Annotated in this window: 46 protein-coding genes; 24 read left to right on the plus strand and 22 right to left on the minus strand. The window is 72.1% G+C overall.

Annotation, left to right across the window (positions count from 1 at the left end):
- The first annotated feature begins 154 nt into the window (after positions 1-154).
- From QFW80_RS13520 to QFW80_RS13530, 3 genes are all read left to right on the plus strand, one after another.
- On the plus strand, positions 155-1570 hold the full coding sequence (locus QFW80_RS13520) for an outer membrane protein assembly factor BamB family protein (protein ID WP_280602500.1): 1416 nt from the start codon (positions 155-157) through the stop codon (positions 1568-1570).
- A gap of 167 nt (positions 1571-1737) precedes the next feature.
- Positions 1738-3024 (plus strand): S41 family peptidase, encoded by a 1287-nt coding sequence (locus QFW80_RS13525; protein ID WP_280602501.1) that lies wholly within the window; start codon positions 1738-1740, stop codon positions 3022-3024.
- Between the two features lie 196 nt (positions 3025-3220).
- On the plus strand, positions 3221-3934 hold the full coding sequence (locus QFW80_RS13530) for a response regulator transcription factor (RefSeq protein ID WP_280602502.1): 714 nt from the start codon (positions 3221-3223) through the stop codon (positions 3932-3934).
- Here the strand turns inward: QFW80_RS13530 and QFW80_RS13535 are convergent.
- Positions 3931-5334, minus strand: a complete 1404-nt coding sequence (locus tag QFW80_RS13535) for a sensor histidine kinase (protein ID WP_280602503.1) — start codon at positions 5332-5334, stop codon at positions 3931-3933. The two genes, QFW80_RS13530 and QFW80_RS13535, sit on opposite strands and share 4 nt — an antisense overlap.
- A 319-nt stretch (positions 5335-5653) precedes the next feature.
- Here QFW80_RS13535 and QFW80_RS13540 point away from each other — a divergent pair, with 319 nt between their 5' ends.
- The 3 genes from QFW80_RS13540 to QFW80_RS13550 are packed head-to-tail and all read left to right on the plus strand — an operon-like array spanning position 5654 to position 17096.
- Positions 5654-11761, plus strand: coding sequence for a DUF7927 domain-containing protein (locus QFW80_RS13540; protein ID WP_280602504.1), 6108 nt, complete (start codon positions 5654-5656; stop codon positions 11759-11761).
- Between the two features lie 14 nt (positions 11762-11775).
- Positions 11776-15441 carry a hypothetical protein gene (locus tag QFW80_RS13545; RefSeq protein ID WP_280602505.1) on the plus strand — a complete coding sequence of 1222 codons (3666 nt, stop codon included), beginning with the start codon at positions 11776-11778 and terminating at the stop codon, positions 15439-15441.
- A complete protein-coding gene (locus QFW80_RS13550; protein ID WP_280602506.1) occupies positions 15441-17096 on the plus strand; it encodes a CshA/CshB family fibrillar adhesin-related protein in 1656 nt (551 codons plus the stop codon). The genes QFW80_RS13545 and QFW80_RS13550 overlap by 1 nt, the downstream gene beginning before the upstream one ends.
- A 123-nt stretch (positions 17097-17219) precedes the next feature.
- Here QFW80_RS13550 and QFW80_RS13555 read toward each other — a convergent pair whose 3' ends face one another.
- Positions 17220-18428, minus strand: a complete 1209-nt coding sequence (locus tag QFW80_RS13555; protein WP_280602507.1) for a serine hydrolase domain-containing protein — start codon at positions 18426-18428, stop codon at positions 17220-17222.
- Positions 18429-18926: 498 nt separating this feature from the next.
- On the opposite strand from QFW80_RS13555, the gene QFW80_RS13560 reads away from it, so the two are divergent.
- From QFW80_RS13560 to QFW80_RS13575, 4 genes are all read left to right on the plus strand, one after another.
- On the plus strand, positions 18927-20201 hold the full coding sequence (locus QFW80_RS13560; RefSeq protein ID WP_280602508.1) for a sensor domain-containing phosphodiesterase: 1275 nt from the start codon (positions 18927-18929) through the stop codon (positions 20199-20201).
- Between the two features lie 307 nt (positions 20202-20508).
- Positions 20509-22662, plus strand: coding sequence for a TonB-dependent siderophore receptor (locus tag QFW80_RS13565; RefSeq protein WP_331488505.1), 2154 nt, complete (start codon positions 20509-20511; stop codon positions 22660-22662).
- An 8-nt stretch (positions 22663-22670) separates the two neighbouring features.
- Positions 22671-23795 (plus strand): PepSY-associated TM helix domain-containing protein, encoded by a 1125-nt coding sequence (locus QFW80_RS13570; RefSeq protein ID WP_280602509.1) that lies wholly within the window; start codon positions 22671-22673, stop codon positions 23793-23795.
- Positions 23792-23932, plus strand: a complete 141-nt coding sequence (locus tag QFW80_RS13575) for a hypothetical protein (RefSeq protein ID WP_280602510.1) — start codon at positions 23792-23794, stop codon at positions 23930-23932. Before QFW80_RS13570 ends, QFW80_RS13575 begins: the two co-directional genes overlap by 4 nt.
- A gap of 42 nt (positions 23933-23974) precedes the next feature.
- Here the strand turns inward: QFW80_RS13575 and egtD are convergent, their stop codons facing one another.
- The gene (gene egtD / locus QFW80_RS13580) at positions 23975-24988 is read right to left on the minus strand and encodes an L-histidine N(alpha)-methyltransferase (protein ID WP_280602511.1); all 1014 of its coding nucleotides are present in this window, start codon (positions 24986-24988) and stop codon (positions 23975-23977) included.
- Positions 24985-26283: an ergothioneine biosynthesis protein EgtB gene (gene egtB / locus QFW80_RS13585; protein ID WP_280602512.1), complete on the minus strand. Its 1299-nt coding sequence runs from the start codon at positions 26281-26283 to the stop codon at positions 24985-24987. The genes egtD and egtB overlap by 4 nt, the downstream gene beginning before the upstream one ends.
- Positions 26284-26626: 343 nt before the next feature.
- Between egtB and QFW80_RS13590 the strand changes: the two genes are divergently transcribed.
- Together QFW80_RS13590 and QFW80_RS13595 are read left to right on the plus strand one after the other, a co-directional pair.
- Positions 26627-27346, plus strand: a complete 720-nt coding sequence (locus tag QFW80_RS13590) for a hypothetical protein (RefSeq protein WP_280602513.1) — start codon at positions 26627-26629, stop codon at positions 27344-27346.
- Between the two features lie 108 nt (positions 27347-27454).
- Positions 27455-28312 (plus strand): arylamine N-acetyltransferase family protein, encoded by an 858-nt coding sequence (locus QFW80_RS13595; protein ID WP_280602514.1) that lies wholly within the window; start codon positions 27455-27457, stop codon positions 28310-28312.
- Between the two features lie 129 nt (positions 28313-28441).
- On the opposite strand, the gene QFW80_RS13600 is transcribed toward QFW80_RS13595, so the two are convergent.
- Positions 28442-29227 (minus strand): hypothetical protein, encoded by a 786-nt coding sequence (locus QFW80_RS13600; protein ID WP_280602515.1) that lies wholly within the window; start codon positions 29225-29227, stop codon positions 28442-28444.
- A gap of 36 nt (positions 29228-29263) precedes the next feature.
- Entirely contained in the window at positions 29264-29479 is a 216-nt protein-coding gene (locus QFW80_RS13605) for a hypothetical protein (protein WP_280602516.1), read from the minus strand.
- 261 nt (positions 29480-29740) lie between these two features.
- On the opposite strand from QFW80_RS13605, the gene QFW80_RS13610 reads away from it, so the two are divergent.
- Positions 29741-30142 (plus strand): hypothetical protein, encoded by a 402-nt coding sequence (locus QFW80_RS13610; RefSeq protein ID WP_280602517.1) that lies wholly within the window; start codon positions 29741-29743, stop codon positions 30140-30142.
- A gap of 40 nt (positions 30143-30182) precedes the next feature.
- On the opposite strand, the gene QFW80_RS13615 is transcribed toward QFW80_RS13610, so the two are convergent.
- The 5 genes from QFW80_RS13615 to QFW80_RS13635 all read right to left on the minus strand — a co-directional run bounded on the left by QFW80_RS13615 (position 30183) and on the right by QFW80_RS13635 (position 37049).
- On the minus strand, positions 30183-32438 hold the full coding sequence (locus QFW80_RS13615; RefSeq protein WP_280602518.1) for an HzsA-related protein: 2256 nt from the start codon (positions 32436-32438) through the stop codon (positions 30183-30185).
- Positions 32439-32761: 323 nt separating this feature from the next.
- Positions 32762-33394, minus strand: a complete 633-nt coding sequence (locus QFW80_RS13620; RefSeq protein WP_280602519.1) for a DUF998 domain-containing protein — start codon at positions 33392-33394, stop codon at positions 32762-32764.
- A 222-nt stretch (positions 33395-33616) separates the two neighbouring features.
- Positions 33617-34549, minus strand: a complete 933-nt coding sequence (locus tag QFW80_RS13625) for a GAF domain-containing protein (RefSeq protein WP_280602520.1) — start codon at positions 34547-34549, stop codon at positions 33617-33619.
- 68 nt (positions 34550-34617) lie between these two features.
- Positions 34618-35841 (minus strand): serine hydrolase domain-containing protein, encoded by a 1224-nt coding sequence (locus QFW80_RS13630; protein WP_280602521.1) that lies wholly within the window; start codon positions 35839-35841, stop codon positions 34618-34620.
- Entirely contained in the window at positions 35838-37049 is a 1212-nt protein-coding gene (locus tag QFW80_RS13635) for an FAD-dependent oxidoreductase (protein WP_425603582.1), read from the minus strand. The genes QFW80_RS13630 and QFW80_RS13635 overlap by 4 nt, the downstream gene beginning before the upstream one ends.
- A gap of 114 nt (positions 37050-37163) precedes the next feature.
- Here QFW80_RS13635 and QFW80_RS13640 point away from each other — a divergent pair, with 114 nt between their 5' ends.
- Complete coding sequence (locus QFW80_RS13640) at positions 37164-39152, plus strand: alpha/beta hydrolase family protein (protein ID WP_280602522.1); 1989 nt, start codon at positions 37164-37166, stop codon at positions 39150-39152.
- Between the two features lie 233 nt (positions 39153-39385).
- On the plus strand, positions 39386-40336 hold the full coding sequence (locus tag QFW80_RS13645; RefSeq protein WP_280602523.1) for a GGDEF domain-containing protein: 951 nt from the start codon (positions 39386-39388) through the stop codon (positions 40334-40336).
- 15 nt (positions 40337-40351) lie between these two features.
- Here the strand turns inward: QFW80_RS13645 and QFW80_RS13650 are convergent, their stop codons facing one another.
- The 7 genes from QFW80_RS13650 to QFW80_RS13680 all read right to left on the minus strand — a co-directional run bounded on the left by QFW80_RS13650 (position 40352) and on the right by QFW80_RS13680 (position 43805).
- On the minus strand, positions 40352-40741 hold the full coding sequence (locus QFW80_RS13650) for a YciI family protein (protein WP_280602524.1): 390 nt from the start codon (positions 40739-40741) through the stop codon (positions 40352-40354).
- A 29-nt stretch (positions 40742-40770) separates the two neighbouring features.
- Complete coding sequence (gene msrB / locus QFW80_RS13655; protein WP_280602525.1) at positions 40771-41238, minus strand: peptide-methionine (R)-S-oxide reductase MsrB; 468 nt, start codon at positions 41236-41238, stop codon at positions 40771-40773.
- Positions 41239-41262: 24 nt separating this feature from the next.
- Positions 41263-41511, minus strand: coding sequence for a DUF3297 family protein (locus QFW80_RS13660; RefSeq protein WP_280602526.1), 249 nt, complete (start codon positions 41509-41511; stop codon positions 41263-41265).
- Between the two features lie 43 nt (positions 41512-41554).
- Entirely contained in the window at positions 41555-41953 is a 399-nt protein-coding gene (locus QFW80_RS13665; RefSeq protein ID WP_280602527.1) for a DUF3037 domain-containing protein, read from the minus strand.
- Positions 41940-42710, minus strand: a complete 771-nt coding sequence (locus QFW80_RS13670) for a HipA family kinase (RefSeq protein ID WP_280602528.1) — start codon at positions 42708-42710, stop codon at positions 41940-41942. Before QFW80_RS13670 ends, QFW80_RS13665 begins: the two co-directional genes overlap by 14 nt.
- A 40-nt stretch (positions 42711-42750) precedes the next feature.
- Positions 42751-43035, minus strand: a complete 285-nt coding sequence (locus QFW80_RS13675; RefSeq protein ID WP_280602529.1) for a DUF4031 domain-containing protein — start codon at positions 43033-43035, stop codon at positions 42751-42753.
- A gap of 203 nt (positions 43036-43238) precedes the next feature.
- Complete coding sequence (locus QFW80_RS13680; protein WP_280602530.1) at positions 43239-43805, minus strand: DUF3016 domain-containing protein; 567 nt, start codon at positions 43803-43805, stop codon at positions 43239-43241.
- A 163-nt stretch (positions 43806-43968) separates the two neighbouring features.
- Between QFW80_RS13680 and QFW80_RS13685 the strand changes: the two genes are divergently transcribed.
- From QFW80_RS13685 to QFW80_RS13700, 4 genes are all read left to right on the plus strand, one after another.
- A complete protein-coding gene (locus QFW80_RS13685; protein ID WP_425603593.1) occupies positions 43969-44913 on the plus strand; it encodes a L,D-transpeptidase family protein in 945 nt (314 codons plus the stop codon).
- A 5-nt stretch (positions 44914-44918) separates the two neighbouring features.
- Positions 44919-45656, plus strand: coding sequence for a M23 family metallopeptidase (locus tag QFW80_RS13690; RefSeq protein WP_280602532.1), 738 nt, complete (start codon positions 44919-44921; stop codon positions 45654-45656).
- 164 nt (positions 45657-45820) lie between these two features.
- On the plus strand, positions 45821-46744 hold the full coding sequence (locus QFW80_RS13695) for an ankyrin repeat domain-containing protein (protein WP_280602533.1): 924 nt from the start codon (positions 45821-45823) through the stop codon (positions 46742-46744).
- Between the two features lie 131 nt (positions 46745-46875).
- Positions 46876-49047 carry a Tle-like phospholipase domain-containing protein gene (locus QFW80_RS13700; protein WP_486624500.1) on the plus strand — a complete coding sequence of 724 codons (2172 nt, stop codon included), beginning with the start codon at positions 46876-46878 and terminating at the stop codon, positions 49045-49047.
- A gap of 57 nt (positions 49048-49104) precedes the next feature.
- Here QFW80_RS13700 and QFW80_RS13705 read toward each other — a convergent pair whose 3' ends face one another.
- The gene (locus QFW80_RS13705; protein ID WP_280602535.1) at positions 49105-49773 is read right to left on the minus strand and encodes an arylesterase; all 669 of its coding nucleotides are present in this window, start codon (positions 49771-49773) and stop codon (positions 49105-49107) included.
- A 67-nt stretch (positions 49774-49840) separates the two neighbouring features.
- On the opposite strand from QFW80_RS13705, the gene QFW80_RS13710 reads away from it, so the two are divergent.
- Genes QFW80_RS13710 through QFW80_RS13720 form a run of 3 tightly spaced genes read left to right on the plus strand, consistent with a single transcriptional unit; the run spans position 49841 to position 53341 of the window.
- Complete coding sequence (locus tag QFW80_RS13710; protein ID WP_280602536.1) at positions 49841-50581, plus strand: ABC transporter ATP-binding protein; 741 nt, start codon at positions 49841-49843, stop codon at positions 50579-50581.
- Between the two features lie 7 nt (positions 50582-50588).
- A complete protein-coding gene (locus tag QFW80_RS13715) occupies positions 50589-53114 on the plus strand; it encodes an ABC transporter permease (RefSeq protein WP_280602537.1) in 2526 nt (841 codons plus the stop codon).
- 5 nt (positions 53115-53119) lie between these two features.
- Positions 53120-53341 carry an RNA-binding S4 domain-containing protein gene (locus QFW80_RS13720; protein WP_280602538.1) on the plus strand — a complete coding sequence of 74 codons (222 nt, stop codon included), beginning with the start codon at positions 53120-53122 and terminating at the stop codon, positions 53339-53341.
- A 569-nt stretch (positions 53342-53910) separates the two neighbouring features.
- Here QFW80_RS13720 and fabB read toward each other — a convergent pair.
- The 3 genes from fabB to QFW80_RS13735 all read right to left on the minus strand — a co-directional run bounded on the left by fabB (position 53911) and on the right by QFW80_RS13735 (position 56145).
- Positions 53911-55143, minus strand: a complete 1233-nt coding sequence (gene fabB / locus QFW80_RS13725) for a beta-ketoacyl-ACP synthase I (protein WP_280602539.1) — start codon at positions 55141-55143, stop codon at positions 53911-53913.
- Positions 55140-55664, minus strand: coding sequence for a 3-hydroxyacyl-[acyl-carrier-protein] dehydratase FabA (gene fabA, locus QFW80_RS13730; RefSeq protein WP_280602540.1), 525 nt, complete (start codon positions 55662-55664; stop codon positions 55140-55142). The genes fabB and fabA overlap by 4 nt, the downstream gene beginning before the upstream one ends.
- A 154-nt stretch (positions 55665-55818) precedes the next feature.
- Positions 55819-56145: a DUF6249 domain-containing protein gene (locus QFW80_RS13735; RefSeq protein ID WP_280602541.1), complete on the minus strand. Its 327-nt coding sequence runs from the start codon at positions 56143-56145 to the stop codon at positions 55819-55821.
- Positions 56146-56452: 307 nt separating this feature from the next.
- Here QFW80_RS13735 and QFW80_RS13740 point away from each other — a divergent pair, with 307 nt between their 5' ends.
- Both QFW80_RS13740 and QFW80_RS13745 read left to right on the plus strand, forming a co-directional pair.
- Positions 56453-57052, plus strand: coding sequence for an RNA polymerase sigma factor (locus tag QFW80_RS13740; RefSeq protein WP_280602542.1), 600 nt, complete (start codon positions 56453-56455; stop codon positions 57050-57052).
- A complete protein-coding gene (locus QFW80_RS13745) occupies positions 57049-57483 on the plus strand; it encodes a hypothetical protein (RefSeq protein WP_280602543.1) in 435 nt (144 codons plus the stop codon). Before QFW80_RS13740 ends, QFW80_RS13745 begins: the two co-directional genes overlap by 4 nt.
- Positions 57484-57671 lie beyond the last annotated feature (188 nt).

Raw genomic sequence — 57671 nt, forward strand, 5'->3', positions numbered from 1 at the left:
GGAGCGCGTCATTCGATGGCCGCTCAGCACATTGCGCGCCGGTCCGGAGGCGCTACTATCCGCCCAGGGCGCGGCAGGGGTGACGGGCGCCGGCCCTGGGGGCCCATCCGTGGGCGCGGGACATTTGCGGCTGCTGTTCCAGGGAGAAGGAAGCATGAAGTTCTGGCACATCGTCGTCGCCTGGCTGGCGGCGCTGTCGATCGGTGCGTGGATGGTGGTGTCCGGGCCGCTGCGGGTCGCGCCCGACGGACCGTCTCAGGGCGATGTGCAGGTGGCGCCGCAGCCGGCTCCGGCTTATCGCAAGGGGCCGGTCAGCGCCGCGCAGTCACCACCGCCCGTACTGCGGCAACCGGCTGGTGTTTCGGCGCCGGCGAATGCAGTCCCTGACGAAAGCGCATTGGGCGAGTGGGAAACCTTCCAGCGCGATGCCCGGCACACCGGCTACGTGCCGGCGAGCTTCCATCCCGGTCGCTTCCGGGAGATCTGGACCTGGGAGCGCCCCGAGGATGGCAGCGTGCTCGGCGGAATCAATGCCGTGGCCACCGCGCCCGGGCTGGTCGCGATCTCCGACGAGGAGTACCACGGCAACCCGGCCATCCGCGTGCTGCGTGAGGCCGACGGTGCGTTGGTGTGGGAGCAGGTGTTCCAGAACTACCCGGCGCTGAATCCACCTGCGGTGAAGAACGGTGCTGTCTATGTCACCACCACGGGGCATGAGCAAACGTTCCTCTGGGGTTTCGGGGTGGAGGATGGAACCCCGATCATCCAGAACAGTTTCTATTCGCAATGGCCGCGGCTGCTGGCGCCGACGGTGGAGGGCGGACGTGTCTTCGTGGCCAGCGGCTATATGAACGATCAGGTCTACGCCTTCGATGCGGTGGGGGGCGACCTCGCGTGGACCAGCCCGACCAGATGGGGGGTCGACATGTCGACGCCGGCGGTTCATGACGGCCGCGTCTTCCAGTACGACGGCTCGAACCTGCACGCGTTCGACGCCTTAAGTGGTGCGCCCATCGGGGTGATTCCCGACCCCCAGAGCCCGGGTGCCGCCGGCACGTACAACGGCGCGCCCGTGGTGGGCTATGCGGACAGTGTCACGGCGCTCAGCGGTGGCGCCTACAACAGCTTCGAGGCGCGACACCTCGTCAATTTTTCACTCGCACGGAATCGCATACGCTGGCGCAGCTCCCGGACCTACGCGACCCAGCCGGCGCGAGCGAAAGGCGTGATCTACGCCGGATCCAACACCCCGAAGTCGTTCGATGCGATCGACGAGGCGACCGGGCAGGTACTGTGGTCCTGGGTCCCGGGCCCCGAGGACGTGGCTTTTCAACACAACGTGGTGGTGACCGCCAACCTCGTCTTTGTAAGCACCGACCGCGCGGTTCATGCGCTCAGCCTGAGAACCAAACGACTGGTCTGGTCGTACCCCGTGCCGGGCAAGCTGGCCATCTCGGGCGGTGGCACGTTGTACATCGTGGAAACCACCGAAAGGTCGACCGGGCGGCTGATCGCGATCAGTCTGAATGGCCGGGCGACGGGCGGTCGGGGCTTGCGGCGCCTCAGATAAAGGTGGGAGGCAACCCGGAGGCCTGTCCGCAAAGGCTTGCTTGCCGGCGGGGAGGGGCGCGAACGTGCCGTTCGTCGGCGCGTGAATCGGTATGGGGACTCGTCGCTGCGACGTTCCCCGCGCCCCGTGCATCCCTGCTCAGACCAGTCTTTGCTCCGGGAACCCCGATGCGACGTGTCCTGCTGTGTTTCGCCGCCCTCCTGTGGCTGCCCGCCGTCGTCCTGGCCGCCGAACCGCGTGCCGTGAGTGCGCAGGTGGCCGACACCATCGAACGCGAGTATTTCGATCCGGCGCGGGCCGCGTCGATCGCCGCCGGGCTGCGCAGCGCCGCCGCGCGTGGCGAGTTCGATGCAATCACCCACCCGCAGGAACTCGCATCGGCGCTCACCAGCGCGCTGAAGCCGCACGACGGTCACTTCAACGTGCGCTGGCAGGAAGGCGAGGGCGCCGCGCCCAGGCCGCGCCCGCCGTTCGACGCGGCGCGCGGCAACTTCGGCATTCGCCAGGTGCAGGTCTTGCCGGGCAATGTCGGCTACCTCGACCTGCGCCTGTTCGCCGATATCGAGCCCGACCAGGCCGATGCGCCCGCGCGCCGCGCCATCGATGCCGCGCTGCAGCTGCTGGCGCACGTGGACGCGCTGGTGATCGACCTGCGCGACAACGGCGGCGGCTCGCCGGCGATGGTCGGCTACCTGGCCAGCGCGTTCGTGGCGCCGGGGCGCGACATCTACAACACCTTCCATTCGCGCGGCGGCACCGACTCCGAGGCCCCGGTGCAGGCCTACGCGTCGCCGCGCCCTGCGCTGCCGCTGTACGTGCTGGTCAGTGGCCGCACCGGCTCGGCGGCCGAGGCCTTCGCCTACACCCTGCAGCAGGCCGGCCGCGCGACGGTGGTGGGCGAGGTCACGGCCGGTGCCGCCAACCCGGGGCGGCCGTATCTGGTGGGCGAAGGCTTCAGCGTGTTCGTCGCCAACGGCTCGCCGGTCAATCCCATCACCGGCGACAACTGGGAAGGCCGCGGTGTCCAGCCCGATGTCTCCATCGAGAGCGCGGGTGCACTGGACGCCGCCACGCGCCTGGCGCTGCAGGCGCTGGTCGCGCAGGGTGCGGGCGACGACGCGCGCTGGGCGCTGGAGGCACTGGACGCGACCGCCGTCGCGGTGCCGCCCGAGCGCCTGGCTGCCTACGCGGGCGACTATGGCGCGGTGCGCGTGGAGGCCGTCGACACCGGGCTGCAGCTGCGCCAGGGCCGCCGCCCGCCGCTGCAGCTGCGCCCGCTGGACGATGCGCTGTTCTTCGTCGAAGGCGATCCCGCGCGCCGCGTCCGCTTCGACCGCGAAGGCGGCCAGATGCGTGCGGTCGAACTGCTGTGGGCCAATGGCCAGCTGGCGCGGCATCCGCGCAGCGACGGCCCGGCCGACACCGGGGCGAACCCTTCCCCGATGCGCAGGTGACGCCCCCGCGGGCGGGCGAAGGTGAAGCCCGCTCGCGCCCTGCCTCGGGCCAGCGAGAGGTTTGCGGGCTGCGGGGCATGGGTATGATGGCCGCGACGGCTCGGCGGACGCTGCCGAGCCACGGCAAGGGATGGTGGATGGGACGAGTCAGCGGGCGTGTCCAACGCACACATCGCGCCACTGCGCAGGCGGCCTGATGCCGGGCCATCCGGACATGCCCGCCGGCGGGCGGCGGATCGCGGTGGTCGAAGACGACGCGGAGCTGCGCGAGAAGCTGCTGGTGCCCGCGCTGTGCCGGGCCGGCTTCGATGCGGTGGGCGTCGAGACCGCGCTGCAGTTCTACCGCCTCTGGGCCGGCGCGCCGTTCGACATGGTCCTGCTCGACATCGGGCTGCCCGATGACGACGGCGTGGACATCGCCCGCCACCTGCGGCAGCTGTCGCCCCATCTCGGCATCGTGCTGTGCACCGGCCACGGCCGCGGTGCCGATCGCCTGCGCGGGCTGAAGGCGGGCGTGGACGCGTACCTGGTCAAGCCGCTCGAAATGGAGGAAGTGGTGCAGACGGTGCGCAACGTGCATCGGCGCATCGCGGGCATCGACGCCACCGCGGACGCTGCCGATGGCGGATGGCATCTCGATCGCCAGGGCTGGTCGCTGCGCACACCCTCGGGCGCCTCGGTGGGGCTCAACCACGCCGAGCGCCAGATCATGGGTGTACTGGCCGCGCGGCCCAACCAGCCGGTCACGCGCGAGACGCTGATCCGTGAGCTGACCGGGGACATCGACGGCTTCGATCCGCATCGGCTGGAGATGCTGGTGTATCGACTGCGGCGCAAATGCGAAGAGGCCGCGGGCGAACCCCTCCCGCTGAAGGCGGTGCGGGGCCTGGGCTACGTGCTGGAGCGCTAGCGGGTCGCGAGCGCAGCCGTCTCGTCGTCGTCCGCGTCGTCTGCGGCAGGAGCCTGGCCCGCCGGCTGCGCGGCCGGCGGCAGGTGCAGCAGGAACGCCGCCCCGGCATCGGCAGGCCCGAGCGTCAGCCGGCCGCCGGCCGCTTCGACCAGGTCGCGCGCGACCGCCAGGCCCAGGCCGGTGCCGCGGTCTTCGGGTTTGGTGGTGAAGAACGGTTCGAAGATCCGCTCGCGCAGTGCTTCGGGCACGCCGGGCCCGTCGTCGACGACGACGATCTCCACCGCGCCGTTCGCCGCCGTCCGCAGCGACACCGTGACCTGCCCGCCATCAGGCAGCGCATCGGCGGCATTGGCCGCCAGGTTCAGCAACACCAGCACCAGCTGCTCACGATCGAAGCGCACCGGCACGGGCGTGGTCGGCAGCTGCAGGTCCAGCCGGATGCGTGCGCCCAGCGTCTGGCGCAGCATCGGACCGATGCCGGCGATCACCTCGGCGGCGTCGAAGGTCTCGGCCAGGGCGGGATCCCGGCGCGAGAAGTGCATCAGCTTGCGGACGTGCGCGGTGGCGCGGGTGGCGGCCGCGCGCACGCCATCCAGCGCCTCGTGCCGCTCTGCGTCCGAACCGGCATGCAGCGCGTTGTAGGCGTGGCCGTTGACCAGGGTGAGCAGGTGGCCGAAGTCGTGCGCCAGCCCGCTGGCCATGCGTCCCACCGCCTCCATCTTCTGCGCATGCAGCAGCAGCGCCTGCGCGCGCTCGCGGGCGCCGATCTCATCGCGCAACTGGAGGTTGGCGCGTTCGAGTTCCTCGCCATGCGCCAGCGCCTCTTTCAGGCTTTCGCGCAGCGCGGCGACGCTGCGGTCGATCACCAGCGCGATCAGCAGGAACATCACGCAGCGGATCACCGCATCGCCGAAGGTATGGCGCGCTTCCTCGATTCCCTTGACCGTGTCGTGGGTCGCGCCCAGCAGCAGGGCGAGCGCGATCGCGCCATACATGGCCCACAGCGCCTTGCGCCCGATCATCATGCCGGCGATGAACAGCCACATCACCTGCACCGGCATCTCGAAGATGTGCGCGCCCAGGCCGCTGAGCGCGTACGAGGCCACCAGGATCACCGCCACCAGCACCATCAGCTGGCGGATCGCCCACTGGAAGCGCCCGCGCCGGATCAGCACCACCGACCACAGCGCGATGGCGCTGATCAGCAGGCTGGCTGAAAGACTCACGGTCTCGCCCGCGCGCCACGGGATCTGGGTGCCGAAGATCCGGTAGAGCCACAGTGCCGGAGGCAGGGTGCCGAGCGCGAGCAGGACCAGCTGCAGCATCGGTGCGTTGCGGCGATCGACCGGATCGGCGATGCGCGGCACCTGCAGCCAGTGCGTGAACCTGCTCGATGCCATGGGATTCGGTTTCCTGTGGGGTCGCCCGGGATGATCCCCGAAAACGCGCGGCAAGTAACTCACGCCCGGTGAGTGTGCGTGAGCGAAACGCGATTGATGCACTGCGGGCGCGTTCCTACAGTGCGCGCACTCCGGTCGGGGCCGTCGTGAGTCGACTCGCCGACGCGCGCCCGGAGCACGGATCAGGGGATTCCAGCGCACTGCCGCACGGCGGCCTCCGGCAACGGAGTGCATCGCCCCTGGTTGTCACGCGCACGGTGGTGGGCGGCGGCCGCGCACACGTGCGCAGCGCGTCGCGGACGTTTCCAGGGGGTTGCAGGTGTCATCAATCGGATTGGGGCAGGCCCGGGCGACGGTCGCGGGCGTCGTGCTGGCGGTGTTCGCGGGGGCAGCGGGGCTGTGGGGCGCGCCGCTGCACGCGCAATCGGCCCAGGTGACCAACGTCGCCACGGTGGCCGCGCCGCCGGGCACCGAAGACGGCAACCCTGCCGACAACACCGACAGCGCGACCGTCACGATTTCCAGCGCCGCCGAATACAGCTTCTGCGCCGCGCCAGGCGGCAGCGCGAGCTCCAACGCGATCTACAGCATCGTCAACGGCGTCGCGATCGCGCGCTACGAGCCCGGTGCGGGCAGCGACGCGGCCGTGCCCGAACTCGCGCTGCCGTCGGTGGGCGGCGACGTCAACGCGCTGATGATCGACGCGGCGCGCGACCGCCTGCTGTTCCACACCGACACCGGCGCGGCGCTGTGGGCCTACGACGCCGACAACGGTGGCTGGTATGCGGCCGCCACGGGGGTCACCGGCAACTTCCCGCGCGGCGGCATGGCGCCCGATGGCGTGGGCTATCTGATGACCGGCGGCGCCAGCCCGCAGGTGTGGCGGGTCACACCGAGCGGCGCGTTCGGCTATGCCGTCGCCAACCTCGGCAACCTCACCTACGATTTCGCGCCGCAGGGCACGAACACCTCGGGCGATCTGGCCTTCGACGCCAATGGCGATGGCTGGCTGCTGGTCGGCCGTGACCTGTACCGGGTCGATTTCGACACGCTGGCGGCCACCCGCCAGACCCGCCCGCTGATCGGCGGCGTGGTCCCCAACTTCGACTTCGCGGGCGTCGCATTCGCCGACGACGGCACGCTCTACCTGGCCAACAACCAGGGCGGCGGCGGCAGTGCCTACCACGCCTACGATCCGGTCACGGGGGAACTCGCCAGCGCGGTGCCGACGTCCGCCGGCGGCTCGCGCGACCTGGCGTCGTGCGCGTTCCCCGTGCCGGCCGAACCCGAGCTGGCGGTGGTCAAGACGCTGGCGGAGGTCAACGGCGCGCCGTACGTGGACGGCAGCGCGGTGGCGGCGGGCGACACGCTGACCTGGCACATCGAGATCAGCAACGCCGGCGGCGCCGCGGCGACGCTGTACCCCGGCACGCCGGCCGACGTGGCCGAGACCGTGCCGGTGGGCACCACCCATGCCGGCGGCGACGCCTTCACCTGCGCCGGTACTGCCGCAGGCGCCGCGTGCGGGATCACCTCGGCCATCAACATCCCGGGCAATGGCGGCAGCGCGACGCTCGCGTTCCGCGCGACCGTCGACACGCCGTTGCCCGCCGGCCTGACCGCCATCGCCAATGCGGTGACCTTTCCCAACGATGCGATCGACTGCGCGGCCGCCGGCAACGATTGCGAGGAACTCACGCCGCTCGGTCCGGCGACGTCGGTCGTGAAAGAGTCGAACCCGGCCTCCGGCACCGCCGTCGGCGCGGGAGACACGATCGGCTACACGCTGACGGTGACCGTGGCCAATGCGGCCACCACCGAGGCGATCACCCTTACCGACACGCTGGGCGCCGGCCTGACGCTGTCGGGCACGCTGCCCGCCGGCTGCTCGGCCAGCGGCCAGGTGGTCTCCTGCGTGCTGGCCGCGAGCGCCGCCGTCGGCACGCACACGTTCGATTACGCGGCGACCGTGGACGCCGATGCGACCGGCGCGGTCGGCAACGTGGTGGTGGCGACCACGCCGCCAGGCGGTGATCCGGATCCGGACTGCGCCACGTGCGACACCGAGCACCCGCTGGTGCCGTCCACGACGGTCGCCAAGACCTCGGATCCGGCCCCGGGCACCTCCGTCGCGCCGGGCCAGGTGCTCGACTACACACTGACGGTGATCGTGGCCAACGCGGCCACCACCGAAGCGATCACGCTCACCGATACCCTCGGCACTGGCCTGACGCTGTCCGGCGCGTTGCCGGCCGGCTGCTCGGCCAACGGACAGGTGGTGACCTGCGTGCTGGCCGCGGGTGCCGCCGTGGGTTCGCACGACTTCGGGTACTCGGCCACGGTGGACGCCGATGCCGCAGGATCGGTCGGCAACGTCGTCGTTCCCTCGACGCCGCCGGGCGGCGATCCGGATCCCGACTGCACCACATGCGAGACCCGGCATCCGCTGACGCCGGCGACGGCGGTGGCCAAGACCTCGAATCCGGCCAGTGGCGCGGCGGTCGCCGCCGGACAGACGATCGCCTACACCCTGACGGTGACCGTGGCCAATGCGGCCACCACCGAGGCGATCACGCTGACCGATACGCTGGGCGCCGGCCTGACGCTCTCGGGCGCACTGCCGGCGGGTTGTTCGGCGAGTGGACAGGTGGTGACCTGCGTGCTCGCGGCGGGCGCCGCGGTCGGCACCCATACGTTCGACTACGCGGCGACGGTGGACGGCGATGCGACCGGAACGGTCGGCAACGTGGTGGTGCCCTCGACGCCGCCGGGCGGAGATCCGGATCCCGACTGCACGACGTGCACGACCGAACATCCGCTGACCCCGGTGACGGCGTTGGCCAAGACCTCCATGCCTGCATCGGGGACGACGGTCGCCCCCGGCGACACCCTCGCGTACACGCTGAGCGTGACGGTGGTGAACGCCGACACGACCGAAGCGATCACGCTCACCGACACGCTGGGCGACGGGCTGACGCTGTCCGGCGCGCTGCCGGCCGGCTGCTCGGCCGTCGGCCAGGTGGTGACCTGCGTGCTGGCGTCCGGCGCCGCGGTGGGCACGCACATGTTCACTTACGAGGCGACGGTGGATGCCGGCGCGACCGGAACGATCGGCAACGTGGTCGTGCCCTCGACGCCGCCGGGTGGCGATCCCGATCCCGAATGCACGACCTGCTCCACCGAGCACCCCGTCGAGCCGACCACGATCACGGTCGTGAAGTCATCCGATCCGGCACCGGGCACCGAGGTGTCGCCGGGCGACACGCTGACCTACACGCTGACCGTGACCGTCGCCACCTCGGCCACGACCGAAGTGCTGACGCTGGTCGATGCACTGGGCGAGGGCCTCGGCTTTGGCGAAGTGACGGACGCCGGCGCATTTGTCTGCACGGGCGCGCTGACCTGCACCCTGCCCGCGGGCACGGTGCCGGGCAGCTATGCGCTGAGCTACACCGCCACCGTGGATGCCGACGCCAGCGGCACGCTGCGCAACGTGGTCACCGCGAGCAATCCGCCCGGTGGCTCCGATCCCGATCCCGAATGCACCACGTGCACCACCGAGCACGTCGTCGAACCCACCTCGATCACGGTGGAGAAGTCGTCCGATCCAGCGTCGGGCAGCGAGGTCTCCCCCGGCGACACCCTGGCCTACACGCTGACGGTGACGATCGCGGACTCGGCCACGACCCAGGTGCTGACGCTGGTCGACACCCTCGGCGAGGGCCTGGGCTTCGGTGAAGTGACCGATGCGGGCGCGTTCGCGTGTACCGGGTCGCTGACCTGCGCGCTGCCGGCCGGAACCGTGCCGGGCACCTACGCGCTGACCTACACCGCGACGGTGGATGCCGATGCCACCGGCACGCTGGGCAACGTGGTGACGGCAAGCAACCCGCCGGGCGGTGACCCGGATCCGGAGTGCACCACGTGCACGACCGAACACGAAGTGATCGGGCCCGTGGTCACCGTCGCCAAGTCTTCCGATCCGGGCAGCGACACGCCGGTGCGTGCGGGCGATCTCATCACCTACACCCTGGAAGCCACGATCGAACGCTCGGCAACGCTCGAGGTGCTGACCCTGGTCGACACGCTGGGCGAGGGCTTGAGCTTCGGTGAAGTGACCGACGCGGGCGCGTTCGCCTGTACCGGCACGCTGACCTGCATGCTGCCTGCGGGCACGCTCCCGGGCACGTACGCGCTGACCTACACGGCAACGGTGGATGCCGATGCCACGGTCATCGTGAGCAACGTGGTCGCCGCCAGCGGCGGTACCGGCACCGATGGCCAGCCGCCGACCTGCGGCAGTTGCGAGACCCGGCATCCCTTGGTCGAACCGCGGATCGTCATCGCCAAGCAGGCGACGCCCGGCGAGGACCAGGAAGTCGGCGTCGGCGACGTCATCGAGTACACCCTGACGGCGACGGTCGAGAACTCCGCCACGCGCGCGGACGTGCGACTGGTCGACACACCGGGGCCCGGACTCGCGCTGGGCGCGCTGCCCGCGGGCTGCGCCGCGCAGGGCGCCACCGTGGTCTGCACGCTGCCCACCGGCACCGTGCCGGGCGACTACGCCTTCACCTACCCGGCGACGGTCACGGCGGACGCCAGCGGCAGCGTCGGGAACGTGGTGGTCGGCGAATCCACCGACGTCGAGCCCGAATGCACCGTCTGCGAAACCAGCCACGAGCTGGCCGACGACGCGCTGCTGCGCATCGTCAAGAGCGTGGCCGTGCGCAACGTCGCGATCGGCCACCTGGTCCGCTACACCCTGGCGGTCGAGAACATCGGTCCGGTGAACGTCACCGGCGCCACCCTCGTCGACACCCCGCCCGACGGCTTCAGCTACGTCGAGGGTTCGATGGCGGTGACCGACCGCGACGGCGCCTTCACCTTGGATGGGCGGCATCCGCTGCGCATCGGCGGGCTCGACATCGACGCCGGCGGACAGGCGACGATCGTCTACCTGTTGCGCGTCGGCGCCGGCGTGCGTGCCGGCACGCATGTCAACGAGGCCGTTGCGGTCGACGGGGCGGATACGCCGATCTCGAACGTCGCGACCGCGCAGGTCGCGCTCGACGCCGATCCGCTGCTCGACGACAGCCTGGTGTTCGGCACGGTCTTCGACGACCGCGACGGCGACGGCTGGCAGGATCGCGCGGACCTGGGCGACGTGCGCGTGCAGGGTGGTTTCGCGCCCGCGGCCTACGTCGCCGGTTCGACCACGATCGACCGTGGCGATGGCCCGCAGCCGGTTGCCGACGCCAGCGCGCCGCTGCTACATGGCATCGACCTGGGCGCGATCGCGGCGCGCCAGTCCGAAGCCGATCCGGTGGAGGCGCGCCAGGTGGTGATCCGCCAGCGCCTGCGCTCGGCAGAGTTCACCGGCGATTTCGTGCTGACCAGCGCCCAGGGCGTGACCCTGCGCATGGACGCCGCCGGCAGCACCATACTCGAACGCAGCGGCGAGGCGGCGAAGGGACTGACCGCGGCCGAGCCGACGGTCGAGCGCGTGGTGTCCGCGGTGGAAGGCGGATTCGACGTGGCCTACGTCGTCTCCAATGCGGGCATCGACGAGCGCGGCATTCCCGGCGTGCGCATCGCATCGGTGGAGGGCGTGCTGATCGAGACCGACCAGTACGGCCGCTACCACCTGGCCGACGTGCATGGCGGCGACTGGGGCCATGGCCGCAACTTCATCCTCAAGGTCGATCCGGCCACGCTGCCGCCGGGCACGCCGTTCACCACCGCCAATCCGCTGGTGCGGCGCGTGACGCCCGGCCTGCCGGTGCGCTTCGATTTCGGCGTGCAGCTGCCGGTGCAGGTGCTGCCGGGCGGCGAGCGTCGGGTGGAACTGGAACTGGGTGAGGTGATCTTCGCCCCCGGCAGCGCCGAGGTGCGCGCGGCCTACCTGCCGGCGATCGCGCGGATGGCGGAGCAGGTCGAGCGCCATCGCGGCGGCGAGGTGGTGATCACCGCCGACGGCGACAGCGAGGATCTGGCCTTCGCCCGCGCGGCCGCGGTGCGCGACGCGCTGCAGGCGCGGGTGGCCGCCGAGGCACAGGCCGGGCTGAGCGTGGTCCTGCGCACCCGCGTCGAGGACCCGCACAGCCTGGTCGCGGGCGTGGACGCCGGTGGCGCGCTGCTGGGCACGGTGCTGTTCGACACCGACCAATCGCGGATCCGGCCCGAGTTCGAAGAGCTGCTCGACGCGGTCGCACGGCGGCTCGAGCAGCTTGGCGGCGGCGTGGTGGCGATCGTCGGACACACCGACGTCCGCGGCTCGCACGCCTACAACGCCGCGCTCGGACTGCGACGCGCCAGCGCGGTGCAGCAGGCGCTCGCGCAGCGGTTGAGTCCGGAGGTCCGCGCGCAGGTGCGGGTCGAGGCAAGCAGCGATCCGGCGGCCCCCGTCGGCACGGAACGCAGGTAAGGGGGATCCGGACCATGAAGATGAAACTGCTCGACACGGCACTGCTCGGCATCCTCGCCGGCACGAGCGCCAGCGCCTCGGCGCAACAGGCCGAGCCGGCGAAGGCCGCGATCGAATGCAGCGATGAAGGCTGCAGCAGCGACGCCGGCGAGCTGGTGTTTCGCGTGCGCACGCGCAGCTACGACCAGCCGGTGACCACCGGTACCGGCGCACAGTCGTCCTCGGCCGCATTGCAGCCGGACCGCCGCGTGTCCGTCGCGCTCGACCAGCCGGGCCGCGCGGTGGCGCGCGGCACGTTCTCGGTGCAGTTGCCGGGCGGCGGCGCGATCTGGGCCACCGAGGATCCCGACCTGGGGGTGCCGGAGCTCAGCATCACCGCACCGTCGATGGTCGCCTTCGAAGCGGGGCGGATCGTCGAGCCGGTGCGCCTGTTCGTGCGCAGCAACTACACCGCCTTCGTCGACCGCTACGAACTGCGGATCTACCGCGGTAACGATGGCGACCTCGTGTCGCCGGTGGCGAGCCTGGACCTCCCGGTCGAGGCTGCCGTGCAGAGCGAGTGGAACGGCGAACTCCCGGCGGACCTGCGCCTGCGCGCCGGCGACGAACTGGTCTACGTGCTTCGCGCCTACGATCGCGAAAGCAACTTCGACGAGACCTCGCCGCGCAAGCTGCAACTGGTGCGTCCGGACGAGGTCGAGCGCGCCCGCGGACAGGTGCGCGAGAGCGTGGAACGTTCGCTCGGCACCGCGCTGAGCGGCGACCAGGCGCTGACCCAGCAGCTGATCGAGGACGCATTCTCCGGCAACGGCCTGCGCCAGCAGAACATCCCGATCTACGGCTCGCGCGTGCGCGTGCAGGGTCGCAACCTGCCGGAAGGCCGTTCGCTGCGCATCAATGGCGAGTCGTATCCGGTCGATCTTGAGCGCAAGTTCGTCGCCGAATACCTCGTGCCCGTCGGCCAGCACCGGTTCGAGATCGGCCTCGATGGCCAGGACGGCGCCGCGCCGATCACGCATGCGCTCGACGTCGACGTCAGCGGCCGCTACTTCTTCGGCGTGGCCATGGCCGACGTCACCGTCTACCAGAACGACGCCAGCGGGCCCGGCCAGTCGCTGGCAATGGCCGGCCGCGAGGACGACATCCTCAGCGACGGCCGCCTGGCGTTCTACGGCAAGGCCAAGCTCGGCGGCAAATATCTCGTCACCGCCCAGGCCGACACCCAGAACCGTCCGCTGGAGGACCTGTTCGACGGCTTCACCTCGGCCGATCCGCAGGACGTGTTCCGGCGCCTGGATCCCGACCTGTACTACCCGACCTACGGCGACGATTCCCGCGTGTGGCGCGACGTCGACACCATGGGCCGCTTCTACCTGCGCGCGGACTGGGACAAGAACGAAGCACTGTGGGGCAACTTCGCCACCGGCTTCACCGGCACCGAGTACAGCCAGTACTCGCGTGCGCTGTACGGCGCCGCGCTGAACTGGCGCTCGGGCATGGCCAACGCCTGGGGCGACCCGGTGACGCAGCTGCGCGCATTCGCCTCCGAGGCGCAGACCGCGCCCGGCCACAGCCAGTTCATCGGCACCGGCGGCAGCCTGTACTACCTGCGGCACACCGACGTGCTGCCCGGCTCCGATCGCGTGGTGCTGGAGGTGCGCGATCGCACCACCGGCCGCGTCGAACAGCGCGTCGACCTGCTGCGCGGCGCCGACTACGAGATCGACGAGCTGCAGGGCCGCGTGCTGCTGACCCGCCCGCTGGCGCAGATCACCCAGCAGAACCTGCCGACGCTGACCCGCGACGCGCCGCTCGACGGCTTCGAGCAACGCCTGATCGTCGATTACGAGTGGGTGCCCAGCGACTTCGACGCCGACGACGTGGCCGCGGGCGTGCGCGGCAAGCACTGGTTCGGCGACCACATAGGCGTCGGCCTGACCCACGTCGACGAGAACCGCGCCGGCGAGGACTACACCCTGACCTCGGCCGACGTCACCCTGCAGGCCGGCAAGGGCACCTACCTGAAGCTCGAGCACGCGCGCACCGAATCCACCAGCGCGCCGGTGTTCTTCTCCGACAACGGCGGCCTGAGCTTCACCCGCCTCAACCCGGCCGGTCCGCGCGAAGGCGAGGCCACCGCGGTCGAGGCGCGCGCCAACTTCCAGGAACTGGGCTGGAGCCAGCAGCCGTGGAGCGCGGGCGCGTGGTGGCGCCAGGTCGATGCCGGCTACTCGATCTCGCGCTTCGATACCGGCGCCGAGGTCGAGGAATACGGCGCCGAGGTGCTGGGCGAGTTCACCCCGAACCTGGGCGTGTACGCACGCTACAGCCGCGCCGAACGTGCCGGTGACGTGCTGACCCAGGCGCAGGCCCGGGCCGAATGGCGGATCGGCGATGTGGACGCGCTCGCGTTCGAGTTGCGCCGGGTCGAGGAGGCGCGCGGCACGCTCGATGCCGCCGGCCTGCTCGGCGCCGCGCGCTACACCCGCCGCTTCGGCACCGCGCTGGATGTGTACGGCACCGCGCAGCTGACCCTGGACGACGACAGCGGCGCCTATGCCGACAACGACGCCTTCACCCTCGGCGGCCGCTACAACTTCGCCAATCTCTCCACCCTCGGCGGCGAACTCACCACCGGTGACCGCGGCGACGCGGCGCAGGTCAACGGCGAGTGGCGGCGTTCGGCGCAGCAGAGCTTCTACGGCAGCTACACGTACTCGACCGACCGCAGCGACTACGACCCGCTGTTCAACCCCAACGCGCGCAACGGCTGGACGCTGGGCCAGCGCTGGCGGCTGTCGAATCAGGTCAACGTGTTCAACGAGAGCCAGTTCCTGAAGAACCGCCGCGAGAGCGGGCTGGCGCACACCTTCGGCCTGGATTTCTACCCGGCCCAGGGCTGGAACGTCGGTTTCACCCTGAGCGACGGGGAGCTGACCAATGCCAGCGGCGGCGAAGTCGACCGCCGCGCGATCAGCGTCGCCGGCGGCCGCACCTCCAACGACACCAGCTGGCAGAGCAAGCTGGAGTGGCGCGAGGACACCGGCGCCGAGCGCGTCACCCAGTGGGTCAGCACCCATCGCCTGACCCACACGCTCAACGAGAGCTGGCGCATTGCCGGCCGCTTCAACTACGCCGACACCCAGGACGACCTCGACCCGGCCGCCAGCGCGAAGTTCATCGAAGGCAACTTCGGCTTCGCCTTCCGTCCCTGGAACAGCACGCGCTGGGGCCTGTTCGGTCGCTATACCTACCTCTACGATCTGGCGACACTGGGCCAGATGGGCGGCGCGCAGTACGACCAGAGGACGCAGGTGCTGTCGCTGGAAGGCGTGTACCGCCACGACCAGCGCTGGGAATTCGCGGGCAAGCTCGCGCGCCGCGAGGGCGAGGCGCGCTTCGGCCGCGGCAGCGGCGCCTGGTTCGACTCGGCGACCACCTTCGCCGCCGGGCAGGTCCGCTACGAGCTGCTGTACCGCTGGCATGCGATGGCCGAGTACCGCTGGCTGGACGTGGACGACGGCGGCACCCGACAGGGCTGGATGGCCGGCATCGACCGCGACATCGGCCGCAACTTCCGCATCGGCGCGGGCTACAACTTCACCGATTTCAGCGACGACCTGACCGAGTTCGATTACGACCACAAGGGCTGGTTCGTCAATTTCGTGGGCAGCTACTGATGAAGATCCCGACCTTCCGCATCGCCTTGGGCGCGCTGCTGGCCTCCGGCCTGATCGCCGCGCCCGTGCCGCAGGCGCACGCCGCCGCCTACGCCACCGGCGGCAGCGGCCAGTACCGCAACGAGATCCTGTGGCTGACCTGGGGCGGCGGCACCAGCGGCACCAGCGGCGTCCCGCTCGCGAACGGCGCCAGCACGTCGGCCACCATTCCGGTCACCGGCACCCAGGACCTGGTGCTCGAATGCAGCCTGTCATCGGTCAGCGGGACGATCGAAAGCTATCGCCCCGGCGACTGGACCGGCGACGCGCTGGACGACATGTACAACATCGGCGGCACCGGCGGCGCCAACCAGCTCATCGCCGGCATCATGGGCCGCAGCGGGACGCACGGCTTCACCGTCGAGTGCCAGGCCACGCTGGGCGGGCAGCCCTATCGCATTCCCGGCCTGGTGATGGCCGACGCCGAATCGATGAATACCACCACCGAGTATCTGGAAGGAACCGCGGCGGGTACCTGGAACGTGGTCGAGGTGAACGCCGGCAACGGCAACCGCTACGACGCGCGCAAGGACGACGTGGGCGGCGGGCTGCAGTCGATCCGGTTCGGCAACCCCGGTGGCGAACAGAGCGGCACCACCAGCCCGGCCGGCGTCACCTTCCTCACCTTCGACGAGGCCGCGTACGGGCCGGGCGAATCGATCTCGATGGCGTTCGAGATCCTCGGCGGCGGCAACACCGCCATCGCCATCGGCCTGCTGGCGCCTGCCGCCGACTTCGGCGATGCGCCCGCGGGATACGGCGACGCTGCGCACCTGCTGCGCGGCCTGGTCGCGGAGCCCGACGGACTGGTCGCCGGCGCCGGCGCCAGCAACATCAACACGCCCGGTTTCCAGCTCGGCCAGCTTGCGCCGCCCGACAGTGGTTTTCTCGGCAGCACCGGGCCGGATGGAGAGCCCGGCGCGTCGACGGGCGTGGAGGCCGACGGCGACGACGCCAGCGGCAGCGCCGGTCCGGCGGAAGAGGACGCCTGGCCGTCGGGCGACGTCCTCGCCATCACCCAGGCGGCGCAGTCGATCGATCGCGGCATCGCCTGCGTGGGCACCGGCACGGTTGCCGGCTGGATCGACTTCGACCGCGACGGCCTCTTCGACACGGACGAGCGCGCCCAGGCGCCGTGCAGTGGCGGGACGGCGGCGCTGTCGTGGACGGTTCCCGCGGACGTGTCGCCCGGGCGCAGCTACGTTCGGCTGCGCTACGCCAGCGATCCGGCCGAACTGCAGTCGCCCACCGGCGAGGCAGCCGACGGCGAGGTCGAGGACCACGTGCTGGACCTGACGCTGGCGGTGGACGTGTCGCTGCAGAAGGTCGTCGCGCCGACGACCGCCGTGGCCGGGCAGGCGGTCGAGTACACCGTCACCGTCTCGAACGCGGGCCCATTCCCCGCCGATGGTGCGATCGTCACCGACCCGGTGGTGGCGGGGCTGGAGTGTCCGGCCGCGGGTGCGGTGGCCTGCACCGCCAGCGGTGGCGCGCAGTGCCCCGCGTCCGCGACGGTGGGCGATCTCCAGGGCGCGGGCGTGAGCATTCCCGGACTGCCGCAGGATGGACAGCTCGTCTTCCAGTACGCGTGCACGGTGGCGGAACCGAATCCCTGACCGGGATGCCGGGCCGTTGGCGCGTCGGATGGCGGCGTCTCGAACCGCTGCCGCCGCGCGGGGTGCACCGGCACGAAGCCCCGTCGCGCGCGTCGCAGGGCTGCACCGGATTGCCTCCCGCGCCTAGCGTTCCCGCAGGTACGACGCCAGCGCCTGGAACGCCGGCAGGCTGGTCGGGTCGATCAGCGTGTTCTGCGGTTTGGGGAACGAGGCGAAGCGCACGATCACCATCTGCGCGGTGAAGTCGACGTAGATCGTCTGCCCGTGCACGCCGCGCGCGGCGATCACCTCGTGTTCGCCCGGATACACCCACCACAGGCTGGTGTAGCTGCCGCCCACCAGCGCCGGATAGGCGGTGCCGAACCGGGCCGGGTCGCCGCCGGCGCGGATGCGGCGCACCACCCCGGCGGGGAACAGGCGCCTGCCGTCGATCACCCCCTCGTCGAGCATCAGCAGCCCGAGCCGGCCCATGTCGCGCAGGCCGGCGCTCAGCCCGCCGCCGGCGAACGGCGTGCCGATGCCGTCGACGGTCATGGAGGCATCCTGCTCGGCGCCCATCGGCCGCCACAGCCGCTCCGACGCCAGTTCGTTCACCGGGCGGCCCGACGCGCGCGCGACGAGCCATCCGGCCATGTCGGCGTCGACCGTCTTGTAGTGGAAGGCCTCGCCGTGGCGGCCCTCGGGCTGCACCTGGGCGAGATACTCGAAATAGCCTTCGGGACCTTCGTAGCCCGCGGGCTTGGGCAGCGGGCTGGCGGCGGCGGAATATTTCCAGATGTCGGCGTCCGGGTCGGCGTAGTCCTCGGAGTAGCGGACGCCCGTGGTCATGTCGAGCACCTGGCGGACGGTGGCGGTGGCGTAGGCGCCCCCGGCGGCCTCGGGCACGATGTCGACCACCCTCGCGTGCTCGTCCAGCGCGCCTTCGGTCACCAGGATCTGCGCCAGCAGGCCGGTGAGCGACTTGGTCATCGACATGGCGGCATGCACGCCGTCCTCGGCCAGGCAGCCGGAGTAGCGCTCGTAGACCACGCGGTCGCGATGCAGCACCAGGATGCCGTCGGTGTAGTTCGCCGCCAGCGACTGCGCCCAGGTCATCGGCGGGCGCCCGTCCAGCGGCTCGAAGGTCAGTGCGTCGATCCCCTGCTGCAGCCGTTCCCGTTCCGCGTCGTCCGCGTACGCCAGCGGCACCGGGGCGCCGAGGCCGCGACTGATCCCGATGGTCGGGAGCAGCTGGCGGAGATGGCAGACCGACCAGCGCAGCTTCGGGAAGCTGAAGTAGACGCTGTCGGGCTGGGTGATGCGTTTGTCCGGCGGGGGCGGGACGCCGCGCATCCACCCTATCCGCCGCGGGTCGGATTGTTCTGCCGTCAGCGGGGCGTTCTCCGCAACGGCGGCGGGTGGCGTGGCATCGGACGCGGCGGCTGCCGGCAGGGCGGTGGCCCAGAGCAGGGCGACGCACAGGGCATGCGTGCAGGTCGGGGCGGGGAGCATCGGGCACCTCCATCCGGTTGCCGGGTCCGGCTTGCGCGCGCCCGGAGCGTCCGCGTCCATGCACGTGTGCCATGGGGCAACCTGCGCGTCAGGCCAGCGGACGGGGCGGGCGGCACGGCGTGGATCCGCCGCGAGAAGACCGCTCGGATCGAGCATACGCCCGGCCCGTCGCACCTGTGTGTACGCGCCGCGCCGCGCCTTGACTTGACGCTCCATGGGTGGGAATTTCCCGGGTCCGGGGCTGGCTGTTCGCGGTCGGCTGGAGGAGGGGGAGAGATGCCGCACAGGAGTGCTGCGAGGCGTTCATTGCTCGATGCCCGGCATCGCCGGGAATTGCCGGTGGCCGGACGCGACGAGCTGTCCACCGAGCAGACGCTGGCGCTGCTCACGCGGGTAGTCGAGGCGCAGGCGGAGATCGCCGCCTCCGGACCCGACCCGGTCGACGTGCTGGCCGCGGTCACCGCGCGCGCGCAGGACCTGACCGGCGCCGATGGCGCCGTGCTCGAGATCCGCGACGGCGACGCCATGGTGTACTGGTCCGCGTCGGGCATGGCACGCGAGCAGGTGGGGCTGCGGATCCCGGTGGCCGGCAGCCTGTCGGGGCTGTGCATGGAGCGTGGAGCCACCCTGCACTGCGTGGACAGCGAGCAGGACGAGCGCGTGAACATCGCCGCCTGCCGCCGCGTGGGCCTGCGCGCGATGGTGGTGGTGCCGCTGCGCTACCGCGACCAGGACGTGGGCGTGCTTAAGATCGTTTCGAAAACGCCCGCGGCGTTCGGCGCGGCCGAGGCGACCACCATCGAGCATCTGGCCACGTTGGCCGGGGCGAGCCTGCATCGCGCGACCGAAGACGCGATGCAGGCGTGCCGGCAGGGCGACCGGGCGGAGGACGCGGCGCCGGCCGGACCAGATTCGCCGGACGCGCTGTCATCGCGGCTCGACGAGGTACTCGCCACCCGCGCACTGCGGATCGCAAGGCAGCCGGTGATGCGCCTGGCCGACCGCACCATCGTCGGCTGGGAGGCGCTGGCGCGTTTTCCCGAGCGGCACGGGGGGTCCACCGACGCCTGGTTCGCGCAGGCGGCGCGCGCCGGCCGCAGCGAGGAACTCGAACTGGCCGCGGTGCATGCCGCGCTGGCGGGACTCGAGACGCTGCCCGGCGATGTCTATCTCGCGGTCAACGTCTCGCCCGGCACCGCGTGCGGCGATGCGCTGGCGCAGGCGCTCGAAGCGGTGGACCCGCGTCGCCTCGTGCTGGAGATCACCGAACACACGCCGGTCGAGGATTACGCCGGCCTGGCGCAGCGTCTGCTGGCCTACCAGGAGCGCGGCGTGCGCATCGCCATCGACGATGCCGGCGCCGGCTTCTGCAGCCTGCGCCACGTGCTCACGCTGGCGCCGGACATCATCAAGCTCGACCTGAGCCTGGTGCGCGGCGTCGACCGCCGGCCGCGGGTGCAGGCGCTGGTGGCGGCCCTGTGCACGTTCGCCGGCGGCACCGATGCGGCCCTGGTGGCCGAAGGCATCGAGACGGCCGAGGAACTGGCGACGCTGCAGCAGCTGGGCGTGCCGTACGGGCAGGGCTACTACCTCGGGCGGCCGATCCTCGAGTAGGGGAGGTTCCGGCCGCCGACCGCCGGAGCGCGCATGTGGGCGGGGCGGCGATCCGTCCACAGCTGCAGAGGCGCACGGGCACATGCGAAGCCCGGCGCGCGGCTGCGCGCTTCGTTGCCGATCCATGGCGCAGGGTCCGCGCCCCGTCCCGCCTGAGACCCGCGGAAGGACCACCGGGTGCAGACGACGATCTGCCGATGGGGCGCGTGAGCGCGTTCGTCGTTTCCCTGACGGGTCCGCCATGGCGCTCCTGTCGAGAACTCGTTAAACTGAATACGAACAATTCGCATTCAGAGGAAGGGTTGGCATGTGCGTGACGTGGTTTCGAGCTTCGGCGCTGGCCGCCGGGCTGGCGATGGCACTCCCCGCTGTCCGGGCGCAAGAAGTTGCCCCCGACCCGGCGGCGGCCTCGGCCGTGACCGACCTGGACTCGATCCGGGTGGTGGGCCGGGCGCAGACCCTCTACCAGGCCGATGACGCCGCCGTCGCCACCCGCACCGACACGCCGCTGGCGCTGGTGCCGCAGTCGGTGCAGGTGCTCACGCGGGACCTGATCGACGACCAGGCCGCGCGCCAGGTGACCGACCTGTACCGCAGCATCAGCGGCATCAGCTATTTCAGCTACGCCGGCGTCACCCTGCGCGGCTTCCGCCAGGAGAACGTGCTCTACGACGGCCTGCGCGGCGATCCCTACGCCGGCTTTTCGGTGCCGCAGCTGTTCAACATCGAGCGGGTCGAGGTGCTCAAGGGCCCGGCAGGCGCGCTGTACGGCGGGGGCGATGCCGGCGGGGTGATCAACTACGTCACCCGCAAGCCGCAGGCGCTGGCGCAGCGGCGGGCGGAAGTCCAGCTGGGCAACTTCGACTTCGCGGCCGGCTCGGTCGAGGCCACCGGCCCGGCGAACGCCTCGGGCAGCGTGCGCTATCGGGTGGGCGTGTACGGCGACGGCGAGGAAGGCGTGCGCTGGAACGCCGACAGCCAGAGCCTGATCGGCGATGCCTCGATCGCGATCGACATCGGCCGCAGCGGCGAGCTGGTGCTGCAGGCCACCGACATCACCCAGACCCTCGGCGGCAACCGCCTGCGCGGCGTGCCCGCGAACGACGACGGCGTGCTGCTCACCGACCGCCGCTGGAACCACAACGAGGCCACCGACTTCCTCGACATGGACGCGCGCGTGCTGCTGGCGCAGTACCGCGTCTCGCCATCGGAGGCGTGGGACCTGGACTTCGCCGCGCGCTGGTTCGAGAACACCGAGCACCAGATCTACCACGAGCCGATGGGGCTGGTGGACCGCGACGGCGACGGCGTGCGCGAATGGATGACGCGCCAGCTTCGCAACCAGATCCGCGACAACGAGGCGGTGGCGGTGAACGGCAACGCGGTCTGGCGCTTCGCGACCGGCGCCCTCGCGCACAAGCTGCTGTTCGGCGCCGACTACTACCGTGGCGACTCGGATTTCACCGCGCAGACCGCCAACAGCATCGACCTGGCGTCCAATCCCGGCCTGGTGCCCGGCATCGGCCTGTTCGATCCGGTGTACGGGCTGACCTCGCACTACGACTACGGCCTCGACGCGCTGCCTTGGCGCGGCACCCGCACCCGCGGGATCCGCTACGGCGGCTACGTGCAGGACGAGGTGACGCTCACGCCGCGCTGGCATCTGCTGGCCGGCCTGCGCTGGGACGGTTTCGAGGACGAGGATCGCGTATCCGGCAGCCGCGTCGACGGCCACGACCTCAGTTGGCGCCTGGGCAGCACGTTCGTGCTGCGCGAGGGGCTCAATGCCTATGCGAGCGTAGCCAGCGGGTTCGTGCCGCAGGCCACCGGCAGCCAGGATCCCGCCGCCGGCGGCCCGTTCGACCCCGAGCAGAGCCGGCAGTGGGAAGTGGGCCTGAAGACCCTGCTCGGTGGCGGCGTGACGCTCAACACCGCGCTCTACCGGATCGAACGCAGCAACATCGTGCAGGCCACCGGCGAGGTGGTCGACGGCGTGAACCAGCTCGGCGCGCTCGGGCTGGTGCGCAGCGAGGGGCTGGAGATCGACGTGCTGGCCGACCTAACCGACCGCTGGGTGCTCAACGTGGCCTATGCCTACAACGATGCGCGCGTGATCGATGCCGGCAGCAACGGCATCACCAATTCCTCCGGCGACCGCTTCGCCAACGCGCCGCGCAACAAGCTCGGGCTGTGGACGCGCTACGACCTGCCGCAGCTGTCGTCCGCGGTCGGCTTCGGGCTCGACTACACCGACGACCGCATCAGCCTCGACGGCCAACGGGTCAAGCCGTACACCATTTTCGACCTGAGCTGGCAGACGGCCTGGCGCGACTGGAAGTTCCAGGCCAACGTCAAGAACCTGTTCGACAAGGTGTACGCGGCCAGCGGCTTCATCGAGCGCAGCGGCCACTTCCCGGGTGAGCCGCGGCGGCTCTACCTGCAGGCGTCGCGCAGCTTCTGAGCGCCGCCGTGCACGCGCCCACACAGGCCACCGCCGCCCCGGTTGCACGCAGCCCCGGGCGGCGGCTGTGGTTCGACCTGCACAGCTGGGTCGGCCTGAAGCTGTGCCTGTTCATGGGCTTCGTGTGCCTGACCGGCACGCTGGCGGTGTTCGCGCACGAGATCGACTGGCTGCTGCACGAAGAGGTGCGGGTGACGCCGGGCCCCGAGCGGGCGAGCTGGGGCACGATGGTCGCCGCCGCGCAGTCGGCGCATCCGGACTGGACGCTCGAAGGCCTGAGCGCGCCGCACGCCTCGCGCTTCGCCGCGATGGCGCAGATGCGCCTGCCCGACGGCAGCCGCCGCTTCGTGTGGGTCGATCCCTATCGCGGCGTGGTGACCGGCGACACCCACTGGTTCACCGCCCACCGCTTCCTGCGCAACACGCACCGGCACCTGATGATCCCGGTGAAGTACGGCGTGCCGCTGGTGGCGGCGCTGTCGCTGCCGCTGCTGGTGACGCTGGTGAGCAGCCTGTACATCTACAAGCGCTGGTGGCGCGGTTTCTTCAGCTGGCCGCGGGCGGATCGGCCGCGCCGGCTGTGGGGCGATTTGCACCGGCTGCTGGGCGTGTGGAGCCTGTGGTTCATCGCCCTGATCGCCCTGACCGGCGGCTGGTACCTGGTGGAATCGCTCGGCGGCAAGGCGCCGGTGCCGGCGCGGATCGCGCTACCGGAGGGCGATGGGCCGGCCGCGGCCGATCCTCAGGCGATCGACCGCGCAGTCGATGCGCTGCGCGCGCGCTGGCCGGCGCTCGAAGTGCGCGGCGCACAGCCCACCGAAGGCGGGCAGGGCCTGCTGCTCGACGGCCAGGCCGAGGCCTGGCTGGTGCGCGACCGCGCCAACGCCGCCGGCTTCGACCTGCGCACCGGCACCCTCATCGACCAGCGCGATGGACGCGAGATGGGCGTGCACCAGCGCATCGCGGAGATGGCCGATCCGCTGCATTTCGGAAGCTTCGGCGGTTGGCCGGTGCGCCTGCTGTGGTTCCTGTTTGGCGCCGCGATGACCGCGCTCAGCTTCACCGGCGTCTACCTCTACGGCCTGCGCGTCAGCGACGCGGCGCGCTCGGCCCTGCGCAGGCGGCGACGGTGAGCCGGCGCGGCGACGATCGGGACGACGGCCCCGGCCCCTGGCGGCGCGCCTGGCAGGGCATGGGCGCCTGGCGCTGGCTGTGGGTCGCGCTGGCGCTGGTGTGGCTGGCGCTGATTCCGCTGGAGGTCATGCGCTAGCAGGTGCATACCGCGTGCGTAACGACCGAGGCGCCCCGAGACTCAGCTGGCGCCGTCGGCGGCGCGCAGCAGCACCAGCGCGAAGTCGCGCGCATCGTCGGTCCAGGTCTCGTCGACCGCCAGGCCCGCCTGCGCGGCGATCGTGCGGATGCTGGCCCCGGTGTACTTGCGGCTGATCTCCACTTCGATGCGCTCGCCGGCCGCGAAGTCGATGGCCTCGCCGGCCACCTGCACCGTCTGCGCCTCCCGGCTCACGATCGCGGTCTCGATGCGCTCGCGTTCGACCGAATAGGCCGCGTGGTGCGCGAACCGGTTGAGGTCGAAGCGGCCCTCGGCCTCGCGGTTCAGGCGCGCGAGCAGGTTGAGCGTGAACTCGGCGGTGACCCCGGCGGCGTCGTTGTACGCCGCCTCCAGGCGCTCGACCGGCTTGACCAGGTCGAAGCCGAGCAGGGCCAGGCCATCCGGCCCCATCGTCTCGCGGATCGAGCGCAGCAGTTCGAGCGCGTCGTCGTCGTCGAAGTTGCCGAGCGTGGAGCCGGGGAAGAACACCAGCGTGCGCCGCGCCGCGCGCTGCGCCGGCGGCAGGGGCACCGGGCGGGTGAAGTCGGCGCACACCGGCAGCAGCTGCAGGTGCGGGAACTGGTCGGCGACCGCGCGCGTGCTGTCGAGCAGCGCCGCCATCGAAATCTCCACCGACGTGTAGGCCACTGGATCGTCGAGCGCGTCCAGCAGCTGGCGGGTCTTGATGCCGCTGCCGGTGCCCAGTTCCACCACGTGCACGTTCGGCCCCACGCGCTGCGCGATCCGCGGCGCCACCGCCTCCAGCAGCGCGGTCTCCACGCGCGTGAGGTAGTACTCCGGCTGCCGGGTGATGGCTTCGAACAGGCGCGAGCCGCGCGCGTCGTAGAAGTATTTCGACGACAGCCGCTTCGGATTCGCGCGCAGGCCGGCACGCGCGTCGGCGCGCAGGTCCGCCGCGGGCGGGGCGAGGTCGAGCACGGTCCAGCCGTCTGCGGGCGGATGCTGGGCGGAACAGGAGCCGGAAGCCGGAGTCATGCGGGGTCCTTGGCCAGGCGCAGGCCGGCGAACTGCCACTGCGCGGAGGGCGGAAAGAAGTTGCGGTAGGTGGCACGCACATGGCTGGCCGGTGTGGCGCAGCTGCCGCCACGCAGCACCTGCTGGCTGCACATGAACTTGCCGTTGTATTCGCCCAGCGCGCCGGGCATGGGGCGGAAGCCGGGATAGGCGCCGTAGGCGCTGGACGTCCACTCCCAGACATCGCCGAACAGCTGGCGCAGGCCGGTGCCGTCGCTGCCGCGCGGATGCAGGTGGCCGGCATCGGCGAAGTTGCCGCGCACCGGCTGGCCGGCGGCGGCGCGCTCCCACTCGAACTCGGTCGGCAGGCGCGCGCCGGCCCAGCGCGCGTAGGCATCGGCCTCGTAGTAGCTCAGGTGCACCACGGGCGCGTCGGGATCGATCGGCTGCGCGCCGGCGAGGGTGAAGTGGTGCGCGTCGTCGATCCAGTGGAGCGGCCGCGCCCGCTGCCCGGCCTGGACCCAGGCCCAGCCTTCCGACAGCCAGTGCGCGTGCGTGCGGTAGCCGCCGTCGGCGATGAACTGGCGGTACTCGCCGGCGGTCACCGGCCGCGAGGCGAGCGCGAACGCCCCCGTCAGCACCCGGTGGCGCGGGCTTTCCAGGTCGAACGCGAACGCGTCGTGCGCCGGCCACACGGGTGCGCCGATTTCGACCACCGCCTCGTCGAACCCGATCCACTCCAGCGGCCCGGCCAGCGACCGCGGCGGCGCGTGCACATGGTAGGCCGGCAGCAGCGGGTTGAGCGAGAACGCATGCTTGAGATCGGTGAGGATCAGTTCCTGGTGCTGCTGTTCGTGCTGCAGGCCCAGCTCGACGATGCGCAGGCCGTCGCGATCGAACGTGCCGCGCGCGAGCGCGTCGCCCAGGCGCGCGTCGATCGCGGCGCGGTAGCCGAGTACCTCGTCCAGCGACGGGCGCGTGAGCAGGCCGCGCTGCGGACGCGGATGCCGGGGGCCGACGCTCTCGTAGTAGCTGTTGAACAGCGCGTCCCACTCCGGATGCGGCGAGCGCGCGCCGGCCAGTGGCTGCAGCACGAAGCGGTCGAAGAACCAGGTGGTATGCGCCAGGTGCCATTTCACTGGACTGGCGTCGGGCATGCTCTGGACCGCGGCATCCTCGGCCGACAGCGGCGCGGCCAGCGCCAGCGTCTGCCGGCGCACGGCGTGGAAGCGCTCGACCAGGCCGTGCGGCTCCGCGCCCGCCGCGGCATCGTGGGGGTCGCTGAAGCCGCGGCGTGCGACCGCATCGTGGTCCATGGGGTCTACTCCTCGGCAGGGCCCGGGCGTGGAAACGCGGGCGGGTCGCCGGATCGCACGCCCTGTGCTGCCCGCGAACCCTCCTGGATCGCGCCACCCGCCTGCGACGGCAGTGGAACATACGGGGTGTTACGTGCGATGAAGGCCGGGTGCGGACATGCCAGGCGCGCGGGCCCGTGCACGCGAGCGCCGGGAGGCCGCTTCACGCCGGGCGCGACGGCGGACAGCGCCCGCGCATGCGCGCGGGTCGGTGCTGCAACGCGTCGTCGATGCCTGGAGCGTTCGCGGACGCTTCACTTCCGCGATGCCAGCGTGCGGCGCATCTCCACCCGGAAGACCGTACATGCCCCACCTGCCCGCGAACCGCCTCGTCCCCCTGACTGCCGCCCGCGGCGGCGCTGCCGTTGACCGCGGCGCGCCGGACCTGCCGGCACGCCGTGCGCGACCCCGTGCGCTGCCCGCGGTCGGCCTGCTGCTCGCAGGTGCGCTGCTGGCCGGATGTTCGCCCACGCCGGACGCCGCGCAACCGGCGGCCGCACCGGAAGCCGCCGCCGACACAGCCGCGCCGCCGCAGGATGCGCAGGCGGGCCCGGCGCCGGCGCCCGAGGGTGACGCGCCCACCGGGCAGGCGACCGCCCCCGGCAGCCCACCGGCGACTGGCGCGCACGGAACCATCGGCGGCGACGGGTCCGACATCCGGCTCGACCCGCTGGGCGCGGCGGACATCGAGCAGGCCGCGCTCGGTGGCGAACTGGCCTGCAGTTTCGTTGCGGACGGCGGACAGGCGCCCCTGCTGCTCGCCATGGGCGTGGTCGCCTCGGACGAGCCGGCGCAGGGCGTGGTCAAGGTCGCCGGCTACGTGGAGCCGGTGCGCGCGCCGGGCGGCTTCGACGGCATGCTCGAGGACCCGACCTTCAGCGGCCAGGGCAAGACCGTGCGCATCGCGCTGACCGGTGAGGCCAGCGGCGGCGGCGAATCCCCGCCGCGGCGGGCCACGCTCACCTACCTGCGCGCCGATGGCGCCAGCCGGACCTTCGAGGGCCAGTGGCAGTGCGGGCCCTGAGGGGCTGAGCCCGGGCGCCGCCCCGCGGAACGAGGTCCTTGCGCAGGCTTGACCTCGACCAAGGTCGAGGAAGGAGCATGGCGTTCCCTCCCGACGTCTTCGCCCGCCATGCCCGACTCGCTGCAGGATCCCGCCCGCTACCTCGCCCGCCTCGGATTCGACGCACCGCCGCCGCCCACGCTGCAGACGCTGCGCGCGCTGCAGCTGGCGCACACGTCCAGCTTCGCGTTCGAGACCATCGACACCCTGCTGCGCCGGCCGGTGCCGGTGGACCTGCCGGCACTGGAGCGCAAGCTGCTGCACGACGGCCGCGGCGGCTACTGCTTCGAGCTCAACCGGCTGTTCCTGGCGCTGCTCCAGCACCTGGGGTTCGATGCCCATGCGCTGGCCGCGCGGGTGATCGAGGGCGAGGCGCCGCTGGCGCGGACCCACCTGCTGCTGCACGTGGCGATCGACGGCGCGTCCTGGATCGCCGACGTCGGCTTCGGCGGCATGGTCCCGACCGCGCCGCTGCGGCTCGACATTTCGGCCGCGCAGGCGACCCCGCACGAGCCGTACCGGGTGCGCGAACGCGACGCCGGCTACCTGCTGCAGGCACAGGTGCGCGACGCCTGGCGCGACCTCTACACCTTCGACCTGCAGCGCCAGCTCGACATCGACCTGGAGATGGGCAGCTGGTACGTCTCCACCCATCCGGGCTCGCCCTTCCTCGGTGAACTGCGCGTCGCCCGCACGGCGCCGGGGCAGCGCAAGGCCCTGCGCAACGGCAGTTTCGCCATCCACCGCCTGGGCCAGCCCAGCGAACGCCGCGGGCTGGACGACGCGGACGCCGTGCTGCAGGTGCTGCGCGACGAATTCGGCCTGCGCCCGCCCGCAGGTCATGCGCTGCGCGAGGCACTGCAGGCACGGCTCGAGCGGGATGCGGCGATCCAGGCAGGCTTGGGTCCCGCGCCTGGTCGAGCGTGAGATCTTCGTAGTGTTCCCGCGCGGCGCCGCAGTCACGCACCCACGCGCACGCACGGCGACGCGATGGGATTTCCGCGACGGAGCGCGACGCCGCCGCGCACGGCCGCGGCGCAGCCCGTGCCGCGCGGATCAGCGGGAGTCGATCGTCGAACCCGCTCGCGTCGGCATGGACGGTCGCCGTGCGGTGCGCAGCAGGAACACCGTCTGCACCGCCAGCGCCACGGCGATCGCGACCGCCAACCACGCGGCGGTGTCGGCACCCGGAAGATCGTGGCCCGACTGCTTCACGTACACCGCCGCCAGGGCCCACAGCGCGGCCGCCACGTAGGCGAGGTTGCCGCGCATCCGGTGATTGAGCGCCAGCAGCACGATCGCGGCGACCGCGAACAGGGCCAGGCTCCAGGGCAACTGGTCGTCGGCCGGCAGCCAGCCGTAGGCCACGATCACCTGCGCCAGGTTGAGGAAGGCCGCCAGCGTCAGCCAGCCGGCGTGCAGCGACAGCGGCAGCCAGGCCCACAGGCGCTGACCCGTGGCCGGGGCGGCATCGCGCGACAGCAGCAACGCGCAGCGCACCAGGCAGGCCATGGCGCCGAAGATCACCAGCAGGCACGCCACGAACCATTCGTTGGAGAACAGCGGCATCCAGACCGTGGTCAGGACGAAGCCTGCCGCCGCCCATGGCGCCACGCGTGCAAGGGTCGGATCACGCCGGCGCGCGCCGGTGGCCTGCCAGCCGGCGTAGGCGAGGTCGAGCAGGAAGATCAGGCCCCAGATCGAGAACGCATACCCGGCAGCCACCAGCAGCGTCGGGTAGCGGTCGGAGACGGTCCCGTTGTCCGGCCCGAAGGCCCCGGTGTTCGACAGCCAGGCCACGAGCGGCATGGCCAGGGCGGTCAGCACGACGAGCAGGCGCATGGCGGCTCCGGGAATTGCTGGGTGTCCAGGGGAAGATCAGGGCTCGCCGAAGCTGCGGCTCGAATGCGAGGCCGTGCGCGTGGCCGGCGAGACGTCGAGCGATTCGCCCACCAGCACCGGATCGCCATGCGGCGCGGTGCGCTGCCGGTCGTCGGCGATCGACGCGTGTCCGCGGTCGAGCTGGTGGCGCTGCCACGCCCGATAGGCGACGTAGCCGAGCGCGCCGGCGGCGAAGAGTTTCAGGAACGACATGGCGGGTCTCCGACGGTGACGGGGGGAGCGGCAGCGTGGATCAGGCGGAGTGATCCGGGCGTGACCGCAGGCGCGCCGGCGCGGCCGGTGTCCCGTTCACGGCCCTTTCCGCGTCGTTCGAAGTAGGATCGGCGCGGGAGACGTTCGCGGGCCGGTGGTCGCCGGCGTCGGGGCCTGGCATCCGTCGGACCGTCCGCAGGACGGTGCACGGATGCCGCCGACGCCCTCCACCCTTCGCCGCGGACGGCGGGAGGCGTGCCAATGCAGGACGACGTCCACATCGCGCTGCGACGGGAATCCGGGTCCCGCCTGCATGCACGGGTCACCGGCCGCACCACGCTGGCCAACACGCTCGCCTACTGGCGCGCCATCGCTGATGCGGTGCAGGCGCAGCCCGCGCGCGAACTGCTGCTGGTCGACGAACTGGTGGGGCCGCCGCTCAGCGCGGGCGAGTGGCGCGCGCTGGTGGACGAGGTCGGCCCCCGGCTCGGCCAGCTGCGGATCGCGCACGTCAAGCCGCGCGGCCTGGACACCGTCGAGTACTGCGTGCTGTCTGCGCTCGACGCGGGCCTGCAGGCGCAGGTGTTCTCCGAGGCGCAGCGCGCCAGCCTGTGGCTCAGCTACGGCGAGCGCGCCGATTCCCCGGGAACGGCCGGCGGGTAGACGCGCGGCACGTCGGACGCGCCGCGCGCGGGCCGCCCGCTCAGCCGCCAGGCAGCAGCGGACCCGAGCCGTTGCTGCGCCGCCGTGAGCCGCCACCGCCTTGGGTCTGCTTCCAGTGCCGCAGCAGCTGGCGCAGCGCTTCGGGCTTGGCCTGCGACGCCGCGGTGCCGGCCTGGTTGCGCACGTTCTCGCCGTGGCAGCCGGTGCAGGTGCGGATCTCGCCCGGCTGCATCGTCACCCAGACGCGCTCGCGCACGATCGGCTCGCCGGCGGCGTCGGTGGTCTGCCAGGTCAGCGCCCGGCTGGCCGGCACGAAGGCGGCCGAGGAGCCGTCGCTGGCGATCGCCACGCTGCCGGCCGGGCCGGCCGTGTAGGCCGGATTGCCGGTGGCCGACATCGGCTGCGCGATCACCCGCCGGCCCGCCTTGAAGTCGGTATAGGCGCGCACCTGGTTGCCCTGCAGGATCTGGAAGTGGGCGATGTCGTACACCCGGCCGCTGCTGCCGGTGGTGCGCACGCCGCCGGGCACGCGCAGGTTGAACGGCTGCTGGCGGTCGGCGCGGTCGCGGCTGGTCTGGTTGCGCACCACGATCAGCGCCAGGTCGCGCGCCTTCATCCATTCGCGCAGGCTGGCTTCGCTCACCGCCTCCTCGGTCAGCACGCTGCGCTCGGGCGCGGTGATGGCCAGGGTCGGCGCGGGCGGGGCGTTGCGCGCCACCACCTCCACCGCCTCGAGTTCCCACAGCAGCCCGCTGTAGGACTGCTGCGTGCCCGGCGTCCACCACGAGACCGACTTGCTGATGCCGCTGCCGGTCAGCAGGTCGCCGGCGACGAGGCGGCCGCTGGCGTCGGTGCCCAGCTGGCGCAGGCGCAGGTCGATGCCGCGCTGGAACGTCGAGCTGGGGGTGTAGCTGGCCACCATCTGGCCGGAGGCCAGCGGCAGCGGGTTGCGGTAGCGCCCGCCGCTGGCCGAGGCCACCGTGATCAGCATCTGGTCGGCGGTGAGGTTCGGCGCGCCGGTCACCTTCACGATCCGCCCCGAAGTGCCCTCGGCGAACTCGTTGGCGTGGATGGCGTAGAACGTGCCCGGGCTGCGGGGGTCCTCGCGCAGGTGGAACAGGCCCGAGTCGATGTCGATCTCGGTGCGGTTGGCGAACAGCGACGTGTTGATGGTGTCGGCCAGCGACGCGTCGCCGCGGAACGAGCGCGGCACGTAGTTGAACGACAGCTCGTGGCGGCCGATGTGGTTGAGGCTGAGCTCGTCGGTGCCGTCCTGGTTCATCTGCCAGGGCGTGAACAGGTTGTAGGTGAAGCCGTTGACCTCGCCGTACGGGCTGGACATGCCGGTGCGCGATTCGGGGAAGGTCTCGGTGGTGCCGGACACCCGCGCCGCGTTGGACGCCTCGCTGGCGTAGTTCACCGGTCCGAAGTTCGACAGGTTCTGCTGATCGCGCTGCAGGTGGTCCCAGCGGGTGAAGACCACCCGGCCGTAGCTGTCGATCGTGGGCGAGAACGCGCCGCTGGGGGCGTGGTTGAGGATCCGCAGCGCGCCGGTGGCCGGATCCAGGCTGAAGATGCCGGTGATCGTCGGCGTGCTCTCGTACTCGTCCAGCTGCGGGTACAGGTGCGCCTGGCCGTTGCGCGGGCGGTCGGAGGTGAACAGGATGCGGTCGTCGCTGGCGTACAGCGGCGAGACGTTGTTGTACCCGGTGGGCTGGTTGGCGACCTTGGTGATGCGCGCGGTCTGGCCGCGGGCCAGGCCGGTCACCTCGTACAGCTGCCACTTCACGTTGATGCTGGCGTGCTGGCGGGGCGGGGCGCCGACCACCATGCTGAAGACCGCCCGGGTGCCGCTCCAGTGCACGGTCGGCTCGCGCACGGCGATCGCGCGGTCGCCCTGCAGGCCGTCCATGCCGTAGCCGGCTTCGCGGGTCAGGTTGCGCAGGGTGCCGTCCGGGTAGCGGATCATCAGGTCGCCGCCGCGCGGCACGTCGCCGATGTCGGGGAAGTGGTTGGCGAACGAGGACACGCGGCTGCCGAAGGGATCGCCTTCGGTCGGGATCTGGGTCACGAAGAGGATCGGGTTCTGCACGGTCACCGCCTTGGTCGCCGCGGCGGCGGTGGTGCGCGGGGCGGCGGCGGATGGCGTGGCGGTGGCGGCCGCGTCGGCGGCCTGCTCGAGGTCGGCCCCGGACAGCGGCAGCTGGGCGCCACAGGCGGAGAGGATCAGCGCGGCAACCAGGGTTGCCAGGGGTCGGAATCCGTTCCGGAGGAAGGGGGGGGACGACGCGGTCATGGAGGTCTGCCGGAACGGGAAGGCGGGACGGCACCGGGCTGGCCAGACGCCGGAGACAGCCTGTCTCCGCCCGCCCGTGGCCGGCTTTCGCACCGAGTTGCGTTTGGATCCCCTTGGCGGAAATTTTTGGGCGCGTGCGCCTAACTGCAAGCTGAATTGCCTGAATCACAGCAGTTTTACGCGGCAGTTCGGTGACCAAACGCACAGAACTGCGCTTGCATCGCGCGAAGTTCAGGTTCCGCCGGGTCTCGGCGGCGGGTCTGCGGGCAGGCCTGGCGCCGGGCGCCCGCGAACGTCCGGCACATGGTCGCGCCGCGGGCCGTCTATCGGCGTTCGCCCCGCCCCCGCAGCAGCAGGGCGACAGTGCCCAGCGAGCCGACGATCATCGCGATCACCGTCTTCTGCGCCAGCCCGCGCGGCAGGTCCCGCCCGAGCGCCAGTACCCAGATCGCGGCGAAGCAGGCCAGCGCCCACGGCAGCAGCCAGCGGGCGTCGCGCCGCCAGGCCGGGTCGTGACGCAACCGCAGCGCCTGCAGCACCAGGGCGGTGGTGGCGAACAGGAACGCGGCCTGCGCGCTGATGCCGTGCACCAGCCCCTCCAGGCTGGCATCCACGCCGGGCAGGTCCATCCAGGCATAGGCGGTGGTCGAGAGCGAGGCCGCAGCCAGCGCGAACAGCACCAGGGGGGCGGCGCTGCGCGCGGGTGCGGCCAGGCTGCGATACAGCCCCCAGCCCAGCCCGACCATCGCCAGCCCCAGGGCGACGTACGCCGCCTGCAGCGCGGCGCCCCAGTCGCCGATCAGGTACAGGCTCATCGGATGGGCGACCGGATCCAGGTCGCCGCGCCGCAGGTGCAGCGCGCAGGCCGCGAGCACGAACGCGGACAGCCCCGCCAGGGCGAGGCGGGCCCAGTGCCGGTCGGCGCGCTGGTGCGTGGTAGTGGACCCTGTGGACATGCGACCCCGCGGGCTGGCGTGGCCCTGGAGCATGCCGCGATGGCGAGGGGCATGCATCCGCCAGGCGCCGGCGGCGGTCGCACTGCACTGCGCGGTCATCGCGTGCGGCGTGGTCGCCTCCCGTCGGGCACGGACGCGGCGGTCGCGCGATCCGGCTGGTTGCGTCCACGGGCTCCCCGATGGAGTCGTGGGCAGCGAAGAGGGCGGCGTCCGCCGGCCGGCTCAGTGCAGCCCAGGCGCGGGCGCCCGGCGTGCCAGCAGGTCGGCGTCGGCGCGCATGAACACGGCCGACGGCGGCTCGGAGGCTTCGCCTTCCGCGGTGCCGACCAGGAACGCCAGACCGTGTGCGGCCGCCTGGGCATGGAGCACCGCGCGCACTCGCGCCAGCACGGCGTCCGCGCCCGGCTCCTGCAGGACCAGGACGTACTCGGCGCTGCCGCTGCTGCGATTGGCGCTGTCGCCGCCGTGGCCGGCCAGCGCCTGTTCGAGTTCGCGGTCGATCTGCTCGAGCAGCTTCTCGGTGCGACGCTCGCCGTGGCGCGCCACCGTGCCGGCGTGGTCCTGCAGCTCCAGCAGGGCCAGCCGGTAGTGCGGCGAGGCGGCGGGTTCGGGAGACGGTGCAACAGTCGCCACGAACGCCTCGTGCGCCAGCGCGCGTTCGCGCACGCGCGCCTCGAGCAGGGTCATGGTCAGGCGTGCGAGCGACTGCAGCGCCGCGCGCTGCTCGCCGTCGAGCGCGCGCGGCCGGTCGTCGAGCACGCACACGGTGCCGATCGCCGCGCCCTCGGGCGTGACCAGCGGCATGCCGGCGTAGAAGCGGGCGTCGCCGGTGGCGCCGTTGACCTGCGGGTTCGACGCGAAGCGCGGATCGGCGCGCAGGTCGGGAATCTCCATCAGCCGATCGGGGGTGCGGATGGCGTGATCGCACACGGCGACGCTGCGGCTGGTCTCGGGTTCGGAATAGCCGGTGCGGGCCTTGAACCACTGCCGGTCGTGGTCGATCAGGCTCACCAGCGCGACCGGCGTGTCGCACAGGGTGGACGCCAGGCGGACGATGTCCTCGTAGGCCTGCTCCGGCAGGCTGTCGAGGATGCGGTAGCGCTCGAGCGCGCGCTGGCGCGCGGCTTCATCGGGGACGGACGTGGCGTGCGACATGCAGGGCTCCGTGACGCGGACCGGGCCGATTGTTCCGGCCGCGACGTCAACGCGAGGTCGGCGCCGCGTCAGCGGGATGTTCGGTCGCCTCCCGCAGCCAGCCGCTCCTCGACCGCGGTGAACGCCGAGCGCGCGCCGCGATCGGCCGCGTCCACGCCGGTCGCGAAGTACGTCACCCCGGTGCCGGAGGCGGGATCGATCCACAGGCCGGATTTGAGCCCGTAGGCGTCGCCGCCGTGGCCCACGCGCGCGACGCCGTCGCCGAACGGATCGTCCCCGCACCTCGGTTGCGGGGTGGCGAGGGTCTGGGTCGCCAGGCCGTAGCGGCAGAAGAAGGCGAGTGCCTGCCCGTCGCCGGCGTCCTCCTCGTGGCCGAGGCCGTTGCCGGGCGCGCGGGTCCACGCCGGCGCCAGCAGCAGGCGCACGGACGCGGGCGAGAGCAGGCGCACACCGTCGACGCTGCCTTCGTTCAGCAGCAGCCGGCCGATCTTCGCCAGGTCGTGGGCGGAGATGCGCAACCCGCCCTGCGGCGAGAACAGCGCGCCGTTCTCGCCGGCGCGCCAGCGGTCGAGGTCGCACGGCGCACCGTCCGCGACGACCACCGGGCACGGCGCGGGACCGCCGCGATGGTCGTCGCGTACCGGCGTGCGCGCCGCGTCGTACAGCACCACGGCGCGCGCAGCCGTCGCCGCGTCGCAGCTGGCCCAGTTGTAGCAGCCATCGATGCCGAGCGGCGCCAGCACCAGGCGCGCCATCAGGCGGTCGAAGCGCTCGCCGGTGGCGCGCTCCATCACCTGCGCCACCAGCGGGAAGTTCAGGTTGGCGTAGCGGAAGAAGGTGCCGGGCGCATGCGCGGCGTCCCAGGCGCGCGGATCGTCCAACAGCGGCGCCAGGGGTTCGCCGAGCGGCACCTGCCAGTAGCCGGCGCCGTCGGTGAGCGACGAGCGGTGCGAGAGCAGCAGGCGCAGGGTGATGGGCACCTCCGGCCAGTCCCGGTGGCGCAGGGTCCAGCCGAGCTGTTCGGAGATGTCGGCATCGAGGTCCAGAGTGCCGGCCTCGACCAGCCGCAGCACCGCGATCGCCACCACCAGCTTGGAGATCGAAGCCACGCGTACCGGATCGTCCGCGGTCACGGCGCGCCCGGTGGCGGTGTCGGCCGGGCCGTCGGCCTGCGTGGACGTGACGCCTTCGCGGTCGAACGCCACCCGCACCGTCGCCACCGGCCCGTCTGCGGACGCTGCGCCCGCGGCCGCCAGCAGGAGCGTGGCGACGCATGCGGCGCGCCCGATCATGCGAACACCTCCGCCAGCCGCTCCACCGCAGCCACCGACAGCGCGCGGTCGGGCGTGGTGTCGGCATTGTCGTAGTCGGAGGCCTGCTGCGCCTGCACCAGGATGCCGTCCGTGCGCGGCACCACGAACAGGTTGCGCCCGCCGTAGCCCAGCCCGTAGTCCACGCCCGGCTGCGGCACCAGGCGCGCGGTCTGCCCGCGCACCGGCACCACCGAGGCATCGCCCAGCAGGGCGCCGGCGCCATGGCCGGTGGCGTTGACCACGGTGGTCTCGCGCAGCGTCGTGAACTCGCGTGGCGCGTGGAAGGTGCGGGTCTCGATCGCGCCGCCGAGTTGGAGGAAGTCGGCCAGCAGCAGGCGGGAATAGGCGTGCAGGTTGAACACCGGCTGCGCCGCGCGGCGCACCGACACGGCGCGGAACGGATGCGCGCCGGGCGCCAGGCGTTCGGCGGCCGGGGTGATGTCGCCCAGCAGCCGCCCTTCGAGCATGGCGTAGCGCGGCTCGCGCTCGTCGCCGGCGTTCGCGCGGCGCGCGCCCGGCCCGTCGGACAGCCAGTAGAAATCGTGCCAGCCGACCGGTTCGCCCGGCAGTCCCAGCAGGGTCTGGAACGTGCGGAACGACGCGCGCGCCATGCGTTCCCACTGGGTCTCGAACGCGGGCGCGGCGTGGTCGGCCGAAGCGATGCGCGAGGCCGGCGACCACACCCCGGTGGCGAACGCCGAGGGCACCTGCGGCAGCCGTTCGCGCGCGTAGATGCGCACCTGCAGCCCGCTGCGCTGCGCCAGCAGGGCCGTGGTCAGGCCGATGGCGCCGCAGCCGACCACCGCCAGCTCGCGCGCGCCGGTCTCGCGCACCAGCCGCAGCGCCTCTTCCGCGGAACCCCAGGACAGCGACCAGCCGGCGCCGCCGTGGCCGTAGCAGTGGACGATGGTGTGGCCATCCATGCGCTCGGCCTCGATCCGCGGGCCCTGCGCGCGGAACGGTCGGGTGCAGACGTCGACGGCGATGATCCGGTCGGCGCTGGCGCGGATCGGGACCAGGGGCGCCGGCGGCGCGAAGCGTGGCGCCGGCGCCGGCGCGGCGGCCGCGCGCGGGCCGGACGCGCAGGCACCCAGCAGCGGCGGCATCGCCAGCGCCAGCGTGGACGCGCCGACGGCGTGCAGGAAGCGGCGACGGCCGGGTGCGGGCTCAACAGGGACGGGACGCATGGCGCGATGGTAGTACCTGCGCGGCGCGCCGCATTCATGCCGCTGGTGCGCCCGGCGAGGCGCGCGCTAGGATGCGGACGGGGAAGCCGCGGGGGCGGCAGGGGAAAAAGACGCATGAACGCAGGATGCAGGGCGCCGGCAGGGCGAGTGGCCCTGGCGCTGGCAGTGATGCTCGCGGCGCCATGGCTGCCGGCACGTGCGCAGATCGATCTGGGGCCGTACGTCCGCGACGCCAGTTACGACGAGATCAAGATCTCGCCCGACGGCCGGCATTTCGCGGCCACGGTGCCGATGGAGGACCGCACCGTGCTTGTGGTGCTGGACCGGGAGGCCGGCAACAAGGTGGTCGCCGGCGGCATGGGCGTGCGCGACTCGGCCGTCCGGGATTTCTGGTGGGCCGACGATTCGCGCGTGGTGCTGTCGATGGCGCAGACGCTGGGATCGGAAGACGTCCTGCGTTTCACCGGCGAACTGCACGTGCTCGAGCTCGGCAGCAAGCGGATCAGGCGCCTGTTCGGCGTGGAGGACGACCATGGCCTGGTGCAGCGCGCGGGCAGCTCGACCATCGTCGAAGAAGCCGACGTGATCGACCCGATGATCGAGAACCCGGACGAGGTGATGATCTCCACGTGGATGCCCGGGTCCACGCCGCACGGCACCCTGCCCAAGACCCATGCGGAGATGATCAACCTGCGCAGCGGACGACGCCGCGGCATCACCGTGGCGCCCGTGCGCGAGGCCACGTTCACGATCGATCCGTCCGGCGAGGTGCGTTTCGCCTCCGGCAGGGACGTGCGCAACTACAACCTGGTGTATTACCGCACCGACGCTGAGTCGCCCTGGCGCGTGGTGAACGAGGAGCAGAGGAGCGGGTTCAGCGCCTGGCCGCTTGGAATGGCCGCCGATGGCACGACCGCTTACGTTAGGATCACCCGCGACCAGGGGCCGGACGAGATCGAGGCGTGGGACATGCGCGACCTGTCGCGACGACCGCTGCTGCGCGATCCGGTGGTCGACCCGATCGCGATCGTGTTCGATGTCGACGGGCGCACGCCGGTCGGCGCGCGCTACATGGACGATGGCGTGAAGCTCCGCTTCTTCGACGAGGCGTCGGCGATCGCCCGGCGTTACCGGATGCTGGAGAAGGCGTTCCCGGGGCTGGGGCTGAAGATCACGTCCACCACCCGCGACGGCCGTCTCGCGCTCGTCCATGTCTGGAATGATCGCGAGGCAGGGCAGTACATGCTCTTCGACACGGTCGCGAAGGCCGCGAACAGCGTCTCGGCGAAGATGCTCTGGTTCGACCCTGCCGCGATGGCGCCGACCAAGCGGGTGTCCCTGCGCGCGCGCGACGGGCTCGCGCTGCATGGGTATCTCACGCGTCCGCGCACGGCTGGCGATGCCCCATTACCGCTGGTCGTGCTCGTCCACGGCGGGCCGTTCGGAGTGTTCGACACCTGGGCGTTCGACGAGGAGAGCCAACTGCTCGCGGCGGCCGGCTATGCGGTGCTGCGGGTCAATTTCCGGGGTTCAGACAACTATGGTCGCGCGTTCCGCAGCCTCGGCGCGCGCCAGTGGGGCGGGACGATGCAGGACGACCTGACCGACGCCACGCGCTGGGCGATCGAGCAGCGGATCGCCGATCCCGCCCGGATCTGCATTGCCGGCGCCAGCTACGGCGGCTATGCCGCGCTGATGGGCGTGGCGAAGGAGCCCGACCTGTACCGATGCGCCGTCGGCTACGTCGGCGTCTACGACCTGCCAGCGTTGCACGCCGACCGCGCGCGGACGCTGACATCGATGCGCTACTGGGTGGACGACTGGATGGGCGAACGCGCGACGCTGGCCGAGCGCTCGCCGGCCAACCTCGCCGATCGCATCAAGGCGCCGGTGCTGCTCGCGGCAGGCGGCGCGGACGACATCGCCCCCGCGTCCCAGACGCGCCAGATGCAGCGCGCGCTGGAAAAGGCCGGCGTGCCGGTGCGCACGTTGTACATCGACAGCGAGGGCCACGGCTTCCGCAAGCCGGAGCACCGCCGCCGCTACTACACCGAACTGCTCGCGTTCCTGTCCGACCACCTCGGCGGCGCCCGCGGCCAATAGGCGCCGCTTCCGTGACCGCGTTGGCGGTCGGGGCGGAACACGACGCTACACTGGCCATCGCGGGAGGCGGCTGATGCGCGATGGCGACCGAAGAGCGACGGACCCGGGCGCGCACGCGCCGGGCGCGTTGCCGATCGCCAGCGACGTGCGGCTGTCGGAAGTGCTGGCGCAGGTCTCGCGCGAGGCGCTGCAGGCGGACGGCCTGGACGAGGTGCTGCAGCGGCGACTGCGTCGTGCGCCGGCTTCCCGTGCCGATCGCCAGCATCATCCTGCTCGACGACGGCGGCACCCGCTTCGTCAAGGAGGTGTGGGCGGGCGATATCCCGCTGGCCGAGATCGACATGGCGATCTGGGACGTGTCGATGGGCATCGCCGGGCGCTGCGCGCGCACCGGCAAGCCGCAGCTGATCGCCGACGTGGCCGCCGATCCCGACTACGTGATGGGCAACCCCACCGTGCGCTCGGAGTACGTGGTGCCGATCCGCCACCGCGGGCGCCTGCACGGCGTGCTCAACATCGAGAGCACCGGTGACGAGTTCTTCACCGCGCAGACCTGCGCGGTGTTCGACGCGATCGCCCACCAGGTCGCCGGCGCGATCCACCTCGCGCGCGTGGTGGCCGAACTCGAAGCCGCCAACCGCAAGCTGCGCGAGCTCTCGCTCGTCGACGGCCTCACCGGGCTGGCCAACCGTCGCTGCCTCGACGAGCGCCTGGCCGACGCCTGCGCCGACGGCCAGGGGCCTCTGGCGTTTCTGCTGATCGATGCCGACTGCTTCAAGCAGCTCAACGACGCGCTCGGCCACCTGCACGGCGATGAATGCCTGCGCCGGCTGGCGCGCCTGTGCGCAGGCACCGCGACCGGGGACGATGGCCTGGCGGCACGTTACGGCGGCGACGAGCTGGCGCTGCTGCTGCCCGGGCGCGATGTCGCCGCGGCACTGGCGATCGCCGAACGGCTGCGGCGGCGCGTGGAGGAAGCGGCGATGGCGCACCCGGTCTCGGTGGTGGCGCCCTGGGTCACGGTGAGCATCGGCGTGCATGTGCTGCCGCCGGGTCCCGCGCGCACGCCGTCGCGGCTGCTCGCGGGCGCGGACCGGGCGCTGTACGCGGCCAAGCTGGCCGGACGCAACCGCGTGGCCGAAGCGCCGCCTTCGCGGACGCTGGCGGTCGATGCGCGCGCCTGAGGCGCGCGGCGGCGATCAGGCCGCGGCCGGACGCGCGCCCACGCGTTGCCGCACCGCGTCGACGTTGCGCACCTCGCGCACCTCGATGCAGCCGGTATCGGCCCAGGGCAGCTGCTGGGCCAGGCGCAGCGCGTCTTCCATGCTGTCGGCCTCGACCAGGTTGAAGCCGGCCAGCATCTCCTTGGTTTCGGCGAACGGACCGTCGACCACACTCACCTTGCCGCCGCGGCGGCGCACCGATTTCGCGCCCTTCGCCGGCTCCAGCTGCTGGAAGCCGAGCAGGGTGCCGCTGGCCTTCAGCTCGTCCGCATGTTCCAGGCAGTGGCGCATGCGGCGGTCGTAGTCGCCCTCGGGCAGGGCCTCGATCAGCGATTCGTCGGTGTACACCAGCAGCAGGTATTGCATCGGCGCGGATCCTCGGAAGTGGGGCGAGATCAGTCGGCCACGCCGGCTTCGGCGCCGCCGCGTGCGAGCGGGTCGGGCAGGGATTCGCCGCGCGCGGTGAACGCCAGCGAGACCGAGTTCAGGCAATGGCGTTCGCCGGTGGGCGCCGGGCCGTCCGGGAACACGTGGCCGAGGTGGCTGCCGCAGCGCGCGCACACCTCTTCGGTGCGGACCATGCCGTGGCTGGTGTCGCGCACGTAGCGGATGTGCTCGGGCGCGAAGGGCGCGAAGAAGCTGGGCCAGCCGGTGCCGGAATCGAACTTGGCCGACGAGCGGAACAGCGGCAGGCCACAGAGGCGGCAGGTGTAGACGCCCTCGCGCTTGTTGTCCAGGAACACGCCGCAGAACGGCGCCTCGGTGCCGTGCGCGAGCAGCACGCGGCGTTCGGCATCGTCGAGCGTGGCTTCCAGGCGGGCGCGCTGGTCTTCGCTGGGTGGCGTGAGGTCGAAACCGGACATGGCGGGTCCTCTGGCGGGGAGGCGTCAGTCGGCGCCGGGCAGCCTGAACCAGGCGTCCACGTCGCCCTTGAGCTTGATCGTCAGCGGCTGGCCGCGGCGGTCGAGCGCCTTGCCGGCGGCGACGCGTATCCAGCCTTCGCTGATGCAGTATTCCTCCACGTCGCGCCGTTCCACGCCCTTGAAGCGGATGCCGATCCCGCGTTCGAGCGCCTGCGCATCGTAGTGCGGGCTGCGTGGATCGTTGGACAGGCGGTCGGGCGGCGATTCGGTCATGGCGGCGCGGGGGCGGGAAACCGGCGCTAGTGTAGCCGACGCCTCAGTCGCGCCCGGGCACGCGGACCATGCGCCGGAGCAGGTGCTGCATGGTCGCGTCGAGGTCGGCGCACTTGCCGCCGTGCACCGGCGAGGTCTGCAGGATCGCGCTGCGCTGCGCGGTCAGCCAGTGGAAGCGCGCCCGCGGCGGCAGCAGCCCGATCGGCCCGGCGTCCGCGCCGCCGCGGCACACCGCTTCGACCGCGCCCAGCAGGCGCCGCACCAGCACCAGGTCGAGCGTGGGATCGAGCGCGAGCGCCCGGGCCTCGTCGAGTTCGATGCGCACGTCCAGGTGCTTGCGCGCCGCGCACGAGAGCAGGATGCCCACGTTGATGAACTCGCCGCGCTCGACCCGCGGCACCAGCCGCAGCACGGCGTAGTCGTAGAACTCAGGCGCGTGCATCGGCGATCCCCGCGAGCCAGGCCTCGCGCTGCCGCAGGCGGCGCACCAGGTACGCGACGTAGGCACGGCGCTGGCCGTCGGCATCTGCGAACGCGTCCGGTCCCTGCAGCCAGGCGTCGGGCACGGCAGTGACGATGGCGGCGATCGCCTCCGGTGTGAGCCGCGGCGCGAGTTCCGAGTCCGCCTGTCCGATGCGGTCGGCCGCGGCCAGCAGCACGTGGTCGCGGATCAGCGGGAACGGCGCGTCGGCGCGCGCCGGATCGCCGTCCCATCCGTGGTGGAAGTACAGCGCCGCGCCGTGGTCGATCAGGGTCAGGCGTCCGTGCCACAGCATCAGGTTGGGATTGCGCGCAGTGCGGTCGACATTGCTGCACAGCGTGTCGAACCAGACGATGCGCGAGGCCAGCGCCGGATCGGGTTCCCACGCCAGCGGGTCGAAGTTGGCCGCCCCGGGCAGGTAGTCGAGCGCGAGGTTGAGGCCGTCGCTGGCGCGGATCAGTGCCTGGATCTCCGGATCGCCCTCGGTGCGGGCCAGCAGCGGGTCGAGCTCGGCGAACACGATCTCCGGCACCTCGAGCCCGAGCGCGCGGCCGAGTTCGCCGACGATCCATTCGGCCACCAGCGCGCGCGGCCCCTGGCCGGCGCCGCGGAACTTGAGCACGTACATCCCGTCGTCGTCGGCTTCGACCACGGCCGGCATCGAGCCGCCTTCGCGCAGCGGGGTGACGTAGCGGGTGACCTGGACGGTGCGCGGCATGGCCGCAAGGATATCCGTCCCGCAAGCGGTGCGCGCCGGGTCAGGGCGCTTCGCGTCGCCCCTGCGCCTTGGCCCGCGCGATCACCGCGCGCACCAGGGCGCGGTCGCGGTGGCGCGAGATCGCCACCGCGCCGAGCGCGATCGCGTACTCGCGCAGCTCCGCGTTGACGTCGTAGTGCGCGCCGCTGGTCTTGTCCTGGAACGCGTGCCGCGGCAGTCCCAGGCGCGCGGCGAAGGCGTGCAGCTCGTCGAGCGAATCGGCCATCAGGTGCGCCCAGCGCCGGCCGCGCCAGAGGGTGACCGCATCGTCGACATACACCGTCATGGCGGGAGCATACCAACGGCGCCGTGCATGGCCGGCGCGCTGCGCCCCGTGTCGCCGCGCGACGATGTATTCGGTCTGCCCGGGGGAACTGCCCTCCGGGGCGCCCGGGTCCGCCGACTCCCGCGCCACGGCCAGGAACGCGAAAGCCCCGCTGGCCGGGGCTTTCGGAAGAGATTGCAGTTGTCCGCCGGCGGCCTGGCGGATCAGTTGCTGGCCACCGACGTGCGCCGCAACTCGTCGCGCACCCACTCGTCGATCATGCGCTTTTCGTAGTAGAGATTCTCGCGGCCGCCGACATTGCTGCCGCCCATCAGATAGCCGGTGTCGCGCAGCTCCCGGCTGCCTTCGGCCAGCACGCTGCCGTCGGCGCCGTAGTGGTGGAACTCCAGCTTCATCGACGGCGGGTAGTGGTCGCGCAGGATGCGCACGTCCTGCATCTGAATGCCGTGCCAGGGCTCGTAGCGGCCGGCTCGGCCGATGTCGGTGATGGTCACCTCCATCCGCTCGCCCTCGGGCAGTCGCCTGGTGGCGGTGTCGCGCAGGTGTTCGGCCAGCTGGCGGACCCAGTCGCCCTGGGCGGCGCGCCAGCGGTTGCCGCTGAACTTCAGGTCGGTGAATTCCGCCGGGTCGCTCCACTGCACCGCGACCGGACCTTCGTCCGGCAGGCTGCGGGGGGCGTCGGGGTCGGTGACGTTGCGGGTCTTGGCGCCGGCGGTGGCGGTCGCGAGCAGGACCAGCAGGACCAGCAGGAGGCGTGCGGTGCGGATCATGGCAGGGCTCCGTGAGTGCAGCGCCAGTCTGCGCCCGCGGGGCTTAACGGTCCAGAACGATCGCCCGCCGCGACCGGGGGGCGACGCCGGCGTTCACGCGCCGCAGGCGAGGGGCGCGGCGATCATGCGGCCCGACGCCCCGCGAGGACCTGCTGTGATCCGACTGACCCATCTGTATGCCCTGTGCCTGGCGCTCGCCCCGCTGTCCGCGGCAGCGGCCGACGGTGCCCCGCTCACGCCCGAGAAGGTCAATGCCGCCACTGGCGATGCGCCTGGCGCGCTGCTGCGGGCGCAGGTGCTGCTGGAACGGGCGCGCTTCTCGCCCGGCGAGATCGACGGCGGCGCCGGCAGCAACACCACGCGCGCGATCGCCGGGTTCCAGCGCGCGCACGACCTCGAGCCCAGCGGCGAACTCGACGAGGCCACCTGGAAGGCGCTCGGCGAGGACGACGCCCCCGCGCTGGTCACCTATGCCCTCACCGCCGAGGATGTCGCCGGCCCGTTCCGGGAGATTCCCGACGACACGATGGCCAAGGCGGAACTGGAGTCGCTCGGCTTCGAGTCGGTCGAAGAGGCGGTCGCCGAGAAGTTCCAGGCCTCGCCGGCGCTGATCGCGCGGCTGAATCCGGGCAAGGCGCTGAAGGCCGGGACCGAACTGGTGGTGCCCAACGTCGCCGGCCTGCCCGAACTGGCGCCCGCGGCCACCGTGGTCGTGGACAGGAGCGATTCGGTGCTGCGCCTTCAGGACGGCGAAGGCAAGGTCTATGCACAGTTCCCGGCCTCCACCGGCAGCGAGCACGACCCGCTGCCGATCGGCGAATGGAAGATCAACACCGTCGCAACCGATCCGACCTACCACTACAACCCGGAGCTGTTCTGGGATGCCGACAAGTCGCAGTCCAAGGCCACCCTGCCGCCGGGGCCGAACAGCCCGGTCGGCACGGTCTGGATCGACCTGTCCAAGGAGCACTACGGCATCCACGGCACGCCCGATCCGGAGAAGGTCGGCAAGGCCGAGTCCTACGGCTGCATCCGTCTGACCAACTGGAGCGCGCGCGCGGTGGCCGCCGCGGTCCAGGCCGGCACGCCCGCCCAGCTGCAGGAGTGACCGCGATGCGCTGGCTGCTGGCGCTGGTGCTCGCCCTGCTGGCGGCGAACCTCGCGTGGTGGGCGTGGCGTGGGCAGGCAGGGCCGTTGTGGAGCGAGCGGCCGACGGCTGCGGTGACCGCGCCCGAAGCGCCCGTGCCCGCCCCGGGCTCGGACACGGTGCAGCCCGTGCCTGCGACCGCAGCCGTGCCCGAGGGTGCGGAGACGCCGGGCATGACGGGGGCGGCGCAAACGCGTACGGCAGCGCCGACCGCCTCCGTCGCTCCGCCCCCCGGCCGTCCGTCCGGGACCCGGGCGCCGGCGCCGACCGGCCTGCTCGTGCCGGTGCAGGGGATCGCGCCGGCGCAACTGTCCGACACCTTCGGCGATGCGCGCGGCGACGAGCGCATGCACGAGGCGCTGGACATTATGGCGCCTGCCGGTACGCCCGTGCTCGCCGTGGCCGACGGCCGCATCGAGAAGCTGTTCGACAGCGACCGCGGCGGCCTGACCATCTACCAGTTCGAGCCGAGCGGAGCCTGGTGCTACTACTACGCGCACCTGCAGTCCTACGCGCCGGGGCTTGCCGAGGGCCAGGCGGTCCGGCGCGGCGAGGTGATCGGCTACGTCGGCAGCACCGGCAATGCGGATCCGACCGCCCCGCACCTGCACTTCGCGATATTCGCGCTGACCCCCGAACGGCAGTGGTGGACCGGAACGCCGGTCAATCCGTATCCGCTGCTCATGGGCGCCGGATCGCGCTGAGTCCGGTGCCGACCCGCGCGGCCGGACGCGCGTGAGGCGGCTGCGCCCGCCGGCGCACGGATGAGCCGCGAGCGGCGTGGGCGCTGGGCCGACGGGACACGGCCGCCGGCGATTGGGCTACGCTAGGGCGGTCGTCACCCGACACAGGGCACACCATGGATGGAGTGAGGGACACCGGCGCCCGGGCAAGGCGCGCAGCGCTTGCGAAGGGGACGGCCAGCCTCTGGCGCACCTTCTGGCTGCTGGGCCTCTGCACGCTCTGGCTGACGGCCTGCGACGCGGTGCTGTCGTCGGCCGAACCGCGCTCGCGACACCAGGCCGCCCTCGAGCGCGCCTTCCCCGATCCGCGCGCGCAGGCGCTGGCGATCGCCGCCGAACAGGGCGACGCGGCCGAAGTGCGGCGGCTGATGCAGGACGAAGGCATCGATCCGGACACGGTCTTCGGCGGCCACGACGGCGGCATGCCGCTGCTGGCCTGGCCGATCTACGCGAAGAGCCCGGCCGGGCTGCGCGCCATGCTCGAGGCCGGCGCGGATCCGAATGCCAAGAAGCGCTCGCCCAGCACGCGCGGCGAGCGCTACCACGCCAACACCATGGTCTGGGCCGCGGAGAACGAGGACCCGGAGTACCTGCGCCTGCTGCTCGAGCACGGCGGCGATCCCGACACCCGCAACGGCAACGACGAAGCCCTGCTGTTCCACGCCTTCATCAAGCAGAACCAGTGGCGCAACGTGCAGCTGCTGGTGGAGCGGGGGGCGGATGTCAATATCGAAGCGTCGCCAGCTTCGACGATCCTTGCGACCTATGCGTCGATGGGCGGTTTTATGATGTCGCACTGGCTGCTGGAGCACGGCGCAGATCCGACCTTGGACTACGCTTACAGCAAGCCGGTGAAACGTCCCGACTCGCATGCCATCGAGGCGATCTTCTGGCATCCAGGAAACCCCGTCGATCCAAGTTGGCAGCGCAAATGCCAGCAATGGCTTTCGTCGCAAGGACATGAACGTCCTCCAATGCCCGAGCAATATCGCTTGATGCGGGAGCGGCTGGGTTTTCCCCATGAAGAAGCGCGGATCCCGATGCTCTGATGGCTTACGACAAGGATGTCGATATGAAACCTAACGAACGGACCGCGTTGCTTGATGAGCTCAAAGTCTCAGGCGACGCCATTGCATCTTCGTCCGCGGAGGCGCTCTCGGAGCTGTATCACGCCCGCCAGATGGCGTTGATCGCGCAGGACAGTTACGAAGCGGCCCGAAACAGCGGGGAGGCCCCTGCGGGCTGGATCCGCGCCAGCGGCGACCTTGCGGCCCTCAGGAAGCTCATACCTGATGTCGGGGTGTCGGATGAGCAACTTCGCTCGATGCTGAAACCCGACGAGTCAGGTTTTCGCGCAGAGATCTACATTCCGGATCCAACGATCCTCGGGCCCGGTTTCAAGCCGACCCTGGTGTTCAAGGGCTCCGCCGGGGAAGTCATCGGACCGGACGGAGCTTCGCGGGAGACGGCGGCCGAAGACTTTCTGGCCAACAACTTCCCTCAGTCCGTTGGGCTCAAGACGGACTACTACGACCGCGCGATGAATCTGGGAGTCTTCTTGCGGAGAAGCGGCCTCGACTTCGACATCACCGGTCACAGTCTCGGCGGCGGCATGGCGTCCGCGGCATCGGCCGTCACCGGCATGCGTGCGACGACCCACAACGCCGCCGGACTGCATCCGGAGACCGCGCGCCGCTTCGCCGCCGAGCAGGGCGGCCTGCCGCTGTACGACACCGCGCAGACGGTCACCGCGTGGCAGGTACGGGGCGAGGTGCTCAACGACGGCGTCCAGCGCGATCTCGCCGGCCTGGGGGAACGCGATCGCCGGCGGCTGGCGGGGCTGCTGGCGGATACGGCCTCGCTGCTGCGTGAACTGCCGCAGGCGCGCGAGACGCTCGAGCAGGCGATGGCCGCGCACCTGCCCGAGAACGCGCATCCCACGGTGCACGCATTCCTGGACCGGCTCGCGCGGCCCGATGCCGCCGCCCTGATCCGCGACCTGCCGCCGGCGGCCGGCGATCGCAGGCCGCCGCTGGTGGCAATGACCGAGCACGACCGCGCCCTGGTGCGGCGCGAGGAAGCGGCCTCGATGGCCGAGCTCCATCGCCTGGCCGGGCCGCTGCTGCAGGTGGCCGCGTCCACCGCCCGTGGCGCCGAACTGGGCCGTTCCGCGGGCGAACTCGTGGCGAGCGGCGGGCGGATTGCCGATGGCGGGCTGGACTGGACCGGAGCGCGCGCATCGGAGGCGTGGGCGCAGGCGGGCGACATCAGCGAACGAGGCTACCGCCTCGCCGGGATCACCGCGCAGTGGGGCGCGCAGTCGCTGGGCGACGTCGCGGGCCACTGGCGCCGGGCGCAGGCCGGGGCGGAAGCGCTGGCAGTCCAGGCCGAAGCCTGGATGGACGCGCGGCGCGAGCAGGCGGCGGCCTCGCTCACGCGGGTGGTGGGCTGGGCCGCCGGCGCCCATTCGGGCGCGACCGCCGACCGCCTCGAAGCCCAGGCCGACGGCATGGCCGCGATGCTTGAGGCGCGGGCCGCGCAGTCGCGCGCGCACGGCAAAGCCGCCGCGGCAGACGCGGTGGAGCGCGGGCGGCAATCGGCCGCCACGTTCGAAATGATCGGCGACGCGCTCGGCCAGGCCGCGCACGCGGACATCGCGCGTCGCGGCGAGGCCGCGCGTGGAGCGCTGCACGCGGTGGGCGCCCGGATGCAGGTCGCCTTCGATGCGGCCGGGGAGCCGATCGCCGCCGGCACGGGGCGCGCGCCGGCGGCAGGCGCGGCCATCGGCGCCACCACCGGCGCGATCACGGGGGCCGCGACCACCTACCGACCCGATTCCCCGTTCACCGCCTTCGACGTGACCGCCACCGTGCGGCTGTGGCGCGAGGCGCCGGCGGCGCTGCACGAATCGGTGCAGCGCCACGGCATGGCCAGCGCGATGATCCCGAGCCTGGACGCCGAGATCGCGCGCCAGGAGCAGGCCGCGCGCGCACTGCTGCGCGATCGCCGGCCCGCAGAGTCTGCGCAGGCGCCCGCACGCGAAGGCGCCGGCGAGGCCGACGCGGGTGCCCGCAGCGGTCGCGCGCCGGAGCCGGCGGGCGCGGTCCGCAACCCGCTGTGGCAGGGCGAATCGGGCCGGGCGCTGGGGCGGCTGCTGGACGCGCTGCGCGACGGCGATGCCGACCGCATCGGTGCGGCATCCGCGGACCTCCTCGATACCCGCGCCGCGCGCGACTGGCTGCAGGCGGGGGTGGCGAAGCTGGAGGCGACGCCGGCGCGGCGTTCGGCCGAACACGAAGCGCTTGCCTGCCCCGCGCCCGCGCACGCACCCGAGGCGATGCAGGCGCGTTGATCCGTTCGGCGGCGCGTCGCGTCGCGGCCCGACCCGACCGCCGCCTCGGCTCAGACTTCAGTCCAGCAGCGGCTCCAGCGCCGGCCACACGTGGTCGAGCAGCTTCGGCTGCGCGGCGACGGTCGGATGCAGGTTGTCGTCCTGGAAGGCGCCCCGGTCGAGCGCGATGGGCTCGAGCAGGAACGGCAACAGCGCGGTGTCGAACAGCTTCGCCAGATCGCGGTAGTTGCGTTCGAAGCCGGCGGTGTAGTCCGGGCCGAGGTTGGGCGGCATGCGCATGCCGACCAGCAGCACCTTCGCGCCCACATGCTGCGAGGCGCCGATCATCCGCGCCAGGTTGCGGCGCGCCTCGGCCAGCGGCAGGCCACGCAGGCCGTCGTTGGCGCCCAGCGCGATCACCACCACGCCCGGGCGATGGCGCAGCACCTCGTCGACGATCCGCGACGAGCCGCCGGCCGTGGTCTCGCCGCTGATGCTCGCGTTGACCACGCGCCAGCCGGGCTTCTCGCGCACCAGCCGCTCGCCGAGCAGCGACACCCAGCCTTCCGGCGCGGCCATGCCGTAGCCCGCCGACAGCGAATCGCCCATCACCAGCACCGTGCGCTGCGCAGGAGCGGCCGTGGCGGCCGCGGGGGTCTTGGCGAACGCCGGCAGCAGCGCCAGCAGCGCGACCAAACCGATGGCCCATTGCATCCCGCGCCGGCAGGCCGCATAACCAGCTTTCATCTGTACTCCTCGTCCGTCTCGCGCACCGGTGGCGCCTGCGGTCCACGATAACCAATCCGGAATGAACATGGCCGACGCCCCCGCGCCGCTTGCCGCTGCCCCCCGTCCCGCCCCCTCCACTCCATCCACCGCCGCTGCGCTGCAGGTCCAGGGCCTGGGCAAGCGGGTGATGCTGCCCTCGGGCGAACTGGTGATCCTCGACGGCGTGGGCTTCGACATCGCCGCCGGCGAAGTGGTCGCGGTCGTCGGCGCGTCGGGCTCGGGCAAGAGCACGCTGCTGTCGCTGCTGGCCGGACTGGATACGCCCAGCGCCGGTACGGTGACGCTCGGCGGCGATCGGATCTCCACCCTCGACGAGGACGGCCGCGCCCGCGTGCGCGGCGACCGGGTCGGCTTCGTGTTCCAGAACTTCCAGTTGCTGCCCTCGCTGACCGCGCTGGAGAACGTCATGCTGCCGCTGGAGCTGCGCGGCGATGCCGACGCCGAGGCGCCGGCGCGCGAGATGCTGCGCAAGGTCGGGCTGGGCGAGCGCCTGGGCCACTATCCGAAGCAGCTTTCGGGCGGCGAGCAGCAGCGCGTGGCGCTGGCGCGCGCGTTCGTGACCCGGCCGTCGCTGCTGTTCGCCGACGAGCCGACCGGCAACCTCGACACCAGCACCGGGCAGGCGATCATCGAACTGCTGTTCGCCATGAACGCCGAGGCCGGCACCACCCTGGTCCTGGTGACCCACGACGACCACCTCGCCGCGCGCTGCCACCGCACCCTGCGGCTGGACAGCGGGCGCCTGGTCGCGGACGAGCGCCGGTGAGCCGCGCATGAGGACGCTCGCCCTCGCCTGGCGCCAGCTGCGCCGCGACCTCAAGGCCGGCGACATCCGCATCCTCGCCGGCGCCCTGGTGCTGGCGGTGGTGGCGGTGTCCTCGGTCGGCTTCGTCACCGACCGCGCCGAGCGCGCGCTGGCGATGGAGGCCAACCGCCTGCTCGGCGGCGACGCGCTGGTGCGCGGCGACGCGCCGATCGAAGGCGCGGTGCTGGAGGCGGCATCGGCGCCCGGACTGCAGCGCACGCAGACGGTCGAACTCGACAGCATGATCCGGGTCGGCGAGGGCGGCGACGCGCGCCTGCAGCTGGGCGACCTGCGCGCGCTGGGCGACGGCTTCCCGCTGCGCGGCAGTTTCCGCATCGCCGGCGCCGACGGCGTCGAACGCGACGCGGGCGCGATCCCGGAGCCCGGCACGCTGTGGCTCAGCCGCGCCGGCGCCGACACGCTGGGCGCGCGCATCGGCGACGAGGTCGGCATCGGCACCCGCAGCTTCCGCCTCGCCGCGCTGGTGGTGCAGGAGCCGGACGCGTCGATCGACTACTTCAACGTCGCTCCCAAGGCCTTCCTCAACCTCGCCGACCTGCCGGCGACCGGGCTGGTGCAGGAAGGCAGCCGCATCCGCTACCGGCTGGTGGTGGCGGGCGACGCGGCCGCGGTCGAACGCTTCGCCGCCGCCGCGCGCGACAACCTCGGCCGCGGGCAGCGGATCGAGACCATCACCGACGCGCGTCCCGAAGTACGGTCGGCGCTGGACCGCGCCGGCCGGTTCCTCGGACTGGCCGCGCTGGTCTCGGTGGTGCTGGCCGCGGTCGCGGTGGCGATGGCCGCGCGCCGGCACAGCGAGCGGCACCTTTCGGGCGTGGCGGTGATGCGCTGCCTCGGCGCGCAGCAGCGCACCCTGGTGGGCATCCATGTCGGCGAACTGCTGCTGCTGGGGCTGATCGCCTGCACGGTGGGCGTCGCAATCGCGTTCGCGCTGCAGTGGTCGGTGGCCGGCTGGCTGGCGCAGGCGCTGAAGGTCGACATTCCGCCGGCGAGCCTGTGGCCGGCGCTGCGCGGCTATGGCGTCGGGCTGGTGGTGCTGCTGGCCTTCGGCGCACCGCCGGTGCTGGCGCTGCGCCGCGTGCCGGCGCTGCGGGTGCTGCGCCGCGACCTCGATGGCGCCGAGCCGTCGGCGTGGCTGGTCGCGCTCGCCGGCCTCGGCGGCCTGGCCGCGCTGCTGTGGTGGCAGGCCGGATCGGCCACCCTGGCGCTGTCGATGCTGGTCGGCATCGCCGCGACTCTCGCGGTGCTGGCGCTGATCGCCTGGGCGCTGATCGTGGCCGTGCGCCGGCTGCGCACGCGCCTGCGCGGCGCGCTGCGCTACGGGCTGGCGAACGTCAGCCGTCGCGCCGGCACCTCGATCGCCCAGGTCAGCGCGCTGGGTCTGGGGCTGATGGCGCTGCTGCTGCTGACCTTCGTGCGCACCGACCTGCTCGACCGCTGGCAGATGTCGCTGGCCGAGAACGCGCCCAACCGCTTCATCATCAACGTGCAGTCCGACCAGATCGGCCCGGTGCGCGAGTTCATCGCCGCGCAGGGCGTGGCCGAACCGGTGCTGTTCCCGATGGTCCGCGCGCGCCTGGTCGAGCGCAACGGCGCGCCGGTCAGCGGCGCCGACTACGAAGGCCGCAGCGGCGACGCCGACCAGGACCGGCAGGCGCAGCGGCGCGCGGAGCGCGAGTTCAACCTGTCGATGGCCGATGCCCTGCGCGACGACAACCAGGTCACCGCCGGGACGTTCTGGACCGGCACGCCGGCCTCGCCGGAGCTGTCGGTGGAAGAAGGCTTCGCCGCGGACCTGGGCTGGAAGCTCGGCGACCGGATCGCGTTCGACATCGCCGGCCAGCGCTTCGAGGCCCCGATCACCAGCCTGCGCAGCGTGGAGTGGGAAAGCTTCCAGCCCAACTTCTTCGTCGTGGCCTCGCCCGGCGCGCTCGACGGCTATCCGGCCAGCCACATCACCGCGGTGCAGGTGCCGCCGGAGCGCAACCGCTTCACCGCCGAGCTGGTGCAGGCGTTCCCGAACCTGTCGGTGATCGACGTCGACGCGGTGCTGGCGCAGGTGCGCTCGACCGCTGACCAGGTCTCGACCGTGGTCCAGGTGGTGTTCTGGTTCTCGCTGCTGGCGGGCGTGCTGGTGCTGCTGGCGGCGGTGAGCGCCAGCCAGGACGAGCGCCTGCTGGAAGGCGGGGTGATGCGCGCGCTCGGCGGCAGCCGCCGTCAGCTGCGCATGGCGCAGGTGTCGGAGTTCGCGGCGATCGGGCTGCTCGCCGGGCTGGTGGCGGCGATCGCGGCCTCGGTGCTGGCTGGCGTGATCGCGACCCAGGTGTTCGACCTGCCGTGGCGGCAGAACTGGACCCTGGCGGTCGTGGGCAGCGCCGTCGGCGTCGCCATGACCCTGCTGGCGGGGCTGTTCGCGACCCGCAAGGTGCTCGACGCGCCGCCGTCGGCGACGCTGCGCGAACTGCAGGGGTGAGTGCGGTGCAGCCGATCGCATTCACGCTGGAGGGCGACTTCGTCGAGCTGCACCAGCTGCTCAAGCTGTGCGGACTGGTCGACAGCGGCGGCGCCGGCAAGGCGCTGGTCTCGAGCGGGGCGGTGCAGGTCGATGGCGAGGTCGAAATGCGCCGCACCTGCAAGATCCGCGCGGGGCAGACGGTGGACGCGGGCGGCGTGCGGATCGTGGTGGTGGCGCAGCCCTGATCGCGATGATCCGCGTGGCCCACCCCGTCGCCTGCGCATTTCGCGTCACACCGTCCAGGTAAGCGCAGCCCGACTGGGCCTGCGTGACCGTTGCGGCCCGACGCGTGAGTGACGAGGCTGCGATCCCCGGATGCGGCCGTTGGCCTTATCCGGGCTACGCGAGCAGGCATGCGTAGCCCGGGTAAGCGAAGCGCACCCGGGGGGGCAGGCGGCATGAGCCGCCCGCCAGAGCGAAACGCACTCGGAACGAGGCGAATGCGACCTGTGCGACCGCGATCCCCGGATGCGGCCTTCGGCCTTATCCGGGCTATGCGATGGCGAACGAGGTGGGACTGCGTAGCCCGGGTAAGCGAAGCGCACCCGGGGGCAATCACCATGCATCTCGCGGTTCAGCGCAGCGCACCCGGCATGTGGCCTGTGGCTTGGGGCTCGCGGCTCAAGGCCCGCGTCGCCGGCATGCCGGCAATTCCCGGATGTGGCTTGTGGCCATATCCGGGCGACGGACAAACGACTCAGCCCGCCTGCACGCACGCGGCATCACGGATCCCGCCGAACCCGCCGCGCGCGCCTCAGCCCTCCCAGCGCCGCAGCACCAGGCTGGCGTTGGTGCCGCCGAAGCCGAAGCTGTTCGACAGCACGGTGCGCAGGTCGGCCTCGCGGCTCTCGCGGGCGAGCGGCAGGCCCTCCGCTTCGGGATCGACGGTGTCCACGTTCGCCGAGCCGGCGATGAAGCCGCGCTGCAGCATCAGCAGGCAGAAGATCGCCTCGTGCACGCTGGTCGCGCCGAGTGAGTGGCCGGTGAGCGACTTGGTCGAGGAGAACGGTGGCATCGCCTCGCCGAACACCGCGCGCATCGCGCGCAGTTCGCTGACGTCGCCGACCGGGGTCGAGGTGCCGTGGGTGTTGATGTAGTCGATGCCGCCGTCGAGGCCTTCGATCGCCATGCGCATGCACGCGATCGCGCCGTCGCCGGACGGCGCCACCATGTCCACGCCGTCGGAGCTGGCGCCGAAGCCGACCAGTTCGCCGAGGATGGTCGCGCCGCGCGCCTGCGCGTGCTCCAGGCTCTCGAGCACCAGGGCGCCGCCGCCGCCGGCGATCACGAATCCGTCGCGGTCGGCGTCGTAGGCGCGCGAGGCGCGTTCCGGGGTGTCATTGTACTTGCTCGACAGCGCGCCCATGCCGTCGAACAGCATGGCCATGCCCCAGCTGACTTCCTCGCCGCCGCCGGCGAACACCACGTCCTGCAGCCCGGCCTGGATCTGCTGCGCGGCCACGCCGATGCAGTGTGCCGAGGTCGCGCAGGCCGAGGCGATCGAATAGTTGAGGCCCTTCACGCCGAACGCGGTGGCCAGGCACGCCGAAACCGTCGAGCTCATCGTGCGCGTGACCTGGTACGGCCCCACGCGCCGGATGCCGCGCGTGCGCAGGGTGTCGGCCGATTCGATCTGGTTGGTCGGCGAGCCGCCGCCCGAGCCCATGATCAGGCCGGTGCGCGGGTTGGACACCTGCGCCTCGTCCAGGCCCGACTGCGCGATCGCGTCGCGCAGCGCAACAAAGGCATAGGCCGCCGCGTCGCCCATGAAGCGGCGCAGCTTGCGGTCGATCAGGGCTTCGAGGTCGAGCTGCGGCACGCCCGAGACCTGGCTGCGTAGCCCCATCTCCGCGTAGACCGGATCGGCGCGGATGCCGGGCCGGCTGTCGCGCAGGGCGCCGGTCACGGTCTCCAGGTCGTTGCCGATGCACGAGACGATGCCCATGCCGGTGACCACCACGCGACGCCCGCCGGAATTCAGGCTCATGCCGCACCGCCCTCCTGCGCTTCGCTGCGCTGGAACAGGCCCACGCGCAGATCGCTGGCGGTGTAGATCTCGGTGCCGTCGCAGTACATGCGCGCATCGGCGATGGCCATGATCAGCCGGCGCTTGATCAGGCGCTTGATGTCGATCTCGTAGCGCACCAGCTTCGCGTCGGGGCCGACCTCGCCGGTGAACTTCACCTCGCCGGCGCCAAGCGCGCGGCCGCGGCCGGGCAGGCGCTGCCAGGTGAGGTGGAATCCGACCAGCTGCCACATCGCGTCCAGGCCCAGGCAGCCGGGCATCACCGGGTCGCCCTGGAAGTGGCACTGGAAGAACCAGAGGTCCGGGCGGATGTCGAGCTCGGCCTCGACCCGGCCCAACCCGTGGGCGCCGCCGTCGTCGTCGATGTGGGTGATGCGGTCGAACATCAGCATCGGCGGCAGCGGCAGCCGGCCGCTGCCGGGATCGAACAGGGTGCCTTCGCCGGAGGCGATCAGTTGTTCGTAGCTGAATGCATCCTTCATCGGGCCGGGCGACTCGCGTGCGGGTGGCCGCGAAGTATCGCGGAATTGCCGTGCAGGTGCCGTACGCGGGGGTAGGTTGGCGGCTGGAGCCGCCCGATTCCGACCAAAGTCGCAGCCCGGCCCCCGCGCGGGCGGAGGCCGGACCGGGCGCCGGCTACTTCGCGCGGCGGGCGATGTAGTAGGCGGCGAGGTTGCCCAGGCCCGTGGCCGCCAGCAGGATCGCGAACAGGCCGGGCGAAGCCTCGGTCCAGTCGAATGCTTCGACCAGGCCGAAGCCGAGCGCCAGCGCGACCAGGATCACGCCCCAGCGCAGCGATGCCTGGCGGCGCCGGGTCTCCTCGCCTTCGATCAAGGTGCGCAGCATGTCCTCGGAGCCGTTGGACTGCAGCATCTGCTTGCGGGCACGGGCATCGACCACGGCCTTGATCGCCAGGTAGACGCAGATGAACAGGGTGATGGGGATGAAGACTTCGAGATTCATGGCGGCAGTCCGGTGATGTGGTCGGGAACAGCGGGTTCGGGACAGGAGATACCGGGCATGCGCCGGCGGTTGCAGTGCGCCCGCCCGCCCGGACGTACGCGGCGCCGGCCGGTGCCGCGCGCGCCGTCGCCGGTCGCCGCCTCGCCCGGCAGGCCCCGTGCCGCTGCGCCGTGTGGCGGCATGCGCGCAGGCGATCCCCCGGCCGGAAACGTGGCCGGTTCGCCGGATCGACCGGCACGCCCGGCCGCCGCTGTCCCCACCATCCGCCCTTGCAACCGCCCGCGCCCCGGGCGTATCCCTGTCCGCAATGACCGCCGCCGCCACCGCCCCGGACCCCCTGCAGGCCGACCGTGCCCTGGTCGCGGCCGTGCTCGACGGCGCGCCGGGCGCGTTCGAGCGGCTGGTGCGCGAGTACCAGGGCCTGTGCTGGCATGTGATCGACCGCATGGTGCGCCATCCCGACGACACCCGCGAGCTGTGCCAGGAGGCGTTCCTGCGGGTGCACCAGGCGCTGCACCAGTACCGCGGCGAGAGCGCGCTGAAGTCGTGGATCGCGCAGGTGGCCTATTCGGTGGCCAAGCGGCACCTGGAGAAGAAGCGGATTCCGATCGCCGAGGTGGCCGGGGAGGGGGACGGGCTGTCGCTGCTCGACCGGGTCGACGACGGTTTCGACCTGGAATCGGCGACGTCCGACGAGGAGGCGGTGGCGCTGCTGCACGCGGCCATCGAGCGGCTGCCGCCGCTGCAGCGCACGCTGCTCACGCTGTATCACCTGGAGGAACTGCCGATCGGCGAGATCTCACGGATCACCGGACTCGCCGAAGGTACGATCAAGAGCCACCTGTTCCGCAGCCGCAAGCAGCTGCGCGGCCTGCTGGAACCGAGCCTGGGAGTCTTCGCCGCATGAACACCTCACCTCCCGATCCCCGCGCGCCGTCGGAGCGCGACTGGCTGGCGCAGGAGCGCATGCTCGCGGGCGCCGGCGACCGGCGCGATGCCCTGCTCGCGCGCGCGCTGCGCACGCCCATCGGCTCCGGGCCGCCGCCCGGGTTCGCGGCCGCCGTCGCGCGCGCGGCGGCCGCGGCGCCGGCGTCGCAGTCGCTGCCCGACGCCGGCCTCGAGCGCGGCCTGCTGCAGACCCTGCTGGGACTGATGGGCGCCGTCGGCATCGGCGCCCTGGCGCTGTACGGCCCGCAGTGGTGGATGCTGGTGCGCGAGGCCTTCGGGCCGGCCGGCGCGCAGTGGGGCCTGGTCGCCGGCGGCTGCCTGCTGCTGTCCTGGCTACCCACGGCCGCGCGCTGGCTGGCGCGGGACGCGAGGCCGACGGCTGTGGCGTGAAGGGCACGCGCCGGCGACGCGTCAGCGCTCGCCGCTGGCGCCCGGGGGCGAATCGGTCGTTGATCGCATTGGCGTGACGGGCGGCGCGATCAGGACCGCGTCTCCATCGGGAGAATCCGACGACGCGTTGGACCGTGGACGATGGGAGGTGCGACGACGCACGCAGGATTGCGCTGGGCCCGGGCTGC

The organism is Luteimonas rhizosphaericola (genome assembly GCF_029888045.1).
GTDB lineage: Bacteria > Pseudomonadota > Gammaproteobacteria > Xanthomonadales > Xanthomonadaceae > Luteimonas > Luteimonas rhizosphaericola.

Coding starts and splice junctions, on each gene's coding strand:
- QFW80_RS13630 (WP_280602521.1), bottom strand. CDS start 35,841: ATGATCGGGCGCGCCGCATGCGTCGCCACGCTCCTGCTGGCGGCCGCG.
- QFW80_RS13635 (WP_425603582.1), bottom strand. CDS start 37,049: ATGCGTCCCGTCCCTGTTGAGCCCGCACCCGGCCGTCGCCGCTTCCTG.
- QFW80_RS13710 (WP_280602536.1), top strand. CDS start 49,841: ATGGCCGACGCCCCCGCGCCGCTTGCCGCTGCCCCCCGTCCCGCCCCC.
- QFW80_RS13615 (WP_280602518.1), bottom strand. CDS start 32,438: ATGACCGCGTCGTCCCCCCCCTTCCTCCGGAACGGATTCCGACCCCTG.
- QFW80_RS13590 (WP_280602513.1), top strand. CDS start 26,627: ATGCCCCACCTGCCCGCGAACCGCCTCGTCCCCCTGACTGCCGCCCGC.
- QFW80_RS13660 (WP_280602526.1), bottom strand. CDS start 41,511: ATGACCGAATCGCCGCCCGACCGCCTGTCCAACGATCCACGCAGCCCG.
- egtB (WP_280602512.1), bottom strand. CDS start 26,283: ATGGACCACGATGCGGTCGCACGCCGCGGCTTCAGCGACCCCCACGAT.
- QFW80_RS13745 (WP_280602543.1), top strand. CDS start 57,049: ATGAACACCTCACCTCCCGATCCCCGCGCGCCGTCGGAGCGCGACTGG.
- QFW80_RS13520 (WP_280602500.1), top strand. CDS start 155: ATGAAGTTCTGGCACATCGTCGTCGCCTGGCTGGCGGCGCTGTCGATC.
- QFW80_RS13525 (WP_280602501.1), top strand. CDS start 1,738: ATGCGACGTGTCCTGCTGTGTTTCGCCGCCCTCCTGTGGCTGCCCGCC.
- QFW80_RS13640 (WP_280602522.1), top strand. CDS start 37,164: ATGAACGCAGGATGCAGGGCGCCGGCAGGGCGAGTGGCCCTGGCGCTG.
- QFW80_RS13550 (WP_280602506.1), top strand. CDS start 15,441: ATGAAGATCCCGACCTTCCGCATCGCCTTGGGCGCGCTGCTGGCCTCC.
- egtD (WP_280602511.1), bottom strand. CDS start 24,988: ATGACTCCGGCTTCCGGCTCCTGTTCCGCCCAGCATCCGCCCGCAGAC.
- msrB (WP_280602525.1), bottom strand. CDS start 41,238: ATGTCCGGTTTCGACCTCACGCCACCCAGCGAAGACCAGCGCGCCCGC.
- QFW80_RS13530 (WP_280602502.1), top strand. CDS start 3,221: ATGCCGGGCCATCCGGACATGCCCGCCGGCGGGCGGCGGATCGCGGTG.
- QFW80_RS13610 (WP_280602517.1), top strand. CDS start 29,741: ATGCAGGACGACGTCCACATCGCGCTGCGACGGGAATCCGGGTCCCGC.
- QFW80_RS13650 (WP_280602524.1), bottom strand. CDS start 40,741: ATGCAATACCTGCTGCTGGTGTACACCGACGAATCGCTGATCGAGGCC.
- fabA (WP_280602540.1), bottom strand. CDS start 55,664: ATGAAGGATGCATTCAGCTACGAACAACTGATCGCCTCCGGCGAAGGC.
- fabB (WP_280602539.1), bottom strand. CDS start 55,143: ATGAGCCTGAATTCCGGCGGGCGTCGCGTGGTGGTCACCGGCATGGGC.
- QFW80_RS13675 (WP_280602529.1), bottom strand. CDS start 43,035: ATGACGGTGTATGTCGACGATGCGGTCACCCTCTGGCGCGGCCGGCGC.
- QFW80_RS13605 (WP_280602516.1), bottom strand. CDS start 29,479: ATGTCGTTCCTGAAACTCTTCGCCGCCGGCGCGCTCGGCTACGTCGCC.
- QFW80_RS13625 (WP_280602520.1), bottom strand. CDS start 34,549: ATGTCGCACGCCACGTCCGTCCCCGATGAAGCCGCGCGCCAGCGCGCG.
- QFW80_RS13705 (WP_280602535.1), bottom strand. CDS start 49,773: ATGAAAGCTGGTTATGCGGCCTGCCGGCGCGGGATGCAATGGGCCATC.
- QFW80_RS13735 (WP_280602541.1), bottom strand. CDS start 56,145: ATGAATCTCGAAGTCTTCATCCCCATCACCCTGTTCATCTGCGTCTAC.
- QFW80_RS13690 (WP_280602532.1), top strand. CDS start 44,919: ATGCGCTGGCTGCTGGCGCTGGTGCTCGCCCTGCTGGCGGCGAACCTC.
- QFW80_RS13545 (WP_280602505.1), top strand. CDS start 11,776: ATGAAGATGAAACTGCTCGACACGGCACTGCTCGGCATCCTCGCCGGC.
- QFW80_RS13555 (WP_280602507.1), bottom strand. CDS start 18,428: ATGCGCGGCGTCCCGCCCCCGCCGGACAAACGCATCACCCAGCCCGAC.
- QFW80_RS13620 (WP_280602519.1), bottom strand. CDS start 33,394: ATGTCCACAGGGTCCACTACCACGCACCAGCGCGCCGACCGGCACTGG.
- QFW80_RS13565 (WP_331488505.1), top strand. CDS start 20,509: ATGTGCGTGACGTGGTTTCGAGCTTCGGCGCTGGCCGCCGGGCTGGCG.
- QFW80_RS13715 (WP_280602537.1), top strand. CDS start 50,589: ATGAGGACGCTCGCCCTCGCCTGGCGCCAGCTGCGCCGCGACCTCAAG.
- QFW80_RS13665 (WP_280602527.1), bottom strand. CDS start 41,953: ATGCACGCGCCTGAGTTCTACGACTACGCCGTGCTGCGGCTGGTGCCG.
- QFW80_RS13600 (WP_280602515.1), bottom strand. CDS start 29,227: ATGCGCCTGCTCGTCGTGCTGACCGCCCTGGCCATGCCGCTCGTGGCC.
- QFW80_RS13700 (WP_486624500.1), top strand. CDS start 46,876: ATGGCGTTGATCGCGCAGGACAGTTACGAAGCGGCCCGAAACAGCGGG.
- QFW80_RS13595 (WP_280602514.1), top strand. CDS start 27,455: ATGCCCGACTCGCTGCAGGATCCCGCCCGCTACCTCGCCCGCCTCGGA.
- QFW80_RS13670 (WP_280602528.1), bottom strand. CDS start 42,710: ATGCCGCGCACCGTCCAGGTCACCCGCTACGTCACCCCGCTGCGCGAA.
- QFW80_RS13740 (WP_280602542.1), top strand. CDS start 56,453: ATGACCGCCGCCGCCACCGCCCCGGACCCCCTGCAGGCCGACCGTGCC.
- QFW80_RS13680 (WP_280602530.1), bottom strand. CDS start 43,805: ATGATCCGCACCGCACGCCTCCTGCTGGTCCTGCTGGTCCTGCTCGCG.
- QFW80_RS13535 (WP_280602503.1), bottom strand. CDS start 5,334: ATGGCATCGAGCAGGTTCACGCACTGGCTGCAGGTGCCGCGCATCGCC.